Raw genomic sequence first — 57,671 nt, 5'->3', positions numbered from 1 at the left:
GACACTATAATACCAACCTTTATATGGTGCTTTTTGCCTTTGTCACTACAAATAATGAACCATCACTTAACTGAAGATTTCGTAATCATTTTACAATAATTTTCGGCAGCCTGCTGGCAAATTAGCTTTAATCGCTCTTCTACACTTTTCTTTCTCCATTCTCCTACTTGTATATTCATCGATCTTTCCCCCACTCTAAAAGGTTAAATAATGCTTCACAATACGTTTGACCGTACAAAAAATTCAAGATTTCTCTTCTATTGTTTTCACTAACGACTATGGCAAGCTCTACATCTCTAATTTCAGATGGATCAAGGTTTAGTTCTTCACGTTCATCAAACAAGTCTTTTAGTTCTTCTAGAAGAAGTTTCATAATATCCTCCTTGGATAAGGGGCGTAAGCCCCTCTGCATTTTTTAGTAGAGGGGAAGAACCCCCTCTACTATATATATTTCTAGTTTCTAGCATCGCACTTTTGACAATACATCAACCTTAGTGGATGGCCATCGTCCTTTATGCTTGTGATTTTGTACGTTACTTTTGCCAACGCTTTTCAGCTGATCCTTTGGGCTTTATCAACTCCTTTCTATATTTATATTATACCACTTAGACACTAAACAATCAATAAAAATGTTGATTTTATATCAAGCTTTTTACGTTTCTCAAAATATTTTTCCGCTTCACTTAAAAGTAAAAATCTCCCGATGCGCTTTCTTTTTCTGTAAACTCTGTAAAAACTGCCTTCCTTTTTAATTGAAAAAATACCTTCCTTTTTCATAATCATTTTGCTTTCCCCTTTCGATTATTGGTTAGTTTTCTAATGGACATTTGGAGAAATTTTGACTTTCACATTGGGCGCATGGTAGTAGTTTTTCTTTGCAAATAGGACACTGTTGCTTTATCATTTTTGTCCATCCCTTTATTCTTCATCCCATTCGGGCGCTGGTGTTATCGTGATTGCTGGATACGCCGCTGGCAATGTCCATCCTTCCGTTTCTAAATGCTCTATTGTCTTATTATAAATTTCATTAGGATGTGGTGTATTAGACCAAATCATGGCTGATAGTTCTACTTCTCCATAATCAAAAATTACTCGAAACGTCATTCTGACCAACTCCTAAAAGATTTTTTGTTTTTTGCTTTTAAGGTCTTTTTTCCTTTCGTTTTTTCTTTTGTCTTGTGAAGAATGCTAGCTCACATTGATTTTTCCTTTTAAAGCAAAGGGGCAAAGTATCCCCCTTTGCTTTTCCTCTTCCTCTTTTTTTATTACAGATAACCTTTTTCTTTTAAGCTGACATGTTTTCCTGATTGTGTCACAATCACATGGTCCAGGACATCAATCCCTAAAATCTTGCCGACTTCTGAAAGTCGCTTAGTGACTTCAATATCCTCTCGGCTCGGTGTTGGATCGAAAGCTGACGGATGGTTATGGCTGACAATGATGGAAGCCGCATTATTCAGAATGGCGCATTTCATAACGTCTCTTGGGTGGACAATGCTTGCATTTAAGCTTCCAACATGCGCTCTATGAAGCCCGATGACCATATTTTTTGTGTTGAGCATTATTACAAGAAAAACCTCTCTGTCCTCGTCTGCGATGTAGGAAGCCGCTAACGTTTGCGCATCTTCTGGAGATTTAATTTGATAGTTGGCAAATCGTTCTGAAACTTCCCTTATTTCCTGTTTGATTCGTACTACTTCAAAGATTGGCTCTAAATCCATTTTTCAAAAACTCCTTTGTGCTTGTGATTTTGTACGTTACTTTTGCCAACGCTTTTCAGTTTGTCAGCTGATCCTTTGGGCTTTCTCAACTCCTTTCTATATTTATATTATACCATTAAGACACTAAATAATCAATGAAAATGTAGATATTTCAAGGATGTTTTTTTCAACCTTTCGTGACGTTTCTTTCGTACTATTCTTAAATAAAATCACCTTCCCGGTCTAGGAAAGGTGATTGATCCTTTGTGCTTGTGATTTTGTATGTTATCGATGCTTATTTCTCGTTTGTTTCTTCTTCTGTTCCTAAAATATAGTCTGTCGCTTTTTGCGCTTGTGCTGCTGCTTGAACAATTAACCGATTGTCATCTTTTAACGCTCGTAGCCAAGAGTGAATATAACTAGCTGAGTTATCAAGTGTTTGATTATCAATTCCAGCAACACCGCATAGCATCGAAGATCCAAGCTCTGCCACTAGCTCTTCCTTCGAATACACTTCATCGCCAAACGCTACATTCTGAGTGGTTACACCTGGGCGATCAAGTCGGCTTTTATGACCGGTACTGTGAACCATTTCATGAAATAGCGTCGAATAATATTCTTCAGCTATTGGAAAATCCTTTATTGGTGGGCAATTGATACGGTCAAACGTTGGATAGTAGACGGCTTTTCCTGATTGAAATGTATAATCAGGAGCATTTATGTAGCCTTTATAGATTTCCTCCGCTTTCTCAATCGGATTGTGATCAAATGTCGTTTCTTGTCGCTTACTCTGCAACCCTTCTACTTGCGTATTAATCTCAAATACTCTGTAGTAGCGAAGATAGGGGATTTTTTCAATCTCTCCACTTTCTTTATCTTCTTTTTCTAACCATTTCCAAAACACAACTATATGGGATTTCTCCCCTTTCTTGATTTTTGCACCTGCTTCTTTAATTTGATTAAACGTTGCATACTCGCCAGCCTCTAATAAAAAAGTATTAATGCCTCTATACGCTTTCTGAGTCTTCCAGTTCACTGCTCCACCGTTAATCCATGGTTTCCGCCAAGGGATAACACCCTTTTCCAACTTCTCAATAATTTTTTCGGTAATCATGTCATATACGCTTTTTTTAGCCATGTGTTTTGTCTCCTTTGAATTTGATTTTTTCTTTTTTCCTTTTGACTTGCGAAGCGAATTCATTTCCCAAAGGGAAGGATTTTTTCCCTTTTGCACGGAGAACGAAAAACACGTATAGGCAATGGGTCAAGGGCGTTCTTAGCTAAAAAGTTTTTGCTGTTGCGAAGCGTTTTTAAGCAAAAAGTTTTTTGCCCCTTGAACCGATTGTCTAGCCGTCTTAGTTTCTAGTAGGAAGGGGTAAGGGGCCCCACCTGCTAGAAACTTAGTCGGCTTGCGCTGTTTTACGATTCGCAGTCAAAAGGAAAAAAAGTTCAAATAAAAAAGCAACCGAATTTGGTTGCTATCCTTTGATCTTTTAGTCTTTTGAACTTTAGAGTCGTTCACTCGTTAAGAAACGCAATGGAACAAACAGAATGTTGATGGATGGCTAACTACACGATTTTTTTTGTAGTTGGCCATCCATCTTACAGTCTGTTGTTCGCTTGTGTTTTAGAGGGAATCGAGATGCCATAGAATGTTAGGTTGCGTGATCTTGGCAATCTTACAGTCTATGAGCAGACCCATAGGGCGCCCCAACTATGTCCTAGTCCTTACTATCACTTGATCTTACATCTTTTGTTCTCGTGCCTTACCTTTATTTCTAAAGAAAAAAAGACAGTCGTTAAGTTAAATAAATATAACTTAACGACTGCCTATTCAAAGATGAACAACAACATAAAATTCCTTATTGGGTGTTTTAGTCTTGATTTCCCGAAAAGGTAGAATAACTGAAAATGAGATCCAATTATCGATTCTCTAAAGTACGCCGATTCATCACCTGTACTAAAATATCGGATATCAGTTTAGCGTTCTCAAAAAGAATTTGATTTTTGGTGTATGGATCAATGTATTGTCCGAGTCCGGAGCTAAGATTGACTTCAAACTCCCCAGTATCTAAGATTTGACCTTTCATGATAGGATTGCTTGCCCTATACATTCTGTAGTGTTCCAATACGGTACAAGTGGAAAGGACAAGGGGTCTCAGCATTTCTTCTAAGTCTGGATACATGTCTCTTGCGATTTCTTCGTTGAGAATAAAGTTGATCCCATTGTTTTCTACGTCAAATCTAAATAAAAAGATCAATATATATATACAGCTCCTTAATTGTTTGCAAAAATCATCAGCCTAAAGGCTGAAAGTCAAGCTAAAGCTTGATAAATCAACTATAAGGCCCAGTTTTTGTGTGGTTATAAGGGCAGAATTAACCATCTTTATTGTAACTGATCAATTGGTTCTCCGTTGACGAAGACCTTGCATCGACGACAATAAAGATGAATCATGTTATTTTCTTTAACATTTTTGAAATCGCTCATGTCTTTGCTGGTGAATTTACAACTGGGACACTCGTATCCGAAAAAATTTGCCTTTTCATCATATTCAAACAAATTACCACACCTCGAATATACGTTCTTATTTTGAGTATAACAAATACGAACGAATTTTTACAGTACGTTCGGTTGTAGGACAAACTGTATCTCGAATATACATCATGCAACGACCTGGACGCACGACAGACGTATTAAGGTCGTTGCAAGGCATATTCCTATTAAAATTTAAAAAAAGCAATTAAAAAAGAAATACCGAAGCCCCAAAGAACCATTTTTTCGAATAGGTTATCTTCATCCTTCTTTCTAACTTCGTAAGAAGAATACCCCCCATTATCTCGAACTTTTATTAAATCCAACTCATAATCATCATCCGAATCGGACACTAATTCCTCCGCCAGTTGTTCGTTGTACATCGTATCCTCTGGATGGTCTGGAACGAATCTCCCCATCGAGTCTCGTTTTCTCTGAACGGGTATTCTGAGCATTTGTTCCTCTCTCATTAACTCTTCCAGTAGCATCATTTTCAACATTCTGTCTGTACGTCTCATTTACGTACCTCCCTCCATTTATGGGTCCCCCCTCTTCCGAAGCAGCAACCACGGTGGATTCCTGGGTGGATAGCCACAAATCTTGATTAGAGAGGAGGAAGTTTGGGATAGGAAAAGAAGAATTTTGTTTTAGATGATTGCTTAAAAGATTTTTAAACTCCTTACTATGTGCAGCAACATGAAATGCTAACCTCATGATTTGATTTCTATCTAGATGAGTGCAATGGAATAATTGATTAATATGTTCCTTGTATTCATTTGGGTAACGAATAGTAGGTCTGTAAGTCATTAAGCACCCTCCTTAACAGATTCTTCTCGAAGGTACTCTAACCACTTACGTCCCTCTTCTGTAAGGTATATGTCTGCTGTTTTTACCATCTCCATTAATTGTTCAAAGTTCATTATTATCATCTCCTTATGTCCTATTAGTGTCTTGCTAACGTCTCTGATAAAGGATATGGACAATAAAATTGGGTTAGAACTGAAATTAACGTAAAAATAAAATTGTCGCAAAAATTACTACAATTTAAATTTAACTTTAACGTGAATGTATAATTAGTGGAATTTTTGACCAAATTGATGATAAGAAAAATAGTTCAGGAGATGAATAGATATGTTTGGAATTGGTCGTAGAGGTTCGAAATTCGGACACTTTCTGCAAAAACACAGGATTACACAAACGGAAATTGCTAAAGAAGCTAAGGTTTCTGATACAACGATTTCTAGATTATCCAAAGGAAATGCCTTTAAACCATCAATAAAAAATGGAATGAAAATAATCAAAGCTTTAAAGAAATATGACAAGAACGTTGATTTTGAAGATTTTTGGGGTGCTTAAAAAAGACTCAAAACCGGATGAATATATTTTAACCGTCACATATCAAGACAGCGTGACCACTGCCTTGATAATCATTTTCTGCTTTTGTTTTAGACAAATAAAAAGCCCTCTACAATGTACATGTTCTATGGGAATAAAGTGCTTTACTAAACATACTGTCGATCTTCCGCAAACGGGCCATATTGTCGAGAAAAAGAAGGAATTTTCAGAAAAATAAAAGAAGTTAGTAAAATAGGGGAGGGAAGTTCATAATATAGTTAGTGTGAAGTTGCTGAAAGTAGTATAATTGAACTAAAAAATAAATCATTCATTATAGAATGACCTTAACAATGGAGGAAATCATGAACAGTTATGGAAAATTGTTCAGGGGACGTAATAATATAAATTTTCGGTCCTATGATCCTGAAAAAGAGAAATATTTTCAGGTAATAAAAGAAGCGCGAAGTGAAGGATTGAAACAGGTTATTATTAATTCCGAAATTATGACAGATATTTTGTATGCTACTTTACAGTCAAATGGAGTGGTTTTAAAAGTTAATATGTCAGATAACACTGACAACGATGTTAAAGATAATGTAAAGGCAATTATTTCAAAATTGAAAAGTGATAATTTAATTTTTGTTAAATTGAGAGAGGAATTAGAATGGGCAGCAGATAGTGGATCTATTGATATAAACAGTATCGACGTTTATTTTTCTAACAAAAGGTACGAAATCTATTCTAATGGTATTATTCATGGCGATGACTTAGATTTATTATTTAGTGAAATAATTAAACCAGTATTAGAAAAGTATTTCTATGGCAGATAAAAAAGAAGAGATAAAAAGTGAAATAAAAAGAAATCTTAGAACAATCGCCATTCTGATAATCGTTATAATACTTATTTATTTTGATATATCCATAACAAAACTTCTAAATTTTACTGAAGATAAAAAAATCATATGGACACTTGATTTTGGAATTTACAACATTTTAGTAAGTATGCTTTTTTCTGTTGTTTATTACTTTTACAAAGGTGCAAAGTTACAGATAAAAATAGATATTTTAAATAAAAAAGAAGATACAAGTGAAATAACAATACGGGAAAATCCTGAAGAAATTTACGTGAAACTAAATGTTGAAGGAAAACATAAAAAGTTCTCCTCTAAGATAGAAATTTTCTTTCCCCACTGGATTGACGTTCAAACCAAGCCAAAGCCTTATTTATCATTTGATGAGGATAAAAATACATATCTTATTGATTTAGAAAGTTTGATCTTAAATAAAGAGAATATATCTCTAACAGAATCTATAACCTTTGACGTACTTAAAAATACAGATGAAAAGAATAAAGATTTAATAGAAGCTAAACTAAAGTTAGGTTTATTCACTAAATTTTTCAAAGTGGTTTTGGAAAATAAAGGTATAAAAATAAAAAGCAAATGAGGTATCTGTATGACACTTTCAAGATGGACAGACAATTCAGGGAACAGCATGGAGGAAATTTTAGAAAACATGCTGAATTACGAGAGTTGGTTAACTCCTGAAGTAGATCCATTAACAGATGATTATTTAAGATATCGTGTTCGTAAGTTTTTTGAAGAGAATCAGATGATTACCTTAAACAAACAGGAATTTACTTATAATTACATAGAATATGAGTATGAAAGAGTGCGCCCAGGTGAAGAAACTAATGAAATGCGATCTTCAAGAATTTATTCTATATCGGGCTACATAATAATTTACACCGATGGTATTAATACTCAGTGTATCACCGATCGTTCAGGTGGCGATTATACAAAGACTATATTAAGGAAACTTAATAATTATAGCAAAAGGTTAGAGCTAACACCGAATCCATTCATCATAAGTGAGGACATGTTTATATGGATGATTTACAGGGTTCTAAACTATGGTGAAATATCTTTAGATGAGGATTCGCATTTGTTATTACAAAAAATTATAGGTTTTAAGGGATCTACAAATGATAGATTAGCTGAAGTTAAGGGTACGGGAAATAAGATTATGAACCTTTTAAGTACTTTAGCGTTTTTATTTGAAAATGAACAAGTTTCTTTTATTAAGCCAAGAATTGAATATGAAAAAGAAACAGTTGAAATATCTTTAGACTTAAACGGTACAATTGACATCGATTTTGAGACCTATATAGGAAATCATTTAATGCGTCAAGATTATGAAAAAAAATCTATAGTAACCTTAATTACTTTTTTAGAAATAATACCTAAAATTTTAACTAGTTATCATAATGATAAAGAAAAAGAAGATGCACCTTGGTCTATAGATGAAAAAGTACGCTTTTTTACTAGTATGGGCGAATCCATACAAGAAAAAATAATTGAAAAAATAAAATTAGCAAGTTCGGAAGCTATCTAAATGGTTTATAGTTACACCAAACAATCTTAGATTGCTTAATGCAGGAACCATTAATTAAAGCTAGGAGATTTTCAACAATAGGGCGCTTTTCTTGAGTTAACGATAAAACCCAATTTCTCAATTTTAATGCTGGGGTACCACCAACTATTTATCATATTTCCCACGCTAAGGACAAAATCCTTGATAAATAAAGGTTTTCCCTATAACGACCATTTTAGGGAAGTTATATACTAATGTAACCATCTAATGGTTGTAAAATAGATAATTTTCGTTCCCTTAATCCTTCCCTAAATGTAATTCCCTTTTCATAAAACTATTCACGTTAAAGGGAATTAGCTTAGAGTAAGGAAAAACACTATTTTTTTACCAGAAAATGTATTAACGTGGGTTTTACGTCAAAATGTTGGTGCTACCCCGGGTTGATATCTTGGAAGTGACGGACTAAGAGGTTCGCTTTGTTTTACTGAATTTTGTTCTTAAACACTATTCCCTTCCTATCATAGGAGGCAGGTAAAAAATAGCCCGAAAGGGATTTTGTGGCGTATTAAGCGGTACAGATTAACTTGAAATCGGGTGAAATTGGATTAAGTGTTCCAAAACTGTCCCCTAAATAATTGAAAAAACTGACTTGCCAAAACTTTGACAGGTCAGTTTTTATATTATTTATTTTCGTCACTTTTTTCTGCCACCATTGGTAAATCATCATCATTACCAAGCGGATAAAATTCATCACGATGAGTTTGACTATCATCAACCACCTCAAACTTAGGCAACTGCCCGACCAATTCAATCGTCTTCATACTTACCGTAATCACAGACAACAACAAATTCAAAATATACTTGGGGTCATCACTAAATTCGTTAGGATCATCAGTAATACCTGACTTCTTATCGGTCTTAACTTGATACTGGTCAATAATCCATTCAATCGCAGGACGACCATTAACAACGTACTCGTAAGCAACTTCTGGAATGTTTTTAATTGTGATATTTTCGTTGAAAATAATCGTATCCAAAACACCTTTTTTCGGATGCTTCATCTTCTTCACTCGGTATTTTAGTTGCTCACCTGTGATTTGAACTTCAACACCGTCCCAACTAGGTTGATTTTCGTAATTCAAATGAAGATCGGCAAGTTTCCGTCCGATCTCAACGTATTTTTCTTTGTTTTTTACATTAGGCAAACGAGGAAATGATTTGGCTAAATCATCAAAATAAGTTATAGCATACTCTTTAGAATGGAAAATACCATAAATATAGTACATTGCATCTTGTTCATTCAAGCCAACAATTTGTTTCAAAATCTCAGGACGAATTGCTGAATAGCTTCCCATATCATCATACAATACTTGAGGTATATTTTGAGAACCTCCAGCAAATAAATTCACGTCTGGTAAAACATCAGTAAATAAAGTAGTAAATCGTTTCCCTTCTGTTTTATTGGAAAGTGAAATCATAAGATTTGAAGAATTGTTGACAGGCAGTACCTTAGACATTTGGTACTGCCTGTCAACTAACGCTTGCGCGTAGTAGACATGCTTTTTAGTAAATGGACGATACATACCCACATACATTCGTGTTTCGTCAAATGTTAGCTTCTCGTTTCGCTCAAATCTTTGTTTCAATGAACGTGTCCATGACAGCTTATTTGTCTCAACACTATAAATTTCAGTATTTCCCAAACTTTCGTTATAGTACTCAATGCTTTCTTTGGTATTCTTTTTAACGGATTTTTTGTTAAATCCCCATGACCAAGCATCTCGCCCTGTTTTTATCCCACCTGTATAGTCGATAAATAACGCTTTATCAGAGCGTTTTTTTCCAATTTCAATTAACTCATCAAAATTTGAATTTCGTTGATTTATCCAATCACTTTTATCATTTGGAATGATAGTTTTCAAGTCGTCGATAATATTTGAAATTCGTTCCCATTGAACCAATTTAGATAGTTTTTCATTCTTTGAAAGACAATCCCCTATACTTAAATAATGGAGGCTGCCACTACCAGATTTTTTATCATCCTTAACAAGTAATGTAATAGCGACACCAGTCATGATGTCAAAAATATTACCGCCTTCAATTTTGGCTTGTTCTCTACTTCGACGACGAATTTGACCTTTTAAGTCAATAATATAAACGTCAGAAAATTCTTCTAAGAGTGACTTGCGCATACCATCCATCGCAATGCCATCAACAAATGAACTATTCGTAATAAAGCCAATTATTCCATTTCCTTTAATTCTGTTTGCTGACCAACGCATTGCACGGATATATGAATCAAGTAATCCATTTTTATTAGTTGCCATTGAAGTCTCAATCCAATTTGTTCGCAACGAAGCATCTAAAATTGGATAATCAATTCTGACCTGATTACCATCTTCATTATCTTGTTTAGCTGAATACGGCGGGTTCCCAATAATCGCTGTAATCGATATTTCTTGCTGACGCTTCAAACGTTCATCATTAGTCCCAAAGTACGTATCATCAGGCGTATCTTCATTTTCCGTGCTGTCAAAAGTATCAGTCAGTACAATACCTTCAAAAGGCACATAACCTTGTGCATCACCATTAATATCATCGAACGTTGCTTCAATATTGACAGCCGCAATGTAATAACTCAAAAGCACAATTTCATTGGCATGTAATTCTTGGGTGAATTTGCGTGTAATATCTGCAAGTGTAATCTCACCAGCATCCATTTTTTCTTTGAGATAGGTCAAAGTACGAACAATAAAGGTTCCAGTTCCTGTAAACGGATCAAGAATATGCACACCTTCACTGGCTAACGACTTACCAAAATGTTTGTTCAGCACATCATCTACGGACTTCACAATGAAATCGACAACTTCAATCGGTGTAAAGACGATTCCTAACCGTTCAGTAGTTGATTTGAACCCAGTTGAGAAGAATTTATCGTATAGAGTAATAATGATTTTTTGTTTACCCTCTGCATTATCGACACCACTCGCACGTAATTTAACAGACTCATAAAATGGTGCAAGTTTTTCTTGTTCTTTCTCAAAACCAGCTTTTTGCAATTCATTAACAATGGTTTCCATTGCTTGCGATACGGGATTATTATTGACAAAGCTATATTCATCAAATAGAGCTTCAAATACTGGTTTTGTAATTAAATGTTGGGCAAGCATTTCAACGGCAGAGTCTTGTGTGATACTTTCGTTGATATTATGCTGCAAGCCATAAACAAACTTAGTAAATTCAGTCTTGATAGGATTGTCTTTATCATCAAGTCTTTCATTTATCCATCTGATATAACGTTGAGCAATTTCATTAACGTCTTTTGACCAATCTTCAAGATAGCGTCTATCACCAACTTTTTGCACAATTTTACCAAAAATAGCATCTTCAATCTCATCCCAAAGTTGCAATTCTGTTTGAACTGATTGCTCTACGTCAACACCTTGTCCATCTTCACCCTCTACATAAGGTTTTCTAGGTCGTCCTTTACCAGGATTAATGATATTGATGTTATCAGGCTTTTTCTGGTTTAGTTGGAGTTGATTAACAATAGCGTTAAAACGTTCATCAGTAGAGCGTAAAGCATTTAATACCTGCCAAACAGCTGCATAAGTCTTATTGTCATCAAGAACATTTTCAGGCGTCACACCTGCAGGGATGACAATCGGCAGAATGATATATCCATATTCTTTTCCGTCAAACTTACGCATAATACGTCCAACCGCTTGGACAATATCTACTTGCGATTTCTTAGGTGCAAAGAAGATAACTCCATCGAGGTTTGGAACATCAATTCCTTCAGTCAAAAATTTAACATTAGATAAGACACGGGCTTCATTATTATCAATTTCACCTGCAAGCCAATCAAGCGCTTCTTTCTTTTGTAAAGCATTCAAAGTACCATCAACGTGGCGAACATCAATTTGGAAACTTTCTTCAGCGCTATCGCCAAGATATTCATTCACTACATTATTAAATTTTTCAGCGATTTTTTTCGAGTTAGCTATGGTATCAATAAAGGAAATGGCACGTTTCATTGGTTGCCCACTGACTTTACCTGTTGCGCCCTCACGTTTAATCATCCCATTCCAAACACCAACAATACGTCCGACATCATCTAAATTTAATCCGTTCTCAGAATCAGCAAGAGTCTTTTGGAGATTCTTAGTCATCGCTTGTTCTTCAACTGTCAAGACCATTACTTTGTAATCAGTCAGATAGCCACGTCCAACCGCTTCACCAAAACCTAAACGAAAAATTTCTGTACCAAAAATAGATTCATCATCCATAGAGGAAATAACAACAGACTTTTCAACGCCTTTTGATTTGGCATCATCTGAATAAATTTTTGGTGTTGCTGTTTGGTAGAGTCTAAGTTTTCCTTTAACGTTAGCGTTGCTATGAACTTTCGTAAAGGTACTATCTTCTTGACCTTGCTCCTTAAAGCCTGTTGTTCTATGTGCTTCATCTGACACAATAAAGTCAAATTCAGGATATCCCAGATCTTGCGCTTGATGGATAACGTCGATTGATTGATAAGTGCTAAAAATAACGTTCAACGTCACTTTGTCACTCTCATATTTCAATGATTGATAATTTTTGACAACCTCATTTGCATTTGTCGTAGCTGGAAAACCAATATCAGTTGCTAAGATGTCAGCATCATCGTCATTCGCTTTTTTCTTAGTTGCTTTTCTATCAGATGTAACAGCAAATGAATTAAAATTGAAATCGTCAGAACTATCAGCATTCCAGCCAAACAGTGTTTGTGTTAAAAGTTGAATACTCGGTACAAGATACAATACATTATAAACTTTTTGACCACTGTCTTTAGCAAACTGTTCTACCATTTTTAGTGAGGTAAATGTCTTACCTGTTCCTGGTGCCATAACAAGCATTCCACGGTCATGCGTCTTAAAATACTCTTTTGCAAGTTCAATCGCTTTAGCTTGATAATCACGTGTGTTTTTGTAAGACTTTACAATAATCTCTTTAGGTTTTTCAAAATCTACAGAAGACCAATCAACTTTTGAGTGCCGCAAATCAGATAACCCAATTTTTTGAACTTGCTTGGTTTGAGAATCGACTGTGTCAAGTGCATTTTGATTCCATTCATCAGTAGTAGAGACAATCATACCCGCACTATAATAGCTTTTACCAAGCTCTGCAATAAATGAATTGATTTCAGCCTTGCCGACTTTTCCTTGATAAAATTTGGCTTGGATTGCAGTTAGTTCACCCGTATTACGGTTTTTGGCAACCAAGTCCACGCCAGTATCTTTCTTAGGTATACCATATTCTTTTGGTACATCTTTTAGTTGCCAAACATCAGAATATAGATTCTTGTAGATTGGTTCATTTTGCAAATATATCTGTACTAACTGTTCAAAGTAAGTACCACGATCACGTTGGATAGTACCTGCAGATTCATTGATGATTTTAATGAGATGATCAAATGATTGTGTAGAAGTATTCATAAATTATTGCTCCTTATAGTTGGGGTACCGCCAACATTTTGACGGGAATATACGTTAAGACAATTTATGGAATCTGAAATCCCATTTTTATTACTCTAAGCCAACCTTTCGTGTCAATGATACTCAATGTATTTAAGTATAATTGGCTAAAAGTTGCTATCCCTTGGTTTATTAAGGTTTTTTGGCAGTTTAGTATATTCATTTGAACTTCATAGTTTTTAAATGATACTTATTGTATAGATCAGTTTTATTATGTATCATAAAATGGAAAAAATGTCTTAATGTATAAAAGGGTTAAAATGTTGTCTGGACCCCTTATTGACAAATAATCATTTAACTCCATTTGTACATAGTAAGTTAAATTTAACATTTCGTATTAACTTGTCACCATAGATACCTGTTTATCCTGAAACTGAGTCTTCCACAATCTTTCCCATTAACCTAATAACAATATTTCAATTTTCAATTTTCGATTTTTTGCACAAGAAGTTACTCCATTATATGCTCTATTGCGGAAGATCGTTATAACGAAAGCATCATAAGCGAAAATCGAAACATAACTTTTTCTTCAATAATTTCATATTAATTACATAAAAAAGAGAGATCCCCCAAAAAACATGCTTGAGAATCGTTCTACAACGAAATAAAAACTATATAGCCTTATAATTTACCATTCGATTCAAAATTCAGAAGGTCCTAATCTTAACCTAAAGGTAAAATCAGGATTAACCCTGCGAAAAGTCTTCAGGCAGGTTCACAAAATAAAATTGAATTTGTTTAAGAAGAACGTTTGGGATTAAGTAGTTCGTATTCATTTACCTTTTTATAAAAAGTTGATTTTTTCATTTCAACAAGTTCCATAAATTCTATAGCCTTTATTTGTCCATTTTTCCATTGAAGATAAAGCTCATCCCATTCCTCGGGAAGGCTTTTTAAAGGTCGTCCAAATTTTGTTCCTTTCTTCTTTGCTGCTTCAATTCCTTCAGCTTGTCGTACACGAATATCAGAACGTTCTTTTTCTGCAAATGCAGTAAGAATGACAAGTACAGCTTGCTGGATAGCTTTTAATATTACATCATCTGTTTCACTATTCGTGTTAATCATAGGTTCCTTTATAAATTCTAGGTTAATACCATTTTCAACAAACCATCTATATTCTTTTAAGGTATCATCCATACTACGCCCCATTCGAGTAATGGAATCAAATACAATGGTATCTCCTTCTCTTAAACGACTAGGATCTTTTAAAGCTTGGTATTGAGGTCGATCAAAATTTTTCCCACTTTGCTTATCTATGTAAATATCTCTCTCATTAACTCCTGCATTTAAAATGTTTTTTATCTGCCTTGCTTCATTTTGGTCTTTACTGGAAATTCTTACATAACCGAAACGTTTTTTCAAAACTCTCACCCTTAAAAATTACTTTTTTATACAAAAAACGTCCAAAAAAGTATATCATCTTTAATGAACGTCTATAAAATAAATTATATATGATTATGGACTGAAATAATATAGATTTCTAACAGTCTATAAAAGTGTACTTTTACGAACGTTAGGAATTTACATGCAGACAGAAAAAAGCAACATAATGTGTTTATTACGTTGCTTCATATACTAAATTTTATTTAATTGTTATTCTGCTAACGCGCCCTGATTGCGGAAGATCATATATAGAATGTTTTGTTTCTTCTTGAAGAAAAGCCACCCGTTTGTTTAAGTACACTCCTTCACAAAGTCTAATTAAGATTTTCTATAAGAAAGACTAATTCCAACTTTCTACAATTTCTCCGTGTTCATCATATCCAACCGCATTATCAATTTCCGTAAAAAGCTCTTCTACGCTTATTGTTAGGTACGATGGAAATTCAGCTATAAAGGTATTGTTTTTTGCTTTAATTTCCTGAGATTCTCCATTTTTATATTCAATAACAAACTTTTCTACCTCATGTTCATCTGTTCTAATTGCACCATGAATTATATTACCTACACCTTCAAAATGGTTAGCTGAAACTAAAAAAGGCAAACCACTGTCTGATTCGAAAGTCATACCAACACTTTGTTCATTGTCATATCTGTACTTCCCATTCTCATAATGGTAAACACCTAAGATATGTTGAGACTGGTCCAAATAATAAACTAATTGCTTCTCTACATCGTAATTGAGAATTTCTATCGGGGTTTTCCATTGACTCTGTACTGCTTCTTCCAACGAATCGTAGCCTCTATTACAGCCAGATAAGATAAATACAATGATTATAAATATAGTCATATACTTCATGAAAGCTACCACCAACCAATCTTTTTTTATTAAGGTTCTTAGAGTTACTTCAATAAAAAATAATTGAAACCCTCTTAAAGTAACCTGCCTCGTTGAACAAGAAATAGGTGATACTTTCAAGTGTATCACCTAATCGCTCAACTCTTGCATCCGTTAGCTTAATAAAAAACCTTGAATTGATACAAATAATGAAAATAAAAAAACAACAACAAATAACCAACCATACGCTATTCGCTCTTTTCGAAATTCTTCTAATCCCATAACTAACATCGTTAAACCAAAGAAAAACATCATAATATGGCTATATTTAAAATTTTGAGTAATTAGTCCATATGCAGCAAATAAAATAACTACCACTGATAAAACATAACGTAGAATTTTTAACAAGTAATCACACTCCCCTTATCTTCTTGAACAATCCTGCCAGTTTAAGTACAACCCTTCCAACCTATATTTTCCAGAGTGATTATTCAACAATCCTGCGCCCTTTAGCGAAATAAGCAATAGGAGCTGCCTTTAACGACAACTCCTGCTCTTTCGTTCAAGCTCCCGTTAATTTAAGAAGGTGATTATGATTGTTGTTCTTTTTTCCTTCTCCCAACTATAGCGCCAACTAATAAAAATCCAAACCCAACAATGTTTAAAATTATATTTCCTATCTCGCCAATACTATCGATTGTTAATGAGAACAAAAATGCTCCGAAAAGAATTAACGGAATAGCCAATATCCACCTCAATTATTCAACCCTCCAATATTCTGTGTAACATACTATTTGAATGAACCTGCCACGTTACTTTAAGTACAATCCTTCACAATCTCTAATTATTTTAACATAAATATCCAATTTAACTGCCGAGTCTTATTCCATTATCTGGCCCGTTTGTTGAAGAACACTAGCCTGTTCCAGTAAAGAACTTTTTTTCTATGGAACACAACAAAAGAAAAAATAATACTAATATTTTAGGTTAGTAACAGGATAAAAAAAGTACAAATTAGTTATTTTTCTACAAATGAACAATTTTTCTGAATTTTTTTAATTTTTAGCATTTACAATAAGGAGCTTCTTTTATATAATTAGTACAAGCAATAGCTAATACATAGAAAAGAGGGTGATTCCACCGGAGTAGCGAAAGGCGAAAGTGTATCTATGTATACACTGGGTATCAAAATAATCATTATCTAATGGAAAATGAAACAGGTTAAGTGCTTTTTAAAAAATCAGCTACTTGTAACAATGAAAGGATTAGGAAAAGTAATGAGTAATGAAATAACATAAGCGATCTTGTTATTCTGGTCAGAATGAATAACAAGATCGCTTATTTTCGTTGTAAGGAGTGCGGAAACAATTCGAGGAATGAGGTGCCACATGTGTAAAATCTTCCAGACAAGGTAAGTAGCATTTTGTTTATTGTAAATACTTTCATTGTGGCGGTTGAAAGTCGTTTTGGTTGCCGTACCCCAGTTTCGTTTCAATACTTTCCCCTCTAATCTATGGTGTTTATTTCTAGTATAATTTTGATAGGGGAACACCAGCAAGAGAGCTAAAAGAATTAATTTCATCTGTTTATTTTACATTTATTGTAATCCTTATGACGGACTAGAGCAGCAACCCTGTGATCGAGCCTTATAGAAATGAATTAGGAGAATTACTCTTCAAGGTAAGCATTCAATGCTTGCCTTTTACTTTTTAAAGGAAAAAACACACACAAATTCTCACATTATTCTGGATTAAAGTAGCTCTTTAACCTTAAACTGTATTCTTTATATTACCGATTAAGACTTGTTAATGTCATTTCACTACCTTTCTTTTAGCTCTGATCAAAGTACTTTTAGAAATTCCAGTCATTTCTTCTACTTGTTTATATAAAAGAGTTTCTAGTATCCCTATAAAGTATCCCAATTGTTATAACTAATACTCTCACCTCCAGGGACATCCTCAAATTTATTTGGATCACTCATTAATAGAACCTCCGTAATAATTCTCCATTGCTACACAGACCTCATCACATATAATTTCATATACCGTAGTATAGTACGTGAAATTAAAAGGCTTTATAATCTAAGTATTTATACTTTCTATCCTCTATCCCTGCCGCGCTTCCGCTTGCCTTCGCCCTGTCCTAGGGCCGAGGCTTTGTCCTCCACCAATGAACAACTCAAGGCTTTAAACTTAGTATTAAGTCGTGTAGCTTTTTTCGATCAAAAACTCATAGCAGTGTCGGTTGTTACGTAGAAGATGTAACCAAAAATGACCTAGTGTAGTTCTCTGGTACGTTTATTTCTACGGTAAGTAAGAAATAAACGTACCAGAGAAACTAGCCTGTTAAAAGACCGTCTAAACCTAATAAGTGCACATAAAACGAAGCCTTATAAGCTGACAAACCTGTTCCACCCCAGAAAAAAAAGAGGATAACACTAAACACAGTCTAGATGTTTCCTCTCCGTTGTAGAACAGTTGAGAAACAGGCTAACGCCCCATAATGTAAGCTGACAGACCTGTTCCGCTTTTATAATTGTTTTTTTAACTTTCGAATATATCTATCTGAAACCCCTAGTTTATCAGCGATTTCTTTTTGTTTCATCTTTGGATTCTCCTCTAATAATGCTCTCAGTTGTTCCAATTTATCATTTGTCTTATTCTTTACTTGTTTAAGATATTCAGAGCGCTTCTGGACCCCTTCTTCTCTTCGCTTCTCTCTTTGGTATTCCGTGTTTCTTCTTTGTTTTTCACTTTTATCGATGATGGTCTTCAAATGCCACTGTTCTTCTTTTGTAATATCTAACCATTCGACGATCGTGCTATTCTTTAGATTATACCCAGCCCCAGGATATCCTTTTTCACGAGCTATACGATTCGCATTCTCATCATTTTTTGCTTCCCACGCCTTCTCAGCGCTTCGGGTAGCACGTATAACCTCATGTTCAGGTAACGGTTGCTTTAGGTCCTCATTAAAGCTCAACGTTTGATTTAGAGCTTCTTCTGTATCATTTAAGTAGCAACATTGCCAATAACGATACAAAAATAAAACCGTCTCACGATAGCCTTTAATATCGAAGTTTCTTAATTCGACTATCTTAACAAGGTCCAGCAACCTAGCCCAGTGAAGACGATAAACATTGTGCATTTGCATAATGTTCGGCTTACGACCTGGCTTTTTCTTCTTTGGTTCCAGTTCTGGGAGGTATTCTTGCTGTATTTCTCTCAATGTATGTATGTAATCATGTCTGTAATCGACTCGAACCAACTTGTTAGACTTACTATTAATCGAACCAGCTATTCTAAACACTCTAGCAGCATCAAGACTTTTCTTATCCGCTCCAAACTGCTCTAGCTGCTTAAAAAGGTACTTCTGAACAGAATTCCATAAAGGAAGAGCCTTGTAGGTGACAGCATTAATCATCCATATTAGAACAGCACCACGACCTGAAAAAATGATGATGTTAGGAGTAGGAATAGAAGACTGGAAGTAATCCATCTCTAACTCAGCCACAACATGCTCTGGATTTCTATTAATGTGATGACAATCGACATCCACATATAATGACCGGAGCTGCCTGATGTTCTCAATCCTTCTGGAAGGCTTATAGAAGGTATTTTGAGAGTAATAGACATCTTCTCCCAACCATGTCGTCAACTGCTCTGCTAATTGTTCTGGTTGATAATGATACTGACTATACTTCCCGCTCTTCTCTTTTTTAGCAAGAGCTACCCATCCATCTGCCTTATCATGATGGAATAATATATGTCGTCTTGCTTCATCGTAATCGAACAAAGATAACTGTTCTGAACCCACAACAAAAGCCTCCTCATTTTTAGAGCAGGCGAGCCAGGACTATGATATTTTTATTTCGGGAATCAAAAAACACAACGAACTATACCTTTTCAGTATTTCCTTAAAAACACACTTGAAAAGTTTATAGTAATCCCCTAAAATAAAAGTATCAATTAAATGTTACGGACTTTTCCTGGTCCGGTTCCTTAGAAAGAAGAACTTCAACTTTGGCGAGAGGGAGTTCTTTTTTCATGCTCTTTTTTATCATTTTTGGTAAGAAAACTCCCTCTTCAAGCGTGTGAAGGGCGTAGCCCAACGATAAGGGGGAGATGAATTGCAATCATTTTCTAGAACGAAAGTTCGTACGAAAATGATATAATAAGTCAGTACACGTTCTTTGAAAACTGAAGATATGAGGTTGTTGCAGGAATAGACGTCTGCAACGTAAAATCTTCAACGTTCTACGCATCCACACTTACCGAAGTTGCGAAAACCAAGCTAAAGTAGGAAGTGTGGCGGTTCGAATGTACAAGATATTAAAAAGCTTTCACCGTAGGGACTACGGGTAGAGCCTGCTCAATAACTGGTGGTTACACTGGTGTTCTCAGGAATCCCCCATGGGGGGTAGTTCAATTGACTGAATATTACATATATTGATACGAAGTTACTTAATTTTTCCTATTACTCTTTATGATAGAGAAAGAGTAATAGATTTTCAATAACCAATTTCAATTATATTCCCTTCTCCACCACGACCTCTCCATTCATCTACTGAAAAACTTTTTCCTCCACGTACCGAACAGGTACCTTTTTTTCTTTCATTTCTTTAGCAGCGATATACCGCGAATAGCCATCTTGTAGCAATTTGGTTTCCGAATGAACGAGAAGTGGCTGATCAATCGTCCCATTTTCTTCGAGGTACTTCATTTTTTCATCGATCTTCTCTTTCCGAGGAGAAAACATCAAGAACTTTTCTGGCACTATAATCTCTTCCAAATCTAAAAAGTCAGTTGTTCCTTTAGGTGCTTGAATGACCTTCTTTTCTTCCTTTCGCTCTTTTGGAGCTTTCTTTTGCTTTTTCTCTATAATTTGTAGCTGAAAAGCAATAACTGCAATTTCACCAGGGCATTGATCGATCGAAATATCTAGAGTTGGTTCACCTTGTACAAGTAGTTGCTCCGTTTTGATCGTTTCTTCGGTGATATTCGCCTGTTGTAACTGTTTTTTATTGGCAAAAACGGTATAACTAATATCTGTACTAGATGGCAACCCTTTAGGGGCATTAGGTGAACCAGACTCACGCATATCGAACGTATAAGTTTGTCCTTCGCACCTTAATGAACTCGTAGCTTTTCCTGTCAAAATAATTTCGTGGGGCATGGGTTTTCCTCCTTAGTGATTTAATTTTTGATTACGTTTATCAACTTTTTTTCATCCTTTTTAAAAAGTGCGATAGCCCTTCCACCTAGATCAGTAGCTCTCGAAATTTTTCCCGCTGAGATTCTAATTTTTCTAACATCATTTCGATTTGAATTCGATCACTCGCCGTTAGTTCGAACACTTGAATAATCAAAGGTATATAACTTTCTATTTTAATTAGTTCTGCAATTACTCCTTGGTTTAACTCCTCTGCTTTTCTAAAATCTTCTCTATCGATTGCTTCTTTCTGTACCAATTTATTTAGAAAATCATCAAACGATCTGATATGCTTATTCAACCTTTCTATGATCTCCTGAGTATCGACCATCTTGTTCCTCCTAATTATTGATTACTTTTCAGAGACTGAAATCATCTAAACTAGACTATCATGAACCACGCTTGTCCTAATGAACTACGTTAGCGTTCGGTCGGCTCCTATTCCTTTTTTCAAAATCAAACCCAATTTTCATTTGTTTATTTCCTGTATCAATCTCAACTTTTAAACTCGCGTCAAATGTACCTGACTTGTCTTTCTTTTTAAATCCTTTCAGTTTATTCGTTTTACCCTTTTCTAAAAGAAGTTTCACCATATTTATTGAAAGGTTTTTTCCAGCAAATTGCTTTGGTAAAGAAGCTTTACATCCTGCAGAATAGTTGTTACAACCATAGAATTTTCCTTTGTCTGCAAATTTACCTGTACCACAAACAGGGCAAGAACTAATAAACTCCTCTTCTTTCACTCCTTCAATTATTTGATCAATATTCGAAGTAGCAAGATGTTCTGGTGTTTTTTCAATAAGCAGATGAATAAATTTCTCGATATTTTTAAGAAAGCCACTTTGTTTTTTTGTTCCTTTTCCAATGAGCTTTAAATATTTCTCCCATTCAGCCGTCATGTCAGGTTTTGATAGTAAATTCCCGTCTACCGCTTGACAGAGTATTTCGCCTTTTTTTGTAACTTCAACGTTATTCTTCTTGATAAGAATGTATTTCTGGTTTTTTAACGTTTCAATAATATTCGCTCTTGTTGCTTCGGTTCCGATCCCTTCGGTTTCCTTTAATATTTTTTGAGATTCTGTGTCCTCAACACCTTTACCTGCTGTCTTCATCATATTTATCAACTGACCCTCGGTGTATGGTTTAGGCGGCTTCGTAACGCCCTCTTTAGTTTTAATATCGGCTACAGCCGATTCACCTTCTTCCAGTACTGGTAGCTTCGTATTTTCTTCTTTTTCATCTTTATCTTCGGTTTCATTGGAGAAAAGCTGTTTCCACCCTCTGGATTTCTCAATCTTTCCACTTGCTTTGAAAAGAAGCCCTTTAATATCGACTTCAACTATGGTTTCTTCATATTGATAGTTGGAAGCAAACATAGCTAATGTGGTAAGTAGCACTTCAAAATAAATATTTTTTTCTTTCTCATTTAATTGTTGTATGGATTCTATTGTTGGAATGGTCTTTGTCGGGATGATGGCGTGATGTTCTTGGACTTTACTTCCATCAACATATCTTTTCTGAGGTTCTGAAAAAGCAAGATCGAATTCTACATTAGCTACCTTTTTATATCCTTCAAGATTGGCTTTTAGATAGTTGAATTCACTTTCAGTAATAAAATTGGAATCAGTACGTGGATATGTCAATATTTTCCTTTCGTACAAAGATTGCATAATTTTCAGTACATCTGAAGGGCTATATCTCCACTTTTTATTTGCCTTCGTTTGAAGAGTACTTAAGCTATGCAATTTAGGGGATTTGGTTTCTTTTAAGTCTTTTTGTAATCTTGTGATAGATGTATTTTCATTATTCTGGACGTTATGTTGATCCAATAATGTTTGAATATCTTGTTTATGATCGAAACGTCCGCTATATTTGGTTTGAAATTGGTCATTTCGAACATTTATATCTGCAAACAGCTCGAAAAAAGGCTGCGGCTTGAAATGTTTAATTTCCATTTGTCTCGAAAATATCATGTACAAAGTCGGTGTTTGAACTCGACCGACACTAAAAGTTTCTCGTATTCCTCTCTTTTGTAAAATCAAGGAAAACAAAGGGCTTGCGTTCATGCCTACCAACCAATCTCCTAGTTGTCTAGCTTGAGCTTCTTCATATCTTGATAGAAAGGTAGAACCGTCTTTTAGTGTTTGAAACCCTTTTTGTACCTCTTCTACTTCTAACGAATTAATCCAAAGTCGTTTCGTTGGTTTATGATCAGCTCCAGCTTCTCTAATGATGCTACGAGCAATATTCTCGCCTTCCCGATCACTATCGGTAGCAATCACAATGTCCGTCGCTTTTTTTAATAAGCTTTTTACAATAGTAAACTGAGCTTTTTTGTCGTTGGGTACTTCGTATTGAAACTGTTCTGGCAGAATAGGAAGATGTTCTAAACTCCAATTCTCCCATTCTTTTTTATATTGTCCTGGCATGACCAAAGAAACCAAATGTCCGAATCCCCACGTAATATAAGCTTCTCCTGAAAAGAAGCGGTCGTCTTGGACGGATATATACCCATTTTCCCTTTTCGTACCTTTGAAGGCATCTGAATAAGCTCTAGCTTGGCTCGGCTTCTCAGCTAATACCACTGTGCAGTTACCCATTTCTAACAACCCCCCTACCACTCTACTAGGATAAAAATATACCTGTAGAATGGTATAATTTGTTTTTTACATTGGCAGAACATCTTCTTCTTCTAATTCGTTTTCAATGCGGTTATTATTACTGTTCATTAACGTCATTTCCTGCCTTAAAAGATCAACTGTTTGTGAGGTATCTGTTAGCATATCAATGGCTTCAAAATCCATCTCAAATTCATCTAACATTTCATCATTGCTCATACTTTCTTTGCGTTTCTCTTCTTCTTTTTTCACATTGTCAGTCGTATTCTTAAAATCTTCAACTACACTTTTGTTGACATCATTAAATTCATTTTGAAGGTTGCTAGTCGTTTCCTCTTCAACACTTGCTGCAACTTCATTTTCCATTTGGGATACAGCTTCATTCTCTTCATTAAGCTGTTGAGTTGTTTGATTTTCATTTTCAAGAGTAGTTTCATCTGATTGAACTTTATCTTTATTTTCATTTTGTATAACTTGCTGCTTTAATTCAGATTGCTGTTCTTTCATTTCAATCTTTTGTTCTTTCTCTGTTGATCCATAATTTTGTTTTTGATATTCTTCAAAAGAGAAAGCTTGATTTTTGTTTGTTTCATCCCTTACGTATAATGGGTCTGTATATCCTAATTTCTTTCGAGAATTATGATAATTGTACTTTCTATCCTTTGTGATTAACTCACCATAAACTTCGAACTGAAATGCTTTTTCAATTTCCATAACATCATGACCTGCAATAAGAAGATAGGCTTGATTCTTCTTCATTTTTAACAATTCACCCGCTGTTACAACATCCCGTTCAACAAATGTATCATTCTTGCTAATACTTCTTTTACCATCTGAGATGGTTACTGATTCTGCTTTATGGCTAACTGTTGTTTTACCGAAACGTTCAGAAAATAACTTGGCCGTTTCTTTTTCTAAGACTCTCAAAATTAATTGACTATCATGAGCAGAAATAATTGATCTTGCACCTTTATCTCCGTAAAGCTTTTCTTCTTGTAGTTGTGAAATATTTTGAATAATGGTGTGCATATAAATTAAGTGTCCTCTACATGTATTTAAAGTCTCAGAATAGCCTTCCACCCTTCCGATATTTGGGAATTCATCCAAAATGAAATTAACAGGTGTATTGAGTTTATTGGATTCATTATGACGAGCTAACATATAAAATCGATCAATCATCTGAGTAAAGAAAACACTTGTTAAAGCTTCATAAGGATTTGTTGGTGTAGAGATTTTGACGTATAGAATACTTTTTCCATCTTGAAATTCGTCGAAAGTAAAATCACTTTTCTTTGTCATTTCTTTAATTCTTCTTAACTGGAATATCCCGATAGCACTATCAAACGAAGCCATAACAGAAGCTCTTGTATTTCCTGTTAAACCCTCTAATACAGATATTAATAATCCACGAGCAGGATGTTCTACTGGAAGTGAATCTAAAAATTCATCACATTTTTCAGCGTCTTTAATCTTTGTATTGTAAACATTTATTAATGTTTCCATATTAGCTTCTAATTTAGGAAATGTAGATTTAACATAAACCATAAGGGCACCTAATAATTTTTGAGCACGCTCTGAGAAAAAATCCTCTTTACCATCTTTAGTACTATTTCGAACAATATATCTACTGACTTTTTGAGCATCTTCATCATTAAGGATTAGATCAAATGGATTGTAGGAAGCTTCTGAAAACTCAATAAAATCAATGTTATAAACTTTAAATCCTTGATCTCTTTTTAATTGGTGAGTTAACATATAGTTTTCACCTTTAGGGTCAATACAAATGATTGATTGAGTACGAATATTTATGATGTTAGGAATAACATAACTCTGTCCTTTACCACTACCAGACGAACCAACTACTAAAACATTTTTATTATCAATTTCAGTACTATCATGAACAACTAGTAGTCTATTTTCATTAGGAACTTTACCTAGCACAATCCCTTCTTCAACATTCTTTAAAACACCCTTATAATCTTTTGGAGTATAATCCGTTTTATTAGATAAAACTTTTCCATCAATTGCTTCCTCCGAGTCTTCTATTTTATTACTACCATGTAATGCAAAATCCGAAGCATCATCATATTGTTTTTCAAATAAACTATCTCGTCTTAAATACAACAAGAAACTTAAAACTAAAATTGGTATTAATGAAGCGATCATTTTTAAATTAGGATCACCCAATATAAAATGAAATACATCACCTACACTTATCAAACTTTGAAACATTTCATTAAGATCAAATTCTAAACTATTCATATTCATGAGGTGAAAGAGCAAAGCAACCACACAATAAGTTAAGAAAATAGATAGAAAGGAACACACTATTAAAAGTGATTTCCAACTTTTTTTTAGCTTTCTCTTTTTTTTAGTTGCCATGATTAACACTCTCCTCTATTCAAGATATAAATCATCATCTCTGTGTCTCTTCTTACGATTCTTCTTAGCTTTTGTCTCTTTCGTTTTCGCCTGTTGACTGTTTTGAACTTGACCGAAAGCACCTAATAAACCTGATGTAATATCTTGTTGTTGAGAAGAATTTAATTTTTCAACATTAAAGTCATGATCTCTGTCGATTCTTTCCTCAGTATCATTAACAACCTTCCTTTCTTGATTAAAGTTTTTATTTAGTTGTTTTTCAATCATTGATTCATCATTGTAGTAATAAGAAATCAATTCTTCATAGGACATTTTCTCAAGATCATTTTGAGAAACCATTTTATTGTTTTCTGCAAAATCTTTTTGAATTTGCTGGACCATGGAAGGCTGTATTTGGTTTAATAAATCCTTATAATGATCACGAATCTTCTCAGATTTAAACAAATGAATATATCGATCAGGTTTTGGATTAGACTCATTCTGTTTAATTTCTCTTTGCATCTTTTGAATAGATCTTTCCGTGATCATAAGGGACTGTTGATATTTTTTCGCTAATGACATGTAATCAATATCAGCGTATGAAACAGCAGATTTGCTATATTCATCTTTGATCTGATCCATTCTGATATACCGATCCTTAAGTGCTGAATCTATAGCAAACCCTTTTTCATCAGAAGTAAATTTATCGGCTGCTTCTTTTCCGTATACTTCCTCAAAGGTACGATTAACAATTTCTTTTTGAGCTGAATACACAAAACTTGCACTCTCTTTTTCTTTTACAAAAGCATTAAACTGAGAATTGAATTTTTTACCATTTGATTTTAAATTGGTTAATTTTTCGCTAATGATCGTTTTAAATTCGTTCCTATCTTTTGGTAAACCATACATAGTAACAAAATTAGGATCTTCTTTATATTTTTTAACCATTAATTGATAGAAATTATTTTGAACATCTATATTAATTTTTTCTCGTTGCAAGTAATCATTCCATTTTGAATTAACATCCACCATCGAGTTATTTACTTCTTTAGCAACCTGATAATTTAGATTCGATAAAAACTGTCCATTAACATTTTTTGCTTTTCGCAATACGGTCTTTATTGATTGTTTTTGAATGTCATTAAGATTGCTATCAACTTGTTGAACGTTCTTTTTGAAAATGGATTTAATGTCAGTTATTTGCTGGGACTCCATCACTTTTTTGTGCTGAATCGCTTCATTTTCTTTTCTTACTTCTTCGTTATACTCGCCCCATTTTGTAACTGGTTTATAAGGAACATCCAGGGCTTTAGCCTTTTCTTTTTCTTGTTTTTCCAATTCGTAATTTCTTCTTGATAATCGTTTTGTTGCTTCCTTATCTAAGCCTTGTCGTTCATAAGAACGGTGATCAAAATGCTTATTAATCTTATTTAATTCAGCGTATTTATTATGAATTCTAGACCAAGAACTTCTTTGATTTTCTAAAAATTCTTTCGAATCCCAATTCGTTACAGCTACCGTTTTGTATACTTTCCAACCTTTTTCATCTCTAATCTCATTCCCATCCTTATCTAGCTTAGGAATGTTTTTCTTTTTATCTGCCCATGTTCCATCTTTATTAAAAGCACGAACCGTACAAAGAATATGTACGTGAGGATTATCTTTATGATCTAAATGAATATGAACATCTGCAACCATTCCTTGATCTGTTAAATTTTCTTTAACAAATTCTTTTGTCATTTCCAAGTAGTGATCTTTTGGAAATCCAATAGGCAATGATAATTTTAAATCTCTATGAGTTCTCCAATTTGATCCCTTTTCATTCTTTTTAACTTCATTCCAAAGTTTTTCACGATTAAGAGTCCAGTCTGGAGCATGTGAAGGTTTCATAATAAAAGACACAGGTTTTATTTCATGCTCTTTAAATTTATGATGACGATCTTCTACTTCATCAAATAATTTTTCATCTGCACAATAAGCAGCATACGCAACACAGTTTTGATCTGATTTCTTTTTTGGTTGACTTGAAAACATAAAATAACCTTGATCACTCATTATGATTCACCTCACTTGTTTTTGATTTTGCTCCCGCAGGGTAATCGCCAAAGGCGAAGGGGTTACCCATTTAACACGATGATCTCATCGTGTGTAAATGGGCGTTGCTTCTATCAACGATTTCATTATACCATATTCTACATATATTTACCACATTTTGGTTGAATTGTTATGTATTTTGATTTACAATCAAATTATAGATAAATATACAAAATAAGAAGGTAATAATAGGAGGTAATAAAATGGCAAGAAGGAACACAAAAGCATTAGAAAAAGCAAGTGATATTGACAAAAAAATTCAAGAGTACATGAAGCAAAAAGAGGAACTTTTAAAGAAAGCTCAAGCCGAAATTGGAGCTTATATCCTAGAAAAATGGGATGTGGATGGCAATTTAGAAAAGGTTTATGAAACCATTGATTTATTAACAGATGATGCATTAAAAATTATCAAAGAAGATTCCAAAGAAGAAAAGAAAATAGAAAAAAAAGAAGAATTACAAGATGAAATTGAGACAACATCTAAAAAGACATTTGAAAAAACTTCAGATACAAAAACTCTGTAAGGAGTAGATTAACGTGTCTTACTATGACAGATTAAATCACGATGAAAAAATTAAAAAGCTTGATGGAATGATTGAACGTTCAAAAATAAAAAAATTAAAAATGAAAGAAAAAGAACGAAAAGAAAGAGCCAGAAGATTAATTGAAAAAGGAGCTCTCCTAGAGAAGTATTTTGACATTTACCATTTAGATGTTGAACAAACAGAAGAGTTATTAAAGATTTTTTCAGAGTATGTAAAAGAAAAAACTCCACAAAAATTTAAAGACCAAAAAGAAAATAAATAAGGAGTTGGTATCATTGACACAGGCTAGTTATTCTCAAGATGAGATTATGGAAGTGATTGCGGCGCTTATAGAAAAAACAACAAATAAATTAAAGATACAAAATCTAAAAGATCAAAAAGAAAAACTTGTAGAAACAAAAGAAAAATTCTCTAATAATTTAGGAACAGATCAAAACATTAGTAAAGATCAAACATCTTCATCTAAAGATGAAGTAAAAGAATTTGAATCTAAACAAGAAGAACAAATTCAAAAGTTTGTTGAGGATTTTAAGGGTAAATCAAGTGATGAAATCAATAAAGAGATTCAAGAATTAAAAACATATAGGGACGAATTTTCTCAAAATATTGATTATTCAGATGATCCAAGAATGAGAGAAAGAGAACGAGAAAAACTTAAAACTATTGATAAAAAGTTAATAAGTATGGAAGAAGCAAAGAAGAGATTTGAAGATCAAAAAGAGGAAGTTAATGTTAATTCTATTCAAGATAATGAGTCTTCCAATCATTACTCTACAGATAAAGGGCTTAATGAAAATTTAAATAATCAAACTTCATCTACAAAGAAGGAAGACGCTAAAAACATAAAAGATATTGAGACAAAACTTGATAAATTAAACACTCGACAAAAACAGTTAGATAAAATCTTAGAAACAGATTTTTCTAAAAAAATCGTGTCACAGATTCTAAAAAATGAAGTGTTACTTTCATCATTAGATCAATACGTTAAACATGCTGCCGCTTCTCAAATTCAAAACCTTCAAAAAGATTTACGTTCATTTAAAAAACTACTAACACCTCAAGAATCACAAAAATATAACACGAGAATTCAAAACATTGAAAATAATTTAACTAAAACCAACGAAAAAACAACGGATCTAAAAGAAGAAGCTAAAGAAAAGAAAGTGGAAGAAAAAAAGAAAGAAATGGAAACTGAAAAAACTCCTCAACGATCAAAATCATATGATATATCTTTAGAAAGATAATATTACATTTTTTTAAAATCATAAGAAAATGGAGATGGGATTAACATGAAAAAAGAAATGATCATGGTGTTTTCTTGTTTCGTTTTACTAGCTGGATGCGGCGGAAACAACGGAATTGCTTTAGAGGGAGAATGGGTGAAAAAACAAGAGTACCATGATGGAGAACCGCAACATCATGACTCATGTTTGAGTGAATACGATAACGTAAAGTTTTATTCTGACACGGTTGTCATGGAAAACCTACAGTATTCTTATGAAGTTGAGAGTCACAATGATGGAATTCAATTGAAAGTAGTTGATGAAATTGTTCATGAAGTTAAGTATTACACGGTAAAAAAATTAGAAAATGGAAATATTCTTATGCAAGAAAATGATCGTTTGTTAGGTTGTGAACTAGAGAAAAAATAATGGGGTGGTTAAAAGATGAAAAGTTTTTTAGATCAGCTAGCGAAAGGCCTGCTTTTTATTGAGAAGTGGGCAGGGATTGTCATGAAGGTTTGTCTCGACAAACCAATGGAAAATAGAAAAGAGAATTATTATGAAATATTTGGGAAAGAAATGCCAAAAAAACGTTATGAAAAAGAACGATTCTATCTATTTGTATTTTATTGTTTAATGGGTTTTGTCGTTTACTTTGCAGTAAGGGGGTGGCTATCCCTATGAAAAACCTCGCCAGTTTTAGAAGAATAGCCACCCTGCTTACAATGTTAATTATACTACAAGCAGGATTCAATTTAAATATATCTCATGCAGAAGAAAAACAAAGTATTATTATGCAAGATACGACGATAAACGAGCAACAACTCGAGAGAGAATTGAAAAAAGAAATTCAAAACACTCCTACTCAATCGAGAGAAATTAAACCAGGAACAGAAGGATTTTATAACGCTTATAAAAATGAAATTGATAGTTTAGTGGATCAGTATGAAAAATTGCACGGAAAAGGTTCAGCGAACCTTTATAAAAAAAGAGTTAAAGAACTTGATTACCAAGAAGGAACATTCAACTGTGGACGTTTCGATGTTGGCTGCCATGTAGACTCGTGGATATTTTCGTTGGGGAAAAAGACGATAGAATACGTATTATCGCCGTTGTCACAATTAGCGATCAAACCATCAGCCGTCCTTGATGACGCCGTTTTAACAAGATTTAAAGATAGTTTTGACAAAGTGCCACAAACGCTACTGGCATTAATTTTGATTTTTCAGATTTTAAAAATGATGATCGTTCGCTTCACAGACGCAAGCGACGCACCGCAGATTTTAAACGAAAAATTAGCAAAAACGGTATTCGCTGCTGCACTGTTGTTCACGTACACACCTTTTTTTAAGTTACTTTTGGATATTCAATATGCATTAAACGCACCGATTTTTTACCAATTGACGGGTGCTGGCCATTTGAAAACCGATATTATGGTCGGGTTCCTTCTAACGCCAAACGGATCTATGATGGTGCTTTACTTAATTATTTACGCTTTAGTTCTACTGGCTTTATTCCTTCAGATGGTTTATTCATTTTGTTTAATTGCCATTTTATTCGTTACGGGACCACTGGCAATTGTGACAATGCCAAATGATACTTATAATCTGTTTAGCCTATGGTTAAAAATCTATATTGCAAGAGCGTTGACGCTGTTTGTACAAGGGTTAGCTGTAGTGTTAAGCATTAGCTTTCTCACAAACTTTGAAAATATACTTTCGCTTACAAAAGCACCTTTTGTTTTTGCTACATCGATCGGCTTTTTGATTGTTGGTTTAATGGCGCCTTCTCTGCTGCAACAATTCGGTAACAGCTCAGGCTCTGGACGTATGGTGATCGCATCCATCCGAACGTTTTCTCGTGGTAGAAGATAAGAAATAAAGCGCCTTAAAGGCTCTCTCCGCTGCCTTTAAGGCAGCGGAGAGATAATAACGATGTCAAACTCTCTTACAAGTAAGAACCTGTTTTCCGTTAAAATTAGAGACGCTATAAAGGGGCTAGCCCCTCTTGGCTCTCACCAATTCACCCCAGCCTCCTCCCCAATGCCTGATGGGGAGAAAACATAAAAAAACTTGGTTACGGTTTAATAAAAAGAAAGATCCTGTTACGCTTGAGTAAGTGCTATTCCATACCTAGTTCCTGTCTCAATTTCTGCTCATAGTGTTTATCTATATAGTGTTTAATGTATTTCTGTTTTTTCTCAAAATCCAACTCTTTGCTAAACCACCCCCTTTTTTTGTATCGCTCCTGTTCTGGCAGTAGCTGCCATTCTTTCTCTGCTTCTTCTTCCAGTTGCCGGTTTATTTTATTTTGAAGTAAAGCATAGTTTAATTTTTCCTGCCGTTCTTCTTCAGGTGAAACTGAGGCTGCTAATTGTCTTTGGTCGTTTTCTAATTCACGAATACGAGTTTCCATTTCCATAATCGTTTGCATCAACTTCATCACTAATTCGTTATCTTTTTCCGCTGGTGGATCTGTGGTGACTTCGTGGCGTTTAGGTTTTTCCTCAACATTTATAGTCATAGCATATTTATTTTGCAGCTTTTCAGCTACTTCCTCACTGCTATATTTATCATTAAAAAGAGCTGCAATGTATAAAATAATTTCAATCGCATCATCGCTATATTTAATAGCACGGCCAACTTTTTTCGTTTTGAAATACTCAGCATAATTTTTTATGTATCTTCGTATCGTGGACTCAGGTATGTTTGTTTCTTTATGAATGTCTGCTACTGTTATCCAAGCTATTTCCACTTAACCACCTCCAAGAAATCACGCCATTTTCACATCGTCACCACTTCATAAGCTTTATTTATAGTAATTTTACCAGTGTTTCATGACTTGTCCATGATGTTTTCATAAAAAAGTCAGTGGGTAAGTCCGAGATAAGTTCAAAAGTGTCCATATAGATGGATGTAAATGACAAGGGGGTTTTCATGCTCTTGTTGTCCCTGTTGGCTCGTTTGAGACTTCAGTGATTTTTTATATTTCTTTTGTGCGCAAATTATATGTATAGGAGAAATATAATGTCAACACAAACAAAACGAATTTGTGCGTTTATTGTGCGCATAAAATACGTTAATTATATTGCTAATATGTTTCTATTGGTATATAATAGTAATTAATAGAACAATAACCTATTATTTAAGGAGTGACTTTCAGAATGAACACTATTTTAAAAGCTGGAGCCGATGCAGGAAACAATGCTTTAAAATTATGGGTAAAAGATTCAGAACCTATGTTGATCCCAACGGTCTATTCTCTGTATCTTGGTGAAACCACTGAGTTAATGGATTTAGAAGATATTCCTGTCGAACAACTGGAAGATAATATTGATGTGACGATCAACTCTAAAACTCTAGTCTTTAATAACAACCGTTACATTATTGGAGAAAAAGTTTTAAATGATAATTTACAAGCAACAGAACTAGAAAAGAAATCGGATAAATCAACCGATGAACTTCCAGCTATCGTGACTCTTTCTGGTCTAGCAATTGCTGCGATGAAGCGAGAATACGATAAAGACCACATTGAAGTAACTTATGATTTATCTGTGGCACTTCCAGTCAGTACAATTACACAAGCGTCTGCACAGGCAAACGCTGATCGATTCATGGGAGCTCACGAAATTACGTTTCATCATCCATCTGGACGTGATGTGAAGATCATTATTAACATTGAATTTTGCAAATGCCTTGCTGAAGGTGCAGCTGCTGCATGGGGCGTAGTTTTCGATGAAAAAGGAAAATTAGCTGAACGTAAAGTTGAAATTGGCGAACAAATTGTAAAAGTAAACTTTAATAACAAAACGTTATTACACTTTGACATTGGAGCTGGTACAACTGAAATTGTAGTAACAGAAGGTGTTAAATTTAATCCGAAGCTTTCTGAAGGATTGAACTACGGCGTAAAACAAACGATTCTCGATATCATGAAACGCTGGAACCGTGAAAATCCCCGTAAACCAATTGACAGTATCGCTGAATTTAATGATATCTATTTTGATTCAGAACACCCTCGTCATAACGCTCTCATTCAAGCTTCCGGTACAGCTATGCTACAACTAGCAAACCAAATTAGCGCAAAGATCATCGATAAAATTGACGATCTTAAAGACGATCCATTCGTTTTTATTTATGGCGGCGGTGGAGCGGTATTAAAGTCATATTTGACAACAATCTTGAAGCAAAAAGACCGAATGACGAATGTGACTTTCCTTTCTAATCCAATGTTTGTGAATGCGCGCGGCTTACTCGTATACACGTGTTCACCACGTTATGAACAACAAAAAGAAAAAGCACTAGGTGTTATTGATGGCTCGAATACGAAATAAGGAATACAAACAAGGCGATCGAATCAATATTTATCTAAGCCGCGACCTAACACCGGAATTTATTGATTGGATCAACCAACAATCGGACCTGTCAAACTTCTTTCTTTATGCAGCCCAACAGCTACACAAACAGACTGGTACGGTTGATGTATCTGAAGTCATGCCAAGAAAAATTAACTTTCATTTACCTAAAACGGATAAACCAACTTCTAAAATGGAAGAACCAGTTGAAAAAAGATCCATTCCCGAACCAGAACCACTTATGGAAGAAAAAGAATTCATTGATGAATCACAAAGTATTAAAAAAGATGAAACATGGGCAAACATTGAAGATATGGATGATGATGGATTCGCTTAAGAAGCGGGCAATAACACCCCAAATGGTTTGTTTGCTAAGCTTTTCGAGAAGTAATGTGTCACTATAGGCCATTCTACGGCCATTAACTTTTTCGAGTCGAGACATTCATGATGATTTCTTCGACATTGGAAGGTAAATCATTTCTAAGCACGCATAACAGCCCTTCTATGGGGCTGTTTTTTGTTTTGAACAAAAGCAAGGGGCTGCTATGCTTATTTTTTATCGGTTCGCTTCCTGAAAAAACTGCTGTGCTACAATTTGCTGACTTAAACATTGTTAAAGGTTAAATATTTTAGCCATTAAGGAGTCCAATCAAGAGAAAGCAACATGACATATACTAAGCAACCCATATAACGCCATAGCAACCCCATAGAAAGATTTTATTTATCTCAAAAGGAAGAAAGTAGGGGTTGCCACTTAAAATGCTTATATGGCTAAAATAGGGATTCTGAAGGGCTCTTTATTGCTATGTACATCGAAAGTTGTTAATTTCTCTGAATCTATCAAGTTCATAATCAAAATTCACGCTCATATTACACTACCTAATTAGATTTCTCTAACCAATTATAACTAGGAATATAACTAGGAACTTTTTTTTCATAATCGTTTTCTTGACTTAACTTTAGTTCACCCAGTTTTTTTTGATAGTGACTATCACTAAGTCTAGATTGTTCAGCTTTGTCTTTAAGTCCATTAGCAAAATAAACCGGCCAATAATTAATTGGTTCCCCATGACGTTCTTTATCCATCATCCAATCATATTGTTTTTGCACATCTTCCGTCGAGAACTCTATCACTCTATCATTCCAGCAAGTGAGAACCGTATCTCTGGCTTTATCATGAGAAATTCCTTTATGTAATAACAAGTTATATAGCATTTCTAATGCAATTCCATCATGAGATGAAATAATTTGATTTAATTTTTCATCATCATCTTTCTTGTTTTTGGTTTCTTTACTAACTCTAGTATTATCTCTATCTATAGATGATGATGAATAATTAATATTCTCTTTAAAGGTATTCTCTTTAAAGGTATTCTCTTTATATAAAGGACGTGTTGATTCAACATTTCCTGGAATTGTCGATTCAACACGTCCTATAGGAAATGTTGATTCAACATTTCCCAATGGGGACAAGGATTCAACCGGAATTGTTGATTCAACATTTCCCAATGAGGACATGGGTTCAGCGTTCATTTGCTCTTCGAAATATTCATTAAAATCATCGTCATGAACATGTGACTCAAGAGCAGCCAAAACTAATCCTAAACGCATCATAAATTCGGGAATATTAAGACGAATATGGGTGGCTGTTTTTTGATGATCACGATCAAATGGATCTTTCATAGATTTTTTGATGACTAAATCTTCTTCTTCTAATCGTTTCATTGCAGTTCGATAATTAGCAGGCGTTAAACGAATTTCGTCATACCATTCATCTATTTTTTTGACTATCCAATGGTGCCCATGTTTTTTTACTTTTAACTTAGACTCACCATTTTTGTTTGGAAGATACCAATATACAATTTGAGAAAGTAAGAGACCTGATATGATATCTCCATTTTCCATTTCACCTTTTTTATTTTTCTTGTTACCGACAAGACCACGTTTTCCGACAACATCGACATAGATCGTTTTAAAATCAATCGTATCTTGAGAAGCTTTTTCCCATGTTAGAAATTGTTTCCATGTTTTGAACATAAAAATACCTCCGTTTTTTTCTGCACACCTAAGTCGAATGTACTTAAAACAGAGGTAAAACTTCTTCACAATATAGTGATTACATGGTATAATTTTATCAAGTAAATCACATAATGATTGTAAAAATATCTCTGTTTTAACTACAAGGGGTTTTTATCTGGTCCTGTCGCCAAACAAGTAACCAGATAAAAACAGTGGTGAAGCAGGGATTTTTTGATTTTATTAGAATTGTGTTTGAAATTCAAAACAGTTATATGCTATCTTTTACATATAATAAATCTAATACCATGTTTCTTTAATCGTAATTATAGCAAAATTTTCAATTAAATAAAATAGTTAATTCAAATTGGGGGGCATGTCTTGAAATTAAATATCCTTATGAATAAAGAAATTAATCATCTTATAGAAATATCAGCGAAAAAGATGGGTACTAGTAAAAGAAATATTATTTCGATTGCCTTATTTGATATCTTAAATAGATCTTATACTTTAGATGAAATTGAACAATTAAAAGTGTCAATTCAGTTAAATTATGTAACCACCATTACAATCAATGAATCGGTTGGTGTTAAAATTAATGAAATACATAGGCATGGACTTTCAAAAAGGGTGTTCTTCGGTTATTTGATTTGTGATTATTTCTATACTCACTACAATTATTTTTTAACAAAAAATGACATAAACAAAGATAAAGAATTTAACACAGATAAAGATTACATTCAGATTAAGATTGATAAAACAATTAAAAGTAAAATTTCTACATACTGCAATGAAAATGCCATCTCTTTAAATAGCTTGTTTGCTCACTATATTTTAAATAAAGAATTAACAGTTAAATCTTTTGGTGTTGAAGGGAAAGAACTATTATATTTAACCTTCAGCAAAGATGTAAAAGATATTATTAAAAAAAATTCTAGTGAAATGAATATTTCATATCTTTTTTATTTAAATCTTATAGCTGCACAGATCTGTAATGATCTATCTTTATAAAAAGCAGGCTTTAAATTTCGCTGTTTTTTATTAAGGACATGAGCTTGTTCATTTTGTTGTAACGAGTGATTTTATAGATGAAGGACAGAAGCTTGATAAGACAAAAACTATCAATAGATTTAAGTGACTTGTTTAATTCATTAACGAATATTTAGTATCTATTTACATAATACAATATTTCCTGTGTTGGAAGGGAGGGGTAAAAATATACCCCTCCCCAATAAGTGATTTTTATGATAAAATGTTAATTTTTGTCGTTTTTGTTCTACAACTTATAAATAAATCGCAAGGAGAATGATATGTCTAAGGTTATTCTTTTCAATTTCAATGGAACTCTTGTAAATACAAAATCTTTAGCAATTGATATTTTTAATGAAATAGCCGAAAGACATGGCTATAAAAAAATCAACACTGAAGACATACGTTACTTAAGTGCATTATCAATACGCAATAGGTGTAAAAAACTGAATGTACCGTTTTTTCATATGCCTATTGTTGGGATACTCATTAAGCAAGGGTATCAAAAGTACATTCCTAATTTGAATTCTGTAGACGGAATAAATGAAGTCATTTATGAACTAAAACAAAGGGGGTTTCGTTTAGGATTTTTGACAACTAACTCTCGTGAGGTAACTAACCAGTTTTTAATTAACAATTCAATTAATATGTTTGATTATACTCATTATTCGTTTAATCCTTTTTCTAAAGTAAAAGACATTTCCTCTTTTCTTAAAAACAATAAATTAAACCACAATGAAGTTATTTATATTGGCGACGAATTAAGGGATATTAAAGCAGCTAAAAAGATGCGACTTAGTTGTATTGGGGTTTCTTGGGGTTATGATTCAATGGATCTTTTGACTACAGGACATGCAGACTATATTGCACAACAGCCTAAAGATATTTTAGATATAGTTTTGAGGTTGTGATCAAATGTTCTTTATTTTCTTTTTTAATACGTTATTTGCAATTATCTTATTCATTACTCAACCGAAAGAAAATGAAGCGAATCGTTGGATGATTACATTTTGTATGTCTGCTGCAATAGGTGCTCTATCTGAATCGATATTGACAGATATTATACCAGTGGTTGAAAAAATAGGAGTAAATCTTCTATCACCTTTTCTTTTTGATGTACATATTTATTTTCAATTTCTAAGCCAAGTTGTTTCTCCTTATGCGATCTTAATGTATTCGATAGTCTACTCGAAAATTATCAAGGTTTCGAATAAGAAAAAGTTACAATATATTTTAGCAATACCAATGGTTGTTATGGTATTCTTTGCTGATTTTCAACCAGACATTGCAATTAATTTTCGAGTATTGTTAATGTGGTCTGCTCCATACATTTTAATTGCAAGTTACATCATGTTTTACACATATTATACTGAAATAAACATGTATCAAAAACAGAGTAAGTTTCGTGTGTTTATTGTATTGGTACCAGCTTGGTTAGGTGTTTTTATCTTTAATTATGTTTTTCGAGCAATTGATATACATACAGAATTATTTCGTTTGGTTCCAACATTCTTTTTTATAGCTTATCTCCTATTTGTTTTGTACATTTTTCTACATGGAGCCTTTGGAATGAAAGTTAAAATAGAACAACAACAGATATTAGACAAATCTATGCAAATCATGAGTGGAGGAACGGCAATTTTAAACCACACAATTAAAAACGAAGTTAGTAAAATCAAATTTTTCTTTAATATCGCTAAAGATTCAATTGAAAAAAAAGACTTGAATGAAGCTAAGAACTCCATCGAATCCGTTTTTCCTGCCATTGAAGGCATTGATAACATGGTCGATCGAATTAGATCAAAAACGGAAGAAATTGTTCTTAAAGAAACAAGTGTTCAGTTAGAGGAACTTATTAGAGGTTGTATCGATAAAGTACAACCTATTTTTAATTCGAAGGGGCTTGAAATAAAGACTCATTTTAAAGCTGATGTTACGTTATACTGTGACGATGTTCTGTTAGCAGAGGTCATTAATAATATTTTAAATAATGCTATGGAATCTATTGTTGTTCCGAACGGTCAAATACATGTTCAATTATCTAAGATAAAGAATGGACTAAGTATTGAGGTTAGCGATAATGGTGTCGGAATTCCTAAAGAAGAACTAAAACGAATCATGGAACCTTTCTTTTCAACAAAGAAAAACATAAAAAATCATGGATTAGGACTTAGTTTTTGCTATAAAGCAATCAGAGCGCATGGTGGCGAGATATTTGTTCATAGTGAGGTAAACAAAGGGACTTCTGTCATTATTCAGTTGCCTAAATCTCGAATTGTATAGTGTTGAAATGAGGGATAAAACCATATGGAAGATAAGAATATAAAAGTGGTATTAGTAGAAGATGAACCTTTTTGGCAAAAAAATATATCCAAGTATATTGAAAAAGAGGCAAATAATATCGATGTAGTTGACATTGTTGTATGTAAGGAAGAAATGTTAGAAACCTTAAAAAGGGAACCTGAAATAGATGTTGTATTATTAGATCTTAATCTTACTAGAGCTAACTTGGATGGAATTGAGATTATAGAAATATTAAGCAATCAGGCAATTAAAACGATTGCCCTTACATCAATTGTCGATGAAGAAGTCATTATTAATTCTTTTGAATCTGGAGCAATCAATTATATAAACAAGTCTAGTATATTTGACATCATATCAGCAATACACGAAGCAGTTGAAGGAAGAAATCGAATACATTCTGATGCTTCACGAGCCTTACTATCCAAAATAAAGAAAGAAAAGAAAATACGGTTACTTACCTCTTCTGAACAGGAAATTTATAGTCTTCAACAAAAAGGGTATAGCAAAAAGAAGATTGCGGAAACTCTTTTTAAATCTGTAGAAACGGTCAAAAAACAAATTCAATCCATTAAAAAAAAAATAAATGCTTAATAAGTATTTGGCTCCTCAAAAAGGGAGCCATTTTTTATAAATATTATTTTGTTATGACCAATGTTATCTTGTATAAAAATTGAAAACTTGAATCGAGAAATAGTAAATTTAACATTATATCATATAATTCATTTATTGGGGAGGGGTATATTTTTACCCCTCCCTTTCGACATGGCAAATATTGTATTGTGTAAATAGCCACTAAATATTCGTTAACGAATTAAAAAAGTCCCTTAAATGTTTTCTCTCTTCTTCACTTAATTGTTCAATAGCTGTTACAAGATGCGAGATGCTCTTTAGTGTTGGAATGATATTAGTTGTGAGAAGGCTTTGAACTATTCTTATTTCGCTGTCAGACATTTGATCTAAAACATTGAATATTTTCCTTTTATCTGTACTGCTTACTTTTTGTTCAGGTAATACATTTTCAGGCAATATTTCATAAAGGGTAATTTTTAATGCTTTGCAAATCTTTATGAGTGTCTCAATATTTGTTGTTGAATTACCATTTTCAATTTTGCTAATTGTACTTTGTGAAGTTTCTGAAAGATCAGCCAGTTCAGTTGTTGACATATTTATGGATTTACGATATTTTTGGATTTTTTGTCCAAGTTCCTTATTAAACTTATTCATACTTTTCACTCACCAAGCTCTGATTAATTTTACTTAAATCATATCAGAAAAAACTAGCCAGGGTTCTTTTATTATCATTTTATTCCTTTTTGAATAATTTTTAATTGACTAATTATTCGAATAGGAATAAAATGATAATAAGGAGGTGATCATTATAAATAAAATCAGGATAAAAAGGTTGGAGAAAGGTTGGACTCAGTTTGATCTTGCGGATAAATCAGGAGTTCCACAACCGACTATTTCACAAATCGAAAGAGGAAATCGGAAATACCCTACGCATGAAAATATTATGAAAATCGCTAAGGCATTGGATCTCAAAGTAGAAGAGTTATTTAAGGTTGAGTAAGGTTTATAAGATTTAAAACATAAGAGAATATGAGGAAATTGGGTAATTTACCCTTTCTTATTTTAAAAAAAGGAGTGGAAAAAATGCTATTTGAGTCTCTGCAAAAACTAATTAATGCTATTTTCTCCAATGTGTTCAACCTCGGCGCAACAATTTTTGGTATTGGTATCTTATTTTGTGCTTTAATGGCAGCGTTTGGTGGCGAGGAAGGAAAACAAAAATTTCAAAAAGGACTTGTTGTTTGTATCATGGCCTTCGTGGTTTTCCTACTCGCAAGAGCAATCATCGGATTCGTTAGAATGAACACTTAAAATATAGCTATGGAAGCTGTTCGTAAACTAGAAAAATAACTCCAACCTATTAAAAAGAAAGATAGATCAATTCTATCTTTCTTTTTAGAAAGAAGGGATGTCATGCGAGATTACTCTGCCGAAATGGCTCGTGAAGAAATGAAAAAAAAGGGGAAAATTTTATTAAATCTACATTTTGATGCCAGCCGGTACATCATCGGAAACATTCGGTTTATGGATGTTGTGTATTCGGCACCATTCCTTCTATTGACTATTTTGATTCTGATTATTTTATATAAAACAAGTCTTTTAAACACCGTTACTTTATGTTTTGCTTTTGTTCCGTTTTTATTTTCTATTTCTTTACTCAGCATGAAAGATGCATACCGAAAAAACATCAATCAGTGGAACAAGATCTTAAATAAAGTAAATTTTATCAGACGTGAGAAGACCTTTCATTTTACGAAAGAGGTGAATATTGATTTGAGTCAGGATATTCGCGCAAAACTAGGAATCTTTACCATTTCAAATGGTTGTTATGAGACATTAGATAACCATCTTGTGAAAGTTCTAAAGGTATCGAGTGTTAATGTATCTTTGATGTCACCATCAGATCGAGAAAGAGTGTTTGAAGCCTACCAAACGTTTTTAAATGATATTCCAAGAGATTTTTTTGACATTCAAATCAATCAGATTGTTCAGCCTATCGATTTGAAAAACTACTTAATCGAAATTGAACAAGAAATTAACAAGGAACGTGATCTAACCAAACGACTTCTCGGTCAAAGCTATAAGAACAAAATTTATCAAATTCAAAAGTCAAAAAATATGGTTAGACGAGAGCGATATGTGATCTTGTCGACTAAAAACAATAATAAAGGCTTAGATACAATTGATCGGAATGCGGAATCCTTGAAAACGCAAATAGAAAATATGCTACATGGACGTTACGAGTTGGAAGTAACGATTCTCGATAATGCTGCATTAGAAGACTTGTTGTATATGGCGATTGATTATGAGAGCGCACAAACAAATAAAGATATGTCATCGCCTTTAAATAGCTTCTTAACAGTGAGTGATAAAGAATTTAAAGAAATGAGCGAAAACTGGAAGGAAAATGAAAAGTACACAATCTATTAATGTCAATTCGCCTTCAGGCGTGACAGTTGCCTTCAAGGCAACGTTAAACGAATATTGAAAACGTTAGGGGTGTGTAAGTTTTGAAATTACCTACATGGTTAGATTTTTCAAAGAAAAAGGATCAAACTCATGATGACCTATTAGAAAAATCGATGATGAATGCAAATCTTCCATTGCTAAATAAATTGTCTCCGGATTCTCTTTATGAAGATGAAAATTATGTAAGATCGGGTGGGAATTATACTCGAACTTATTGTGCAGTTGAATTTGAAACGGTTATTTCACAAGAGCATATACAGCGGCTAACCGAAATATCAGAAAATGTTAGTGTGACGCAATATCTTAAAGAATATGATCCAGAAATGGCTCGCAAGCAAATTTCATTAAGTATTAAACAAAATCGAAATAAGATTGAATCACGATATGTTAGCGAAGATGTGAAGGCTCGTGCTGAAGCTGAAATTAAAGATAATGAAATGCTGCTTAGAAATCTTTCGATAAAGAATGAAAGAATGTTTTTGTTTCAATTATTGATTCACATTGTAGCGAGCAGTAAAGAAGAACTCGATCAACTTTCTCAATTAGTACGATCAACAGCAGGATCGATTTGTAAGTTGGTTTATCCAAGACTAAGAGGAAAAGACGCCTTTGACAGTTTTCTACCTTTTGCAACCAATAAAGTTTATGACTTAACTTATCGACCAATGACCTCAGAAGCGGTTTCTTATTTCTTTCCCTTTCATGAAAATGAGATTTATCATAAAAACGGTTTGATGTACGGCACAAATATTTCTACTGGAAACGTTGTTAAAGTTGAAGATCGTTCTTTAGTGAATAAACACATGTTTATCCTAGGGATTAGTGGATCAGGGAAATCAACATTTTTGATGACTTATATGCTAAGAAAATTCATGAAAAATGAAAGGATTATTGCGTTGGATCCTAAAGGAGATTACGGAAAACTTTTTCAAAAACTTGGTGGGGAATGGATCCAATTTAAGCTTGACGGTGACAAGAGAATTAATCCATTTGATATTCCTGTTGTTTCTGCCCAGGCTGATGATGAGGGGAATACCGTAGAAACCAATGCACTTTATGATAAAATCTCGACTCTTATCATTATGTTTAAACTCATGTACCGAAACATGACAGACTTGCAAGAAGATGTTTTATCAGAAGTACTATTGGATTTGTATGCTTCAGAAAAATATGGACCTGTATCTATTACTCCAGAAACGAACATTAATGAACTCAAACCAGAAGACATGCCGATTATGATGGATTTGTACAATTTTCTTTCCAATTTAAAAGACAGAGATCGTAAACGTTACGATATTTTAGAAGAATTTCATCAAACCTTATCCGCATATGCAAAAGGAATTTATCAAAATATTTTTAACGGTCATACAAACGTTGATACAAAGAGCAATTTAGTCGTTTACGATATTAAACCTATAGCCAAAATTGAAAAAGTGAAAAGGGTCGCTTACTTCAATATTTTAGCGAGTCAACGCTATGAAATCATTAATGGTGATAGAAAAGATACGAGTTTAGTGGTCGATGAAGCCCATAACATTGCCGATCCAAACGTTGTTGTTGCCATGGAATATCTTTTTGAAATGATGAAAGTATTGCGTGAATTTAATTGCTCGATTGTTTGTGCTACACAGTCACTTGCAGATTTTTTATCTGCTAAAACAGAGCACAGAAACTATGGCGAAGCCGTCATTTTACAATCTGTTCAGCAGTTATACCTAAAAATGAAAGCACAAGAAGTGAAAATGGTCAACGAGCATATGCATTTAAATTTAAGTGAAAATGAAATGAGTTTTTTAACGGTGAAAGAAGGGCTAAAGGATTCTGATTCAGGAAAAGGTTTTTTCTATGTCGGGTCCAGCAAAGTGAAAATGGAAATATTTCTAACTGGCATAGAAGAAGAACTTTGGTTCAAGAAAAACTATAAAGTTTTAGAGCAATAGAGATTGGTAAGGGAGGAGGAGAAACTTGGCCGAAAGTAACAATGCATTAAAAGAGGTTGGAAAGGTGGCGGGAGGGAAAATTTTAACCTCTGTTGGTGCTCTGCCATCCGCAATTATAGTCCTATTTATTGCTTTTCTAGTGTTCATTGTTCTTTTCATTACGTCAATATTTCTAAACGACGAGACCAATACACCTGATTATGGTGTAAAGGGTATTTCAGAACAAGTCATGCAATTTAAAGACGCAATTGAAACAGAACTTGCGAATCAAGGTCTTGATGCATCTATGGCTAGTGTTCTTCTTGCTATTTTACAGCAAGAAAGTGGCGGCAACATCGCAAGAACAAACGGAGACATCTTTCAATCCTCTGAATCAATGAGTGGTGGTAAGATGGGAGTCATCACCGACCCAAATGAATCTATTAAATATGGAGTTAAGCATTTTAAGAATGTCTTGGCACAATCAAATAATAACCTGGACGTGGCGATTCAATCGTATAACTTTGGTGTAGGTTTTATCTCTTGGATAGGCGGCGAAGAACCATCTTTAGATAAACGGCTTGAGTTTTCTTCGGAGATGAAACAAAAACCTCAATATGCTTCAAGTCTTTTCACTGGTATATGTCGGAATGATGCTGAAGCTCGAGCAAGGAATGCGTGTTATGGAGATCCTCGCTATTTAGACAAAATTAAAAACTATTTAGTTATCTTAGAAAGCGATGGAGATTATATGGGTTTTGTTGGGGATGGTAACTTTGCCATGCCGATAGGCGGAACGATGACAATTACAAGCGATTATGGCGTACGTATACACCCGATTTCAAAAGAACGAAAGATGCATAATGGTATTGATTTTGGTTGCGTGAATTATGTTACTCCTATTCGGTCAATCGGTGACGGACGAATCGTGTTTTCAGGAGGAGCAGGGGGATATGGAAATCTTGTCATTGTACAGCATGAACAAAATCTATTTTCAGCATATGCTCATTTATCGAGTTTAAGTGTAAATGTAGGCGATACAGTGACATTAAGTCAACAAATCGGTGTGTGTGGATCAACGGGTGCGAGCACAGGCCCGCATTTACACCTAGAAGTACGGACGGAGAAATTTGGAGGACACAAAGATCCTAAGTCGATTTTAGGACTATAAACCAAAATTATGTGATACAGAAAAGGGGGATGAACTTCGTGAGCTTAGCTGAAAAAATAGAACGTGAAAAGGCTTTGGTTGAAGCATGGAAAGAAACCAAACAACTGAACGAACTCATGAAAGATTATATTCGCGTTGCTATGGACAGAGAAACGGTTCATCATTTTGAAAAAAAGACTGAAATCAATACTATCCTAGAAGGGATTGAAGCGATAAAAACTAATCAAGAAAATATGAAAAAAGAGATAGAGAAACTTAATCAAAAGTTAGAAAATCTATCTCTCTACAATGAAGAAGGTGACTTTAAATGAAATTTAAAAAAGTGCACATTCTATTTATTGCCGTTTCTGTAGTTTTACTTATCTCCATCATTGCTTTATGGATTTTACCTTCTGGTACTACTGATGATGTAAACAAACAGCCATTAAGCAGTGATATAGAAGATCAGCCTATAATCAATGAAATAGAAGAGGAAGAGGAAGAACCGAATCAAAGTGGTGTTCCAGTTCTTAATCAATCCGAATTAAGCGAAATGGAAAATGCTATTGAAAGGTTTTTAACGGTTTGGTATACGGAAAAAGATCGGAATGTTATTGAAAATGAAGTGCGAAAGAATATGACAGATGAATTAAGTGAGCAGTTTTTTGGTACGGAACGCCCTTTCAATCCAATTGAAGCTGGAGGGGACGAACATGATTTGGTTGAATTTGAAAAGATTTTACGTTCTATTGATATTTATGTGAAAGAAGTAGACGGACATTATGCTGCACTTTATGAAGCTGATACAAGCTTTAGGATAGGTGAAAATACTTCGGATCAAAAAGCATTAGGGAGAGTAAAAGTATCAAAAGAAGATGGAAACTGGTTAATATCCGAATACGTAGAACTTGATGTGCTAGTCGAGTAGGAAAGAGTAAATTAGGAATTACTCTTTCCCCTATGTCTTTCCCACAATGATGTATTAACCTAGAAGTTATTTATATTGTACTTGATAAAGGAGTTGAAATCCATCCGATGAAAAATCAAGCAAATCGTTTCGGTGAAATAGAAGTTTCAAAGAATAATATCGTTTATTCAATGCCGGTCAATCGTTTTAAAACCGAAGATCGAGAAGCATTAGAACAGTTGTATAAACAAAAGCTGGAGAAGTTAGATTATAGTGAATCCTTTGCTTTTGCTAACTCGATCAGTGAATTGAGAGCACATTTTCTTTTTTCTTATGAACTTAAAGATTGCGTAAACTTTTTGAGCATACGAAAATTAAAATTCGAAGAAGTGATCCCTTTATTGAAAACGCTTGTTGAAATTGCAAAGATTTCAGAAGAAAAGCAGGTGAAAATCCTGTGGCATACAAATAATTTTTTCATCAATATGGGAGAAAAACAAATTCAAGCTCTTCTTTTTGAATTTGACGGTATGAAGATCTTTTCACAAAAAACGGCACTTGATGGTTTAAAGGAACTGATAATTTTATCCCTCACAACTCTAAATAATGTCATTGTTAAAAAGCCGTCCAAGGTTGATTTTATCGAAAAGAGAGATGAGACGTATCAATTTATAGAAGACATTCTTATTTCTAAAAATGTAGAAGAGATCGAAATGGTCATTGACAAAGCTTTAGTTTTGTTAGAAATTGCAGCCGATAAAGAATATGAGGAAAAGCAATCAAAAAAACAACAATCATTTTTGAATAAATGGGGATTAAAGAAAAGTTCACAGAAACCAGAAAACGTATCCTTATCAGATAAGTTAAAAAGAGAACTCTTGGAGGAAGGCCAAAAAGGAAACTCTAAAAAATTTAAAGAAAAGAAAACGTTTATAGACAAATTGACATCACCCACCGGAATAGCTGTCTTGATTCCCGTGATGATTGTGGTAATGACTACTTACTTTTTAACGGACGGTTTTACAAATTTCGGAAACGATCAAACAGTATTAGCAAAAGAACAAACCGAATCTAAAGTTAAAGAAATTTATATCAACTACATCAATGGAGATCGAGAAACAGCCTATGCCGAACTAGATAGCATCGGTTATGAGAATTTATCTAGGGAAGACCAAATAATGTTAATTCAGTGGTACATTGAACAAAGAAAGTATATTAAGGCAATTTCAACAGACAAAAATAGTGCGTATATCATAGGAGATTTGCTAGTTACAGCTGACAACAAAGGCGATCTAGAACAACTTGTGAATCAGGTAGAATCTAAAGTACTTACATTTGATTTAGCTGATGTAAATAATGATTATAGTGTGTTAATTGCTAACAAAGATTTAAGCGACTTTAATCAGAGAAGAGCTTATGCAATTGCTAAAGCTTTTTATTTAACAAACAACAAAGACGATCTTGAAACTTTTATCACCGATTTCCAAAAGAAATCAGATAGCAGCGATTCATTCGAAAAACAGATTGAAATATTACAAGATGCGCAATCAACGGTTTCTACTTATTATGAAAGTTTACAAGATATCGATAAGCTCATAGAAGAAAAGAAACAAGAAGTTCAGGCTCAAGAAACGAAAGTGAAAGACAAAAATAATAAGGAAGAAAAGAAGCAAGAACTTTTAAAAAGTAAACAAGATGAACTGAAAAAATTAGAAGAGCGTCGCAATGACATAATCAAACAGATCCAAGAATTGTAAAATACGAGATCAAGAGGAGAGAGAACAAATGAGTGTCAATAACCCACCACTTAGGTTCCTTACGTTATCAAGACCTAAATTGAAAAAAGATAAATAAATCAAAGGACATAACATATTTTACATGACTAATATGTTATGTCCTTTCTTGTTGCACTAACGCCACCCGTTAGCCATCCATGCAGCGCAAAATCGGCGCTGCACCACAGAGAATGAAAATGGTATAGAGTTGTCAATACTGATTATTAATCCAGTCAATGTAGTTTATAGATTTATGAATTTTGGCGCTCTCTGCTTTTTTTTAAAACGAATGAGCTGCGTCTTCTTTAGTATTGTCTTTTTCCTTGAGTTACTGAAGTTTATTTTCATGGTAGTTCAACAACTATTTCTTAATTACTAATAGTGTTTTTTCAAATATATTGATGTGGTTAATGTCAAAGTTATTTATGGTTATAGTTTGTTCAAATTCTTTATCTTCTAATTCATCGCCAAACCAACAAGTGTATAATTCGCAATAATCTCCTATTTTTAGGTGACCATCTAAAAATTCACATAATGCTTTGAAACTTTTATGTCCTTCTAAATGACCCTTTGGATAATCACTTTTGTAATATTCATTAAACCATATACTCCCAAATTCATTTGATGTTACTTCATAAACATACTTAGTTGAAAAGTTTTTCTTTACATCCTTTCTCATTTGTTCATCTGAAAAAAAATCTCCTATTAAAATTTTGTCATCACTATCATCATCACTAAAAGACAGAGTAAAATTACAACCAAGATAATTTACTATACTCATTTCACTTTCCCCCTTTATTCTTTAATCAACTTTCTTGTTAAGTTAGTAAAAAAACGTATCCGCTTATTCCAGATACGCCCCCTTTACTTTAAGTGTAATTTTTCACAATCATTCAAAACATGAAGTTTACTTTTCTTTTTACCTTTCTGAATAAAGACGATAATTAGAAAGTCTATTCCAATTAAAACGATTTACTTCTCCATCACATTTTTTAGGTTTTTTAAATCTCGTTCAACCAACTCCGCATCTTCTAAAAACTTCACATCAGACATACCAGAAACTTGGAATAGAGTAAAAATCACTTCACATCCAATGTTGTTTGGGAACACTCTCATTGGATTATAAATTTCTTGCCCTTGAGGAGTAATAATATAATGGTCAGCCACTCCAAATTTATTCTTTTCTACATACTTGATTTTCATTTCGCCTTCTGGAGTTTCTACAATCCATTCACCACTCTCAGACTTTTTGACTGAAAAAGAAAATGTTGTTGCCCATTCTGAAAGGTTTTTAGGATTTGTAATGTACTCATAAACATCTTTAGGTTGACACTTAATTGATATTCCCAAAGTTTTTGCAATCATAACTGACATTAAAAAATCTCTCCTTTACTCTTAGTATCCCATTTGATATTAGATTATATCTAAAGTCATTGTTACCCTAACCTGCCAGTGAATTCAATAAGCAAATGGCGATGCCTTATTCAAGCATCGCTCCCGTTTGTTCAATAAGAAAAACAACATTCCCTTTATTATAGGAATGCACCTTTAGTTACTTTAACAATGGTTTTCTAATTGATCCCCGGTTGTAGTACTCCTTTCTTAGTTATAAGCCATGTAGTATTTGTCTAGACCAAAGTTATCCTACATCATAATATACTCGTAGATAAAACTCTTTAAGGTGTTGATAAAATGGAGGAAACCAAATTAGGTCGCTATATAGTTGATTTAAATTGTAAAGGTAGAGGAACTCACGGAAAAGTATATTGGGGTTACAATATAATTAACAATAGGAAAGTTGCAATAAAAGAATTAAATAATATAAAAGAGGCTAAAAAAGAAGCTTTTATTATGAAAACGTATGGTAACTTTAAATATTTACCGTATTTTTATGACTTTTACACAAGAAGAGGAAAGGCTTACATTGTTATGGAATATATTGGAGGCGACATACTTGGAACTACTTTTTGGAAGTCAATCGGAAAAAAGAGACCTATCAAACTAAGTACTCAAATCACAATAAATATTTTGCATGCCCTAAACCAACTTCATAACAACGGATATGCCCATAGGGATTTAATACCTCAAAATGTAATGATTTACAATTTGCAACCAAAAACAGTTAAAGTTATTGATTTTACTTTAGCCAGGCCGCTAACCACTGCCTCATTACAAAACGACTTACGTAAAGCGGCACTTATGTGTCTGTATCTTATTAATGGAAAAGCGCCACTCAATAAGAATTCAGCATATGGAATTGGTCCCTTTGCGGTAAGTAATAGCAAATTAAAAGAACATTTAACGACAGCCCTGACTCCAACTAACATGAAGAACTTTAAATCCGCTAAAGAATTTATAGAAGTATTAAAGCCCTTTGCTTAGAATTCCGATGTTACGTTACTTTTTATTAGTATAGCAAATTGTTGTCATAAGTTTGAAAAACTGCTTAAGAAATTTTCCGAGTGTAATAAGTCTCATCAAGATTCATGAAAATGAAGATTTGAAACTATGGTTCTAAAACATGTTAAGAGGTGATTTAATGTCCTCCAAAAAACAAATAAAAAAATTGAAATTAATAGATTATCGTAATATTTGCAAAGTAAAAAATTTTAGTGATTATAAAGTAGGTTGTTTACCAGAAAATAATCTATATATTGTAAAAAAACCAGAAACATTAGCCTTAATTCCTCCTTTAAACCCATCATTAAAACAAAGGGTTCCTAAAAAATGTAGAACTAAAGAGTTTTATCTTGCAAGTATAAAACATGCGTTATGTATAAAAAATCAAATTATTTTGTATAACAATAGATTATTACCTGATAGCTTGAGACTTTATGGCTTACTATCTTCTCATAAATCACTTTATAATAATGGTGCATTTAATAACTTTAATTTAAATAAGAAAAAGGATAAAGTTATTTGGCAACCAGGAGATAGTATCTTTTTAAGTGGAGAATATTCCGAAGGATATGGACACTTCCTATTAGAGGTTGTTTCTAGATTGTGGATTACGGATTTTTTAGATATTAGTCAGTATAAATTTATTATGAATCCAAATGATAACCAACGTTGGCAACTTGACCTTTTAAAGGGACTAGGGATAAAAAAGAAACAAATAGTCTATTTACATCAACCGATCCAATGTGAAAGTCTGCATATTCCAGTTCAGTCATTTGTGTTAAAAAAATATACCTCTACCCTAGCCCACAAAACTTGGGAAAAAATAGGTGACTACTATGATAATGGAATTGGCCCTGAAAAAATTTATGTTTCAAGATCTAAATTAAAAAATAAGAGGCGACAATTAATAAATGAAGCAAAAGTTGAAGAGCTATTTTCTTCACATGGTTTCCGTATCATTCATCCCCAGGAATTGAGCTTGAGTCAACAAATAAATTTTTTTAGAAATGCAAAGGTTATCGCAGGACCTTCTGGATCTGCAATGTACAACTGTGTCTTTCAAAAGAGATCATCCAAAAAAATAATACTTGCATCTGATAAGTTTTTTAAATTAAATGACGTATTTATTAATACACCAACCAAAGGACAATTGAGTTACTTTAGGGGTAAGACTGTAGATAATAGACCAGGGGTTAGGGCTAATTGGTTTGTCGAGATAGCTAAGCTTAAGAAATATTTACAAAACTTTTTAGATAACTAATTTGTTAAACGATTTCCGTTTATCAAAAAAGACCCACCACTTACGCTTTTGCCCAACTTTAGCTTTCATCATTTCAAAGATTATAGTTACTAATGCTGCGAAAAGCCAGATTAAAACAAGTACAATAGCAATAATAGCCCAAATAATGACTTGTTTATTTTTTAAAATTATCTAATTCTCCCCCTTTAGGTTAACTTCTTCAACAAAACTGCCCCGTTACTTTAAGTACAATCCTTCACAATCTCTAATTATTTTAACATAAATATCCAATTTAATTACCAAGTGTTATTCAATTATCTGGCCCTTTAAATAAAGATAGAGCGCAATTCATTACTGCAGAATTGCGCCCGATAGTTGAAGATCGTTGTATATCAACTTATTTAAGAAAAGCCACCCGTTACTTTGAATAACACTTTCTTTACTATAAAAAAGAATGCTGTTCTATTATTGAACAGCATCTAACCACCGACAATAAACTTACCAATAATGGTCTCTCCGTCAACATCATACAACGGAATTTCTCTTGGTTTAGCTTCATTTGAAAGTCTAACTGCTTCTTCAGGTGTTTTAGGCTCTGGACCATCCAAATCTTCTTTTTTTACATATCCTATTGTACCGTCTACTCCGTAAGCTTTGATTAAATCAGGTTCATCTTCATAAGAAGGCGTATCCAATGCTGAACCATACGTCTGCCCTTTTTCATTTTGAGGGTAAGCGATTGCGTCTTTATGTTTAGAGTTATCATCTTGGTTGTCAGCTAAAGTATCACTGAAAAAAAAGTTCCCAATAACCATTCCTAAAATAAGAATACCGCTAACAAATAATATTCGTTTAAACAAATAATCACTCCCTCAACTTACCATATTTTACCTTATTTTAATAATAATCTAATTTTCATTGTTATACAACCCTGCCAGTTAGTTGAAGAAGGGGAGAACGTTGTTCTCCCTTATATCTTTTTATAAACATCTGCATAAGCTACTTTCAGTTGCTCTCTTAATTGCTTGTTTTCCTCTACTAATTTTTGATTTTTTCTTTTCAGAGATGCGATGAGGGCATCTTTGTTGTTTTCGTTCATTTCTCGCTTTACTTGTTTAGGGGTAGGTACTTGCGACTGTTGATTTCGTAATGCTTCAATTCTTGAACGAAAGTCCTTGTTGTTATAGAGTGTTGCTTTTGAAATATCAGCTTCATTGGATACACTATTAAAATTTATTTTTTCATTAGCTTTTATAAGCCTTTTAATGGCTTCATCTACTTTCTGATAAGTAATTGCTTTTCGTTTGGCATGGATCTCTTTCATATGAGCAGAACGGTCATATTCAGCCATTTTCAGCACCTAACTTTCTTTTCATCCGATCTTGCCTGCCAAAAATTATATTCCCTTCTTGAATAGTATTTAAGATGTTTTGATAGCGTAATAAGTTCTTTTCATTTTTCTCGGCAATATCTGATCGACCTCGTTGTTTTGCTACCTCAATAGCTTTTGTAGTCGTCATAATGTGAAGTTCGTATTTTTGCTTATCTAATTCTGAAAATCCTACCGCTAAATCCTTGCATGGTGTTTGATTATCACCACAAGTTAAACAAGGTGGAGCTTCCATATGAGGACAATTCCCGTTTAGGCGGGCGTGGCACGTTCCATAAGGGTTATCCATCGCATTCAGCTTATGGTCTTGCCATAATGTATCCAGTATTTCTACTGGAATATCTTCTCCTGCATTTATTTCTTGTACTTCACCGTTTAAGTCGAAACTAAAAACACCTTGCTTTATAACAGATTCAAACGCTTTTCTTTTCGTATCATCTAGTAACTTAGCGTACCGCAAGGTCATTTCAGGGGAAGCATGAGCCAACAGTTCTTGTACAGTTAATATATCAGCGCCACCGTTTAACATCTTTACTGCATATGTGTGTCTAAACTGATGCATTTTGAAATGAAACAATTTATCATTTTCATCAATAATGTTTTTTTGGAATGCAAACTCATTTAATTTTTGTGCAATCCACCTTTGTTCAAACGGTTTTCCTTTTCGTTGACCACTATAACGAACAAAAATGAACCCTTCAGGGTTATTATCTTGATTACTATGTTCTTTTGATTTTTCTATTAGAACCGCAAGAATATCTGCAATTTTTTCATCAATGGGAATACGATGACCTTTTACATAGGTTTTTTCAATATCCGTTTCTATCGAATATTGACCGTTTATTCGAACTAAACAATTTGTAGTTAAACCTAATACATCAGATATTCTAAGTCCTGTTTTAAAAGCAATCCAAACAACAGGGGTTACTTCTTTATGCAAATCATCAATTTGAGTAAAAAGTTGTTCTAGAACATGGTCTGGAATATAGTCAATTTGGTCAATCGATCTTTTTCTAACCTTTGGTTTATCTTCAGGGAAAATCAGTAGTCTTACATGAGTTTCGGGAGCTATTTCATATTCATACCGTTGAATATCTTCGAGAAATTTCTGTACCGTCGATAATGATTTTCTAACAAAATCTTCAGGATTAGAATTACGTTGTTTTAAATTATATTTAGTGTACTCGTGTAAATGTTCAATATACTTTTCTAAATGGGAACGCTTTAAAGCTTTGAAGTCTTGCCATGTTGGCTCTATCGAAAAAATAAATGAAAAGAATATTGATAGTTTATCAACGTATTTATTTGCAGTACCCACAGAGAATTTATTTTTACTAAGTAGTCTTTGCTTACAATACTTTTTCACCTGTTCCCGAATCTTTTCGTTTATCTTTGAGAAATCAAGAAAATAACCTGAAGCACTTTTATTATAATCAATCCCATACTTATCATGTAATCTACGAATATCCCATTTGTCTTTTTCCCATTCATCACGCTTATCTGTGAGATGTGAAAAAGCTGTATAAACTATTCTTAAAAACTCTGCTACTTTACTCTTTTTGATCGTATTTCTTCTATTCACCCATTTTAAAACTTCATGAGTATTTACTCCCTTTTGATTTAACCAAAATATATATTCTTTTTCTGCTTTATCAATATCTAATTCTAAAAGTGATGTTAGTTTGGGATATTTCTCATTTAAGAACTCAGTTAATCTTCTTAGTCCATCTTGACAATTATTAAATATAGTCCTAATCGACCAATACTCATTAAACAATCGAGAATAAAATATATACTTAATTTCTAAATTAACAGTAGGACTTTTTAGTTGAAAGTAAATGGTTTTTCTTCGGTTTTTTAATTTTTCATTATATGTCGTTATTATTTCCCTGAATTGTTTAATTTCCTCTATAAAGTTTGTGTTCCATTTATCGTTGACTAAGAAGTAGGGATGGTTTACTTGTTCAATTGTAACTGAACCATCTTCATGTACTATTTTTTCGCTATAAGTTGAAAGTTCTCTTTGTAATACTTCGTGAAAGGCTACTTCTTCTACCTGAACATTCTTGATTTGCTTCATCCAGAGACTCCTTTCAGTTATTTTTCTTTAGGTCAAATTCAGATTGTGCCTTTTGCCAATCTTCACGAATATCTTCATCCGAAGGATGCAGGTACAGATTCATTGTTGTTTGAATTTGAGAGTGACCTAATCGTTCTTGCACTTGTTTAATATCCTTTGTTTTCTGATAGTAGATTGTAGCGTGTGTATGGCGAAATAGGTGAGGGTGTAGGTTTATCCCTGTTTTCTTTTTTAAACGCTTAAATAGGGATTCTACATTCCAATATTCCATTGGTTTTCCCACATCTTTTCCTCTCAGTTTTACAAAAACAAAGTTTGTGTCCAATTCTAGTTCATCAAGGACTTCATACAAATAATCGTCATATAAATCCATTAAGGACTGTGATACATAAATTTCTCTTTCCCCAGTTTTCAACATCGCAGCGTTTTCTAATTCCCCACGATCTACTAAACGAATCCGATGCCCCTTTCCATGATCAAAAACAAAATCCTCCATGAAAAGAGCGAGAGCTTCTCCAATACGCAATCCCGTTTCAAATAACAGTTGAATTAAGAATCTATCTCGAATATTAGTAGTTGCTTCTAATACTTGCTGCACTTGTTCTTTTGTGAGTGTATCTACTTTTTTTCGTGGTTCTTTTAATTTCAGTATGTTTCTGATAGAGGGCTTGTCCTTATTTACATGATGTAAAAAACTTTTGTAACGTGAGTGTTCCCCTGTAAACGCTCGCTTCATCAGTTTTTCCATTATGTCATTTTGCACTTCTTCATTTCGATAAAGGTAGTCATAGAAATTTGCTATAACTGTAATTGTAAGGTTAATTGTTTTCTCCGTTCGTTTTGCTTTCTCTTGTTGAAGGGGAGTAACATTTGAACTCTGATAAGGACTTCTTAACCATCCCACAAACTCCACTAAATCTTCTAACCTAATAAACTTATAATCTTTGTTTGTTTGTTCTAAATAGGTAAAAAAATGCTTTAATGAATAGCAATATGTTTTTTGAGTATTAGGGCTTTTTCCTGTCTTATCTAAATACTTTATATATTTCATAACTGGCATTACAGGGAACCCATCTTGATTCAGTAATATGTATCTCTTGTTGTTATTCTCAATGAGAACTTCTTGTACCCTCATAGCACTTCACCTCTAAAAAATATTAACGCTCGGTCTAAAGACCTCACTACGCCTCCCGCTGTGGGCTATGTCCTCCACCAAATCAAACGTATGTTCCGTTGTATAATATACATATTATACAACATTAACAACATCTAATTAACAAATATAATATACAAAAGAAAAGAGGATATATGCTCATATATTGAACATGTTATCCTCTTATTAGTATAGTCTATTTAATGACGAACCTTGAAATGGTGGGTTATTTGTAGATTTGAAATAAAGTCACGATGTTTATAAAAAAGATACGAAGTTTTTAAAGTCGCGCCGTTTATAAAAAAGTTTGATTAAAAATCTTTAAATATTGCAGGATTTTTTCTTGTTCCACGAACGGGCCAGATTGTTGAGGAACGTTTTTAGCAAAATTGGATATTTATGATAAAATATTGTGAAGGTTTTCACTTAAACTAACTGGCAGTTTAGTGGAAGAATGATTAAAAAATTAACAAATGAAAAAGATACATTTTAATCTTATAACCGTAGGAAAAAGTAGGAGGGGGACAAATTATGAAATTCAAATTTTTAATTATTTGTTTAATTTTATTAACCGCATGTTCTGGAACGAATTATGATAATGAAGATGTGATTGCTGTTTTAAAAGGCGAAGAAATAAAAGCAAAAGATATTCTTTCCCAGTATTCATTAGAAGATAAAAACATAGAAATTTACATAAAAGAAGAAATTATTATTCTTGAAGCTAAAAGCAAGGGTATTGCAGTATCAGAACAGGAAATACAGGAAAATAAAAAAATGTTATTTCCTGGAGCTGACACAGGTGAAATTCTTAAAATAATCCCAGATAAGGATAAAGAATTTTATGAGAAACAAGCCGCAGTTTTAGGTATTTCGCCAGAGGAATATTTTGATATTTGGAATGATGCATATCATTCAAGGGACGCTTATATCCAAAAATACATTGTTCAAAAATTTGGCGAACCTACATCTGTTGAAGATGGAGAGTTATTGAGTGAAGACATAGATGACCATATTAACAAGTTACTTTCTTCTTATAAAGAGAACGGTGAATTAATTCTAAACTAATGTAATAATTTCTTGTTCAGCTAAAGGGCAGTTTACTTGAAGAAGTAAAATAGCCAATGGGGGATTATATGTATAAAGCAAATTTAAAAAAGTATTTAAACAGATTTCTTATTTTGTTAA

Annotated in this window: 55 protein-coding genes and 1 pseudogene; 27 read left to right on the top strand and 29 right to left on the bottom strand. The window is 33.5% G+C overall.

Translation table 11 applies throughout. The features are described from left to right. Nucleotides 1-175: 175 nt before the first annotated feature. The 7 genes from SAY88_RS16510 to SAY88_RS16480 form a co-directional block, all read right to left on the bottom strand. Nucleotides 176-373 (bottom strand): hypothetical protein, encoded by a 198-nt coding sequence (locus SAY88_RS16510; protein WP_332633140.1) that lies wholly within the window; start codon nt 371-373, stop codon nt 176-178. A 239-nt stretch (nt 374-612) separates the two neighbouring features. Then, complete coding sequence (locus SAY88_RS16505; protein WP_332633138.1) at nt 613-783, bottom strand: hypothetical protein; 171 nt, start codon at nt 781-783, stop codon at nt 613-615. Nucleotides 784-918: 135 nt separating this feature from the next. After that, nucleotides 919-1,104: a hypothetical protein gene (locus SAY88_RS16500; RefSeq protein WP_332633136.1), complete on the bottom strand. Its 186-nt coding sequence runs from the start codon at nt 1,102-1,104 to the stop codon at nt 919-921. Nucleotides 1,105-1,265: 161 nt separating this feature from the next. Beyond that, nucleotides 1,266-1,721 (bottom strand): JAB domain-containing protein, encoded by a 456-nt coding sequence (locus tag SAY88_RS16495; protein WP_332633135.1) that lies wholly within the window; start codon nt 1,719-1,721, stop codon nt 1,266-1,268. Between the two features lie 274 nt (nt 1,722-1,995). Continuing rightward, nucleotides 1,996-2,838, bottom strand: coding sequence for an ArdC family protein (locus SAY88_RS16490; RefSeq protein WP_332633133.1), 843 nt, complete (start codon nt 2,836-2,838; stop codon nt 1,996-1,998). 784 nt (nt 2,839-3,622) lie between these two features. Then, nucleotides 3,623-3,961, bottom strand: coding sequence for a hypothetical protein (locus tag SAY88_RS16485; protein WP_332633131.1), 339 nt, complete (start codon nt 3,959-3,961; stop codon nt 3,623-3,625). Between the two features lie 463 nt (nt 3,962-4,424). Next, complete coding sequence (locus SAY88_RS16480) at nt 4,425-4,754, bottom strand: hypothetical protein (RefSeq protein ID WP_332633129.1); 330 nt, start codon at nt 4,752-4,754, stop codon at nt 4,425-4,427. 613 nt (nt 4,755-5,367) lie between these two features. Between SAY88_RS16480 and SAY88_RS16475 the strand changes: the two genes are divergently transcribed. From SAY88_RS16475 to SAY88_RS16460, 4 genes are all read left to right on the top strand, one after another. Beyond that, nucleotides 5,368-5,592 carry a helix-turn-helix transcriptional regulator gene (locus tag SAY88_RS16475; protein WP_332633127.1) on the top strand — a complete coding sequence of 75 codons (225 nt, stop codon included), beginning with the start codon at nt 5,368-5,370 and terminating at the stop codon, nt 5,590-5,592. A 341-nt stretch (nt 5,593-5,933) separates the two neighbouring features. Next, nucleotides 5,934-6,401 (top strand): hypothetical protein, encoded by a 468-nt coding sequence (locus SAY88_RS16470; protein ID WP_332633125.1) that lies wholly within the window; start codon nt 5,934-5,936, stop codon nt 6,399-6,401. After that, the gene (locus SAY88_RS16465) at nt 6,391-7,017 is read left to right on the top strand and encodes a hypothetical protein (protein WP_332633124.1); all 627 of its coding nucleotides are present in this window, start codon (nt 6,391-6,393) and stop codon (nt 7,015-7,017) included. The genes SAY88_RS16470 and SAY88_RS16465 overlap by 11 nt, the downstream gene beginning before the upstream one ends. A 9-nt stretch (nt 7,018-7,026) precedes the next feature. Next, entirely contained in the window at nt 7,027-7,965 is a 939-nt protein-coding gene (locus SAY88_RS16460) for a hypothetical protein (protein WP_332633122.1), read from the top strand. Nucleotides 7,966-8,624: 659 nt separating this feature from the next. On the opposite strand, the gene SAY88_RS16455 is transcribed toward SAY88_RS16460, so the two are convergent. The 13 genes and pseudogenes from SAY88_RS16455 to SAY88_RS16395 form a co-directional block, all read right to left on the bottom strand. Then, nucleotides 8,625-13,421 (bottom strand): DEAD/DEAH box helicase, encoded by a 4,797-nt coding sequence (locus SAY88_RS16455; protein ID WP_332633120.1) that lies wholly within the window; start codon nt 13,419-13,421, stop codon nt 8,625-8,627. 777 nt (nt 13,422-14,198) lie between these two features. Next, nucleotides 14,199-14,822: a recombinase family protein gene (locus SAY88_RS16450; protein ID WP_431308884.1), complete on the bottom strand. Its 624-nt coding sequence runs from the start codon at nt 14,820-14,822 to the stop codon at nt 14,199-14,201. Nucleotides 14,823-15,183: 361 nt separating this feature from the next. Continuing rightward, the gene (locus SAY88_RS16445; protein WP_332633117.1) at nt 15,184-15,699 is read right to left on the bottom strand and encodes a hypothetical protein; all 516 of its coding nucleotides are present in this window, start codon (nt 15,697-15,699) and stop codon (nt 15,184-15,186) included. A 153-nt stretch (nt 15,700-15,852) separates the two neighbouring features. Continuing rightward, on the bottom strand, nt 15,853-16,086 hold the full coding sequence (locus tag SAY88_RS16440) for a DUF3953 domain-containing protein (protein ID WP_332633116.1): 234 nt from the start codon (nt 16,084-16,086) through the stop codon (nt 15,853-15,855). Between the two features lie 182 nt (nt 16,087-16,268). Continuing rightward, nucleotides 16,269-16,436 (bottom strand): LPXTG cell wall anchor domain-containing protein, encoded by a 168-nt coding sequence (locus SAY88_RS16435; RefSeq protein ID WP_332633114.1) that lies wholly within the window; start codon nt 16,434-16,436, stop codon nt 16,269-16,271. A 482-nt stretch (nt 16,437-16,918) separates the two neighbouring features. Then, a complete protein-coding gene (locus SAY88_RS16430; protein ID WP_332633113.1) occupies nt 16,919-17,173 on the bottom strand; it encodes a hypothetical protein in 255 nt (84 codons plus the stop codon). Between the two features lie 316 nt (nt 17,174-17,489). Next, a pseudogene (locus SAY88_RS16425) lies at nt 17,490-17,582 on the bottom strand (recombinase family protein); the annotation flags it as partial. A 625-nt stretch (nt 17,583-18,207) separates the two neighbouring features. After that, a complete protein-coding gene (locus tag SAY88_RS16420; RefSeq protein ID WP_332633112.1) occupies nt 18,208-19,494 on the bottom strand; it encodes a winged helix-turn-helix domain-containing protein in 1,287 nt (428 codons plus the stop codon). Between the two features lie 747 nt (nt 19,495-20,241). Beyond that, the gene (locus tag SAY88_RS16415; protein WP_332633110.1) at nt 20,242-20,853 is read right to left on the bottom strand and encodes a plasmid stabilization protein; all 612 of its coding nucleotides are present in this window, start codon (nt 20,851-20,853) and stop codon (nt 20,242-20,244) included. Between the two features lie 85 nt (nt 20,854-20,938). Continuing rightward, on the bottom strand, nt 20,939-21,220 hold the full coding sequence (locus tag SAY88_RS16410; RefSeq protein ID WP_332633109.1) for a hypothetical protein: 282 nt from the start codon (nt 21,218-21,220) through the stop codon (nt 20,939-20,941). A 76-nt stretch (nt 21,221-21,296) separates the two neighbouring features. Continuing rightward, nucleotides 21,297-23,489 carry a type IA DNA topoisomerase gene (locus tag SAY88_RS16405; RefSeq protein WP_332633107.1) on the bottom strand — a complete coding sequence of 731 codons (2,193 nt, stop codon included), beginning with the start codon at nt 23,487-23,489 and terminating at the stop codon, nt 21,297-21,299. Between the two features lie 66 nt (nt 23,490-23,555). Next, entirely contained in the window at nt 23,556-25,889 is a 2,334-nt protein-coding gene (locus SAY88_RS16400) for a VirD4-like conjugal transfer protein, CD1115 family (RefSeq protein WP_332633105.1), read from the bottom strand. A 15-nt stretch (nt 25,890-25,904) separates the two neighbouring features. After that, nucleotides 25,905-27,923 carry a MobA/MobL family protein gene (locus SAY88_RS16395; protein WP_332633103.1) on the bottom strand — a complete coding sequence of 673 codons (2,019 nt, stop codon included), beginning with the start codon at nt 27,921-27,923 and terminating at the stop codon, nt 25,905-25,907. Between the two features lie 242 nt (nt 27,924-28,165). On the opposite strand from SAY88_RS16395, the gene SAY88_RS16390 reads away from it, so the two are divergent. From SAY88_RS16390 to SAY88_RS16365, 6 genes are read left to right on the top strand one after another with little or no spacing between them, the layout of a single operon-like run. After that, entirely contained in the window at nt 28,166-28,486 is a 321-nt protein-coding gene (locus SAY88_RS16390) for a hypothetical protein (protein ID WP_332633101.1), read from the top strand. A 13-nt stretch (nt 28,487-28,499) separates the two neighbouring features. After that, nucleotides 28,500-28,769 carry a hypothetical protein gene (locus tag SAY88_RS16385; protein WP_332633099.1) on the top strand — a complete coding sequence of 90 codons (270 nt, stop codon included), beginning with the start codon at nt 28,500-28,502 and terminating at the stop codon, nt 28,767-28,769. Nucleotides 28,770-28,782: 13 nt separating this feature from the next. Then, complete coding sequence (locus SAY88_RS16380) at nt 28,783-29,751, top strand: hypothetical protein (RefSeq protein WP_332633097.1); 969 nt, start codon at nt 28,783-28,785, stop codon at nt 29,749-29,751. Nucleotides 29,752-29,796: 45 nt separating this feature from the next. Beyond that, entirely contained in the window at nt 29,797-30,159 is a 363-nt protein-coding gene (locus SAY88_RS16375) for a hypothetical protein (protein ID WP_332633095.1), read from the top strand. A gap of 15 nt (nt 30,160-30,174) precedes the next feature. After that, on the top strand, nt 30,175-30,414 hold the full coding sequence (locus tag SAY88_RS16370) for a hypothetical protein (RefSeq protein WP_332633093.1): 240 nt from the start codon (nt 30,175-30,177) through the stop codon (nt 30,412-30,414). Further along, complete coding sequence (locus tag SAY88_RS16365; RefSeq protein ID WP_332633091.1) at nt 30,411-31,604, top strand: conjugal transfer protein TrbL family protein; 1,194 nt, start codon at nt 30,411-30,413, stop codon at nt 31,602-31,604. The genes SAY88_RS16370 and SAY88_RS16365 overlap by 4 nt, the downstream gene beginning before the upstream one ends. 247 nt (nt 31,605-31,851) lie before the next feature. Here the strand turns inward: SAY88_RS16365 and SAY88_RS16360 are convergent, their stop codons facing one another. Beyond that, on the bottom strand, nt 31,852-32,484 hold the full coding sequence (locus SAY88_RS16360) for a MerR family transcriptional regulator (protein WP_332633089.1): 633 nt from the start codon (nt 32,482-32,484) through the stop codon (nt 31,852-31,854). 409 nt (nt 32,485-32,893) lie between these two features. On the opposite strand from SAY88_RS16360, the gene SAY88_RS16355 reads away from it, so the two are divergent. Further along, nucleotides 32,894-34,063 carry a ParM/StbA family protein gene (locus tag SAY88_RS16355; protein ID WP_332633087.1) on the top strand — a complete coding sequence of 390 codons (1,170 nt, stop codon included), beginning with the start codon at nt 32,894-32,896 and terminating at the stop codon, nt 34,061-34,063. Further along, nucleotides 34,044-34,421, top strand: a complete 378-nt coding sequence (locus SAY88_RS16350) for a hypothetical protein (RefSeq protein WP_332633085.1) — start codon at nt 34,044-34,046, stop codon at nt 34,419-34,421. The genes SAY88_RS16355 and SAY88_RS16350 overlap by 20 nt, the downstream gene beginning before the upstream one ends. Before the next feature lie 542 nt (nt 34,422-34,963). Here the strand turns inward: SAY88_RS16350 and SAY88_RS16345 are convergent. Next, a complete protein-coding gene (locus tag SAY88_RS16345; RefSeq protein WP_332633083.1) occupies nt 34,964-36,121 on the bottom strand; it encodes a hypothetical protein in 1,158 nt (385 codons plus the stop codon). Nucleotides 36,122-36,481: 360 nt separating this feature from the next. Here SAY88_RS16345 and SAY88_RS16340 point away from each other — a divergent pair, with 360 nt between their 5' ends. From SAY88_RS16340 to SAY88_RS16325, 4 genes are all read left to right on the top strand, one after another. Continuing rightward, entirely contained in the window at nt 36,482-37,111 is a 630-nt protein-coding gene (locus SAY88_RS16340) for a hypothetical protein (RefSeq protein ID WP_332633081.1), read from the top strand. A gap of 299 nt (nt 37,112-37,410) precedes the next feature. Next, a complete protein-coding gene (locus tag SAY88_RS16335) occupies nt 37,411-38,040 on the top strand; it encodes an HAD-IA family hydrolase (protein ID WP_332633079.1) in 630 nt (209 codons plus the stop codon). A 4-nt stretch (nt 38,041-38,044) separates the two neighbouring features. Then, complete coding sequence (locus SAY88_RS16330) at nt 38,045-39,412, top strand: sensor histidine kinase (protein ID WP_332633077.1); 1,368 nt, start codon at nt 38,045-38,047, stop codon at nt 39,410-39,412. A 24-nt stretch (nt 39,413-39,436) separates the two neighbouring features. Continuing rightward, on the top strand, nt 39,437-40,024 hold the full coding sequence (locus tag SAY88_RS16325; RefSeq protein ID WP_332633075.1) for a response regulator: 588 nt from the start codon (nt 39,437-39,439) through the stop codon (nt 40,022-40,024). 201 nt (nt 40,025-40,225) lie between these two features. Here the strand turns inward: SAY88_RS16325 and SAY88_RS16320 are convergent, their stop codons facing one another. After that, entirely contained in the window at nt 40,226-40,657 is a 432-nt protein-coding gene (locus SAY88_RS16320) for a helix-turn-helix domain-containing protein (protein WP_332633074.1), read from the bottom strand. Nucleotides 40,658-40,802: 145 nt separating this feature from the next. On the opposite strand from SAY88_RS16320, the gene SAY88_RS16315 reads away from it, so the two are divergent. The 8 genes from SAY88_RS16315 to SAY88_RS16280 all read left to right on the top strand — a co-directional run bounded on the left by SAY88_RS16315 (nt 40,803) and on the right by SAY88_RS16280 (nt 48,205). After that, nucleotides 40,803-41,003: a helix-turn-helix domain-containing protein gene (locus SAY88_RS16315; protein WP_488803300.1), complete on the top strand. Its 201-nt coding sequence runs from the start codon at nt 40,803-40,805 to the stop codon at nt 41,001-41,003. An 83-nt stretch (nt 41,004-41,086) separates the two neighbouring features. After that, nucleotides 41,087-41,314, top strand: coding sequence for a hypothetical protein (locus SAY88_RS16310; RefSeq protein WP_332633072.1), 228 nt, complete (start codon nt 41,087-41,089; stop codon nt 41,312-41,314). 102 nt (nt 41,315-41,416) lie between these two features. After that, complete coding sequence (locus SAY88_RS16305; protein WP_332633070.1) at nt 41,417-42,433, top strand: TraC-like domain-containing protein; 1,017 nt, start codon at nt 41,417-41,419, stop codon at nt 42,431-42,433. Nucleotides 42,434-42,513: 80 nt separating this feature from the next. Continuing rightward, nucleotides 42,514-44,412, top strand: coding sequence for a VirB4 family type IV secretion system protein (locus tag SAY88_RS16300; protein ID WP_332633069.1), 1,899 nt, complete (start codon nt 42,514-42,516; stop codon nt 44,410-44,412). A gap of 25 nt (nt 44,413-44,437) precedes the next feature. Next, complete coding sequence (locus SAY88_RS16295; RefSeq protein WP_332633068.1) at nt 44,438-45,562, top strand: lysozyme family protein; 1,125 nt, start codon at nt 44,438-44,440, stop codon at nt 45,560-45,562. A 38-nt stretch (nt 45,563-45,600) separates the two neighbouring features. Further along, nucleotides 45,601-45,873 (top strand): hypothetical protein, encoded by a 273-nt coding sequence (locus SAY88_RS16290; protein ID WP_332633067.1) that lies wholly within the window; start codon nt 45,601-45,603, stop codon nt 45,871-45,873. Beyond that, nucleotides 45,870-46,469, top strand: a complete 600-nt coding sequence (locus SAY88_RS16285; RefSeq protein WP_332633065.1) for a hypothetical protein — start codon at nt 45,870-45,872, stop codon at nt 46,467-46,469. Before SAY88_RS16290 ends, SAY88_RS16285 begins: the two co-directional genes overlap by 4 nt. Before the next feature lie 107 nt (nt 46,470-46,576). Beyond that, a complete protein-coding gene (locus tag SAY88_RS16280) occupies nt 46,577-48,205 on the top strand; it encodes a hypothetical protein (RefSeq protein ID WP_332633063.1) in 1,629 nt (542 codons plus the stop codon). Between the two features lie 379 nt (nt 48,206-48,584). On the opposite strand, the gene SAY88_RS16275 is transcribed toward SAY88_RS16280, so the two are convergent. Then, nucleotides 48,585-49,004 (bottom strand): hypothetical protein, encoded by a 420-nt coding sequence (locus SAY88_RS16275; RefSeq protein WP_332633062.1) that lies wholly within the window; start codon nt 49,002-49,004, stop codon nt 48,585-48,587. Between the two features lie 191 nt (nt 49,005-49,195). Then, the gene (locus SAY88_RS16270; protein WP_332633061.1) at nt 49,196-49,597 is read right to left on the bottom strand and encodes an SRPBCC family protein; all 402 of its coding nucleotides are present in this window, start codon (nt 49,595-49,597) and stop codon (nt 49,196-49,198) included. 318 nt (nt 49,598-49,915) lie between these two features. On the opposite strand from SAY88_RS16270, the gene SAY88_RS16265 reads away from it, so the two are divergent. Together SAY88_RS16265 and SAY88_RS16260 are read left to right on the top strand one after the other, a co-directional pair. Further along, on the top strand, nt 49,916-50,605 hold the full coding sequence (locus SAY88_RS16265; RefSeq protein ID WP_332633060.1) for a protein kinase domain-containing protein: 690 nt from the start codon (nt 49,916-49,918) through the stop codon (nt 50,603-50,605). Nucleotides 50,606-50,762: 157 nt separating this feature from the next. Continuing rightward, nucleotides 50,763-51,884, top strand: a complete 1,122-nt coding sequence (locus SAY88_RS16260) for a glycosyltransferase family 61 protein (protein WP_332633059.1) — start codon at nt 50,763-50,765, stop codon at nt 51,882-51,884. A 458-nt stretch (nt 51,885-52,342) separates the two neighbouring features. Here SAY88_RS16260 and SAY88_RS16255 read toward each other — a convergent pair whose 3' ends face one another. The 4 genes from SAY88_RS16255 to SAY88_RS16240 form a co-directional block, all read right to left on the bottom strand. Then, nucleotides 52,343-52,723 (bottom strand): peptidase M56 BlaR1, encoded by a 381-nt coding sequence (locus SAY88_RS16255; RefSeq protein ID WP_332633058.1) that lies wholly within the window; start codon nt 52,721-52,723, stop codon nt 52,343-52,345. Nucleotides 52,724-52,833: 110 nt separating this feature from the next. Continuing rightward, on the bottom strand, nt 52,834-53,214 hold the full coding sequence (locus SAY88_RS16250; RefSeq protein WP_332633056.1) for a DUF6262 family protein: 381 nt from the start codon (nt 53,212-53,214) through the stop codon (nt 52,834-52,836). After that, nucleotides 53,207-55,333 (bottom strand): tyrosine-type recombinase/integrase, encoded by a 2,127-nt coding sequence (locus SAY88_RS16245; RefSeq protein WP_332633054.1) that lies wholly within the window; start codon nt 55,331-55,333, stop codon nt 53,207-53,209. The genes SAY88_RS16250 and SAY88_RS16245 overlap by 8 nt, the downstream gene beginning before the upstream one ends. A gap of 13 nt (nt 55,334-55,346) precedes the next feature. Next, nucleotides 55,347-56,468 (bottom strand): tyrosine-type recombinase/integrase, encoded by a 1,122-nt coding sequence (locus SAY88_RS16240; protein ID WP_332633052.1) that lies wholly within the window; start codon nt 56,466-56,468, stop codon nt 55,347-55,349. 549 nt (nt 56,469-57,017) lie between these two features. Here SAY88_RS16240 and SAY88_RS16235 point away from each other — a divergent pair. After that, the gene (locus SAY88_RS16235; protein WP_332633050.1) at nt 57,018-57,551 is read left to right on the top strand and encodes a hypothetical protein; all 534 of its coding nucleotides are present in this window, start codon (nt 57,018-57,020) and stop codon (nt 57,549-57,551) included. Nucleotides 57,552-57,671 lie beyond the last annotated feature (120 nt).

It is taken from the genome of Halalkalibacter flavus (assembly GCF_036663575.1).
Taxonomy (GTDB): domain Bacteria; phylum Bacillota; class Bacilli; order Bacillales; family Bacillaceae_D; genus Halalkalibacter; species Halalkalibacter flavus.
The sequence above is the reverse complement of the archived record's forward strand: the minus strand, read 5'-3'. Positions and strand labels throughout refer to the sequence as shown.

Coding starts and splice junctions, on each gene's coding strand:
- SAY88_RS16510 (WP_332633140.1), bottom strand. CDS start 373: ATGAAACTTCTTCTAGAAGAACTAAAAGACTTGTTTGATGAACGTGAA.
- SAY88_RS16505 (WP_332633138.1), bottom strand. CDS start 783: ATGATTATGAAAAAGGAAGGTATTTTTTCAATTAAAAAGGAAGGCAGT.
- SAY88_RS16500 (WP_332633136.1), bottom strand. CDS start 1,104: ATGACGTTTCGAGTAATTTTTGATTATGGAGAAGTAGAACTATCAGCC.
- SAY88_RS16495 (WP_332633135.1), bottom strand. CDS start 1,721: ATGGATTTAGAGCCAATCTTTGAAGTAGTACGAATCAAACAGGAAATA.
- SAY88_RS16490 (WP_332633133.1), bottom strand. CDS start 2,838: ATGGCTAAAAAAAGCGTATATGACATGATTACCGAAAAAATTATTGAG.
- SAY88_RS16480 (WP_332633129.1), bottom strand. CDS start 4,754: ATGAGACGTACAGACAGAATGTTGAAAATGATGCTACTGGAAGAGTTA.
- SAY88_RS16475 (WP_332633127.1), top strand. CDS start 5,368: ATGTTTGGAATTGGTCGTAGAGGTTCGAAATTCGGACACTTTCTGCAA.
- SAY88_RS16470 (WP_332633125.1), top strand. CDS start 5,934: ATGAACAGTTATGGAAAATTGTTCAGGGGACGTAATAATATAAATTTT.
- SAY88_RS16465 (WP_332633124.1), top strand. CDS start 6,391: ATGGCAGATAAAAAAGAAGAGATAAAAAGTGAAATAAAAAGAAATCTT.
- SAY88_RS16460 (WP_332633122.1), top strand. CDS start 7,027: ATGACACTTTCAAGATGGACAGACAATTCAGGGAACAGCATGGAGGAA.
- SAY88_RS16455 (WP_332633120.1), bottom strand. CDS start 13,421: ATGAATACTTCTACACAATCATTTGATCATCTCATTAAAATCATCAAT.
- SAY88_RS16445 (WP_332633117.1), bottom strand. CDS start 15,699: ATGAAGTATATGACTATATTTATAATCATTGTATTTATCTTATCTGGC.
- SAY88_RS16415 (WP_332633110.1), bottom strand. CDS start 20,853: ATGCCCCACGAAATTATTTTGACAGGAAAAGCTACGAGTTCATTAAGG.
- SAY88_RS16410 (WP_332633109.1), bottom strand. CDS start 21,220: ATGGTCGATACTCAGGAGATCATAGAAAGGTTGAATAAGCATATCAGA.
- SAY88_RS16405 (WP_332633107.1), bottom strand. CDS start 23,489: ATGGGTAACTGCACAGTGGTATTAGCTGAGAAGCCGAGCCAAGCTAGA.
- SAY88_RS16400 (WP_332633105.1), bottom strand. CDS start 25,889: ATGGCAACTAAAAAAAAGAGAAAGCTAAAAAAAAGTTGGAAATCACTT.
- SAY88_RS16395 (WP_332633103.1), bottom strand. CDS start 27,923: ATGAGTGATCAAGGTTATTTTATGTTTTCAAGTCAACCAAAAAAGAAA.
- SAY88_RS16390 (WP_332633101.1), top strand. CDS start 28,166: ATGGCAAGAAGGAACACAAAAGCATTAGAAAAAGCAAGTGATATTGAC.
- SAY88_RS16375 (WP_332633095.1), top strand. CDS start 29,797: ATGAAAAAAGAAATGATCATGGTGTTTTCTTGTTTCGTTTTACTAGCT.
- SAY88_RS16370 (WP_332633093.1), top strand. CDS start 30,175: ATGAAAAGTTTTTTAGATCAGCTAGCGAAAGGCCTGCTTTTTATTGAG.
- SAY88_RS16365 (WP_332633091.1), top strand. CDS start 30,411: ATGAAAAACCTCGCCAGTTTTAGAAGAATAGCCACCCTGCTTACAATG.
- SAY88_RS16355 (WP_332633087.1), top strand. CDS start 32,894: ATGAACACTATTTTAAAAGCTGGAGCCGATGCAGGAAACAATGCTTTA.
- SAY88_RS16350 (WP_332633085.1), top strand. CDS start 34,044: ATGGCTCGAATACGAAATAAGGAATACAAACAAGGCGATCGAATCAAT.
- SAY88_RS16345 (WP_332633083.1), bottom strand. CDS start 36,121: ATGTTCAAAACATGGAAACAATTTCTAACATGGGAAAAAGCTTCTCAA.
- SAY88_RS16335 (WP_332633079.1), top strand. CDS start 37,411: ATGTCTAAGGTTATTCTTTTCAATTTCAATGGAACTCTTGTAAATACA.
- SAY88_RS16330 (WP_332633077.1), top strand. CDS start 38,045: ATGTTCTTTATTTTCTTTTTTAATACGTTATTTGCAATTATCTTATTC.
- SAY88_RS16325 (WP_332633075.1), top strand. CDS start 39,437: ATGGAAGATAAGAATATAAAAGTGGTATTAGTAGAAGATGAACCTTTT.
- SAY88_RS16320 (WP_332633074.1), bottom strand. CDS start 40,657: ATGAATAAGTTTAATAAGGAACTTGGACAAAAAATCCAAAAATATCGT.
- SAY88_RS16310 (WP_332633072.1), top strand. CDS start 41,087: ATGCTATTTGAGTCTCTGCAAAAACTAATTAATGCTATTTTCTCCAAT.
- SAY88_RS16305 (WP_332633070.1), top strand. CDS start 41,417: ATGCGAGATTACTCTGCCGAAATGGCTCGTGAAGAAATGAAAAAAAAG.
- SAY88_RS16285 (WP_332633065.1), top strand. CDS start 45,870: ATGAAATTTAAAAAAGTGCACATTCTATTTATTGCCGTTTCTGTAGTT.
- SAY88_RS16280 (WP_332633063.1), top strand. CDS start 46,577: ATGAAAAATCAAGCAAATCGTTTCGGTGAAATAGAAGTTTCAAAGAAT.
- SAY88_RS16275 (WP_332633062.1), bottom strand. CDS start 49,004: ATGAGTATAGTAAATTATCTTGGTTGTAATTTTACTCTGTCTTTTAGT.
- SAY88_RS16270 (WP_332633061.1), bottom strand. CDS start 49,597: ATGTCAGTTATGATTGCAAAAACTTTGGGAATATCAATTAAGTGTCAA.
- SAY88_RS16265 (WP_332633060.1), top strand. CDS start 49,916: ATGGAGGAAACCAAATTAGGTCGCTATATAGTTGATTTAAATTGTAAA.
- SAY88_RS16260 (WP_332633059.1), top strand. CDS start 50,763: ATGTCCTCCAAAAAACAAATAAAAAAATTGAAATTAATAGATTATCGT.
- SAY88_RS16250 (WP_332633056.1), bottom strand. CDS start 53,214: ATGGCTGAATATGACCGTTCTGCTCATATGAAAGAGATCCATGCCAAA.
- SAY88_RS16245 (WP_332633054.1), bottom strand. CDS start 55,333: ATGAAGCAAATCAAGAATGTTCAGGTAGAAGAAGTAGCCTTTCACGAA.
- SAY88_RS16240 (WP_332633052.1), bottom strand. CDS start 56,468: ATGAGGGTACAAGAAGTTCTCATTGAGAATAACAACAAGAGATACATA.
- SAY88_RS16235 (WP_332633050.1), top strand. CDS start 57,018: ATGAAATTCAAATTTTTAATTATTTGTTTAATTTTATTAACCGCATGT.